This window comes from Rhodococcus sp. (in: high G+C Gram-positive bacteria) (genome assembly GCF_049299235.1).
Taxonomy (GTDB): domain Bacteria; phylum Actinomycetota; class Actinomycetes; order Mycobacteriales; family Mycobacteriaceae; genus Rhodococcus.
This window is the reverse complement of the sequence record NZ_JBAQXC010000227.1, coordinates 1-46,984: the sequence shown is the minus strand read 5'-3', so window position 1 is coordinate 46,984 and position 46,984 is coordinate 1. Positions and strand designations below refer to the sequence as shown.

At 66.8% G+C, this 46,984-nt stretch carries 41 protein-coding genes, 5 tRNA genes and 2 pseudogenes; 22 read left to right on the top strand and 26 right to left on the bottom strand.

Going from position 1 to position 46,984, the window contains the following annotated elements; all coding sequences use genetic code 11:
• Together WAX14_RS13395 and WAX14_RS13390 are read left to right on the top strand one after the other, a co-directional pair.
• On the top strand, positions 1–2,528 hold a 2,528-nt coding region (locus WAX14_RS13395; RefSeq protein WP_422628544.1), incomplete at its 5' end, for a hypothetical protein.
• 8 nt (positions 2,529–2,536) lie between these two features.
• Positions 2,537–3,937 carry a PQQ-binding-like beta-propeller repeat protein gene (locus tag WAX14_RS13390; RefSeq protein ID WP_422628547.1) on the top strand — a complete coding sequence of 467 codons (1,401 nt, stop codon included), beginning with the start codon at positions 2,537–2,539 and terminating at the stop codon, positions 3,935–3,937.
• A 33-nt stretch (positions 3,938–3,970) separates the two neighbouring features.
• On the opposite strand, the gene WAX14_RS13385 is transcribed toward WAX14_RS13390, so the two are convergent.
• The 3 genes and pseudogenes from WAX14_RS13385 to WAX14_RS13375 all read right to left on the bottom strand — a co-directional run.
• Positions 3,971–4,843: an oxidoreductase gene (locus tag WAX14_RS13385; RefSeq protein WP_422628543.1), complete on the bottom strand. Its 873-nt coding sequence runs from the start codon at positions 4,841–4,843 to the stop codon at positions 3,971–3,973.
• On the bottom strand, positions 4,833–5,801 hold the full coding sequence (locus WAX14_RS13380; protein ID WP_422628542.1) for an alpha/beta hydrolase: 969 nt from the start codon (positions 5,799–5,801) through the stop codon (positions 4,833–4,835). The genes WAX14_RS13385 and WAX14_RS13380 overlap by 11 nt, the downstream gene beginning before the upstream one ends.
• A 273-nt stretch (positions 5,802–6,074) precedes the next feature.
• A pseudogene (locus tag WAX14_RS13375) lies at positions 6,075–6,886 on the bottom strand (TIGR03557 family F420-dependent LLM class oxidoreductase); the annotation flags it as partial.
• Positions 6,887–7,040: 154 nt separating this feature from the next.
• On the opposite strand from WAX14_RS13375, the gene WAX14_RS13370 reads away from it, so the two are divergent.
• Together WAX14_RS13370 and WAX14_RS13365 are read left to right on the top strand one after the other, a co-directional pair.
• Positions 7,041–7,961, top strand: a complete 921-nt coding sequence (locus WAX14_RS13370) for a pseudouridine synthase (protein ID WP_422628541.1) — start codon at positions 7,041–7,043, stop codon at positions 7,959–7,961.
• A gap of 29 nt (positions 7,962–7,990) precedes the next feature.
• Positions 7,991–8,497, top strand: coding sequence for an SRPBCC domain-containing protein (locus tag WAX14_RS13365; protein WP_422628540.1), 507 nt, complete (start codon positions 7,991–7,993; stop codon positions 8,495–8,497).
• A 19-nt stretch (positions 8,498–8,516) separates the two neighbouring features.
• On the opposite strand, the gene WAX14_RS13360 is transcribed toward WAX14_RS13365, so the two are convergent.
• Complete coding sequence (locus tag WAX14_RS13360; protein WP_422628539.1) at positions 8,517–9,047, bottom strand: flavodoxin domain-containing protein; 531 nt, start codon at positions 9,045–9,047, stop codon at positions 8,517–8,519.
• Positions 9,048–9,277: 230 nt separating this feature from the next.
• On the opposite strand from WAX14_RS13360, the gene WAX14_RS13355 reads away from it, so the two are divergent.
• The 3 genes from WAX14_RS13355 (at position 9,278) to WAX14_RS13345 (ending at position 12,799) form a co-directional block, all read left to right on the top strand.
• Positions 9,278–10,798, top strand: a complete 1,521-nt coding sequence (locus tag WAX14_RS13355) for a CHAD domain-containing protein (RefSeq protein ID WP_422628538.1) — start codon at positions 9,278–9,280, stop codon at positions 10,796–10,798.
• 34 nt (positions 10,799–10,832) lie between these two features.
• Complete coding sequence (locus WAX14_RS13350; protein WP_422628546.1) at positions 10,833–11,825, top strand: zinc-binding alcohol dehydrogenase family protein; 993 nt, start codon at positions 10,833–10,835, stop codon at positions 11,823–11,825.
• An 83-nt stretch (positions 11,826–11,908) separates the two neighbouring features.
• The gene (locus WAX14_RS13345) at positions 11,909–12,799 is read left to right on the top strand and encodes a universal stress protein (RefSeq protein WP_422628537.1); all 891 of its coding nucleotides are present in this window, start codon (positions 11,909–11,911) and stop codon (positions 12,797–12,799) included.
• 32 nt (positions 12,800–12,831) lie between these two features.
• Here the strand turns inward: WAX14_RS13345 and WAX14_RS13340 are convergent, their stop codons facing one another.
• Complete coding sequence (locus tag WAX14_RS13340; protein WP_422628536.1) at positions 12,832–13,557, bottom strand: VIT1/CCC1 transporter family protein; 726 nt, start codon at positions 13,555–13,557, stop codon at positions 12,832–12,834.
• A 62-nt stretch (positions 13,558–13,619) separates the two neighbouring features.
• On the bottom strand, positions 13,620–15,089 hold the full coding sequence (locus WAX14_RS13335) for an AAA family ATPase (RefSeq protein ID WP_422628535.1): 1,470 nt from the start codon (positions 15,087–15,089) through the stop codon (positions 13,620–13,622).
• Positions 15,090–15,344: 255 nt separating this feature from the next.
• On the opposite strand from WAX14_RS13335, the gene WAX14_RS13330 reads away from it, so the two are divergent.
• From WAX14_RS13330 to WAX14_RS13315, 4 genes are all read left to right on the top strand, one after another.
• Positions 15,345–17,660: a glycerol-3-phosphate 1-O-acyltransferase gene (locus WAX14_RS13330; protein ID WP_422628545.1), complete on the top strand. Its 2,316-nt coding sequence runs from the start codon at positions 15,345–15,347 to the stop codon at positions 17,658–17,660.
• A complete protein-coding gene (locus tag WAX14_RS13325) occupies positions 17,657–19,090 on the top strand; it encodes an HAD-IB family hydrolase (RefSeq protein ID WP_422628534.1) in 1,434 nt (477 codons plus the stop codon). The genes WAX14_RS13330 and WAX14_RS13325 overlap by 4 nt, the downstream gene beginning before the upstream one ends.
• A 63-nt stretch (positions 19,091–19,153) precedes the next feature.
• Positions 19,154–20,356: a lysylphosphatidylglycerol synthase transmembrane domain-containing protein gene (locus WAX14_RS13320; protein ID WP_422628533.1), complete on the top strand. Its 1,203-nt coding sequence runs from the start codon at positions 19,154–19,156 to the stop codon at positions 20,354–20,356.
• A 184-nt stretch (positions 20,357–20,540) separates the two neighbouring features.
• The gene (locus WAX14_RS13315; protein WP_422628532.1) at positions 20,541–21,368 is read left to right on the top strand and encodes a hypothetical protein; all 828 of its coding nucleotides are present in this window, start codon (positions 20,541–20,543) and stop codon (positions 21,366–21,368) included.
• Between the two features lie 59 nt (positions 21,369–21,427).
• On the opposite strand, the gene WAX14_RS13310 is transcribed toward WAX14_RS13315, so the two are convergent.
• On the bottom strand, positions 21,428–22,102 hold the full coding sequence (locus tag WAX14_RS13310; RefSeq protein ID WP_422628531.1) for a TetR family transcriptional regulator: 675 nt from the start codon (positions 22,100–22,102) through the stop codon (positions 21,428–21,430).
• 186 nt (positions 22,103–22,288) lie between these two features.
• On the opposite strand from WAX14_RS13310, the gene WAX14_RS13305 reads away from it, so the two are divergent.
• Together WAX14_RS13305 and WAX14_RS13300 are read left to right on the top strand one after the other, a co-directional pair.
• Entirely contained in the window at positions 22,289–23,137 is an 849-nt protein-coding gene (locus WAX14_RS13305) for an LLM class F420-dependent oxidoreductase (protein ID WP_422628530.1), read from the top strand.
• Positions 23,138–23,163: 26 nt separating this feature from the next.
• On the top strand, positions 23,164–24,630 hold the full coding sequence (locus WAX14_RS13300) for an FAD-dependent oxidoreductase (protein WP_422628529.1): 1,467 nt from the start codon (positions 23,164–23,166) through the stop codon (positions 24,628–24,630).
• An 81-nt stretch (positions 24,631–24,711) separates the two neighbouring features.
• Here the strand turns inward: WAX14_RS13300 and WAX14_RS13295 are convergent, their stop codons facing one another.
• From WAX14_RS13295 to WAX14_RS13255, 9 genes are read right to left on the bottom strand one after another with little or no spacing between them, the layout of a single operon-like run.
• Positions 24,712–26,325, bottom strand: a complete 1,614-nt coding sequence (locus WAX14_RS13295; protein ID WP_422628528.1) for an acyl-CoA synthetase — start codon at positions 26,323–26,325, stop codon at positions 24,712–24,714.
• Between the two features lie 23 nt (positions 26,326–26,348).
• Entirely contained in the window at positions 26,349–27,614 is a 1,266-nt protein-coding gene (locus WAX14_RS13290; RefSeq protein WP_422628527.1) for a hypothetical protein, read from the bottom strand.
• Positions 27,608–28,159 (bottom strand): nuclear transport factor 2 family protein, encoded by a 552-nt coding sequence (locus tag WAX14_RS13285; RefSeq protein WP_422628526.1) that lies wholly within the window; start codon positions 28,157–28,159, stop codon positions 27,608–27,610. The genes WAX14_RS13290 and WAX14_RS13285 overlap by 7 nt, the downstream gene beginning before the upstream one ends.
• Before the next feature lie 14 nt (positions 28,160–28,173).
• Entirely contained in the window at positions 28,174–28,368 is a 195-nt protein-coding gene (locus WAX14_RS13280) for a ferredoxin (protein WP_422628525.1), read from the bottom strand.
• Between the two features lie 8 nt (positions 28,369–28,376).
• On the bottom strand, positions 28,377–29,738 hold the full coding sequence (locus WAX14_RS13275; protein ID WP_422628524.1) for a cytochrome P450: 1,362 nt from the start codon (positions 29,736–29,738) through the stop codon (positions 28,377–28,379).
• Complete coding sequence (locus WAX14_RS13270; protein WP_422628523.1) at positions 29,735–30,535, bottom strand: SDR family oxidoreductase; 801 nt, start codon at positions 30,533–30,535, stop codon at positions 29,735–29,737. Before WAX14_RS13270 ends, WAX14_RS13275 begins: the two co-directional genes overlap by 4 nt.
• A complete protein-coding gene (locus tag WAX14_RS13265) occupies positions 30,528–31,754 on the bottom strand; it encodes a cytochrome P450 (protein ID WP_422628522.1) in 1,227 nt (408 codons plus the stop codon). The genes WAX14_RS13270 and WAX14_RS13265 overlap by 8 nt, the downstream gene beginning before the upstream one ends.
• A 2-nt stretch (positions 31,755–31,756) precedes the next feature.
• Positions 31,757–32,341 carry a TetR/AcrR family transcriptional regulator gene (locus tag WAX14_RS13260; RefSeq protein ID WP_422628521.1) on the bottom strand — a complete coding sequence of 195 codons (585 nt, stop codon included), beginning with the start codon at positions 32,339–32,341 and terminating at the stop codon, positions 31,757–31,759.
• A 52-nt stretch (positions 32,342–32,393) separates the two neighbouring features.
• Complete coding sequence (locus WAX14_RS13255; RefSeq protein ID WP_422628520.1) at positions 32,394–33,620, bottom strand: cytochrome P450; 1,227 nt, start codon at positions 33,618–33,620, stop codon at positions 32,394–32,396.
• A 97-nt stretch (positions 33,621–33,717) separates the two neighbouring features.
• Here WAX14_RS13255 and WAX14_RS13250 point away from each other — a divergent pair.
• Positions 33,718–34,305: pseudogene (locus tag WAX14_RS13250) on the top strand (TetR/AcrR family transcriptional regulator); the annotation flags it as partial.
• A gap of 94 nt (positions 34,306–34,399) precedes the next feature.
• Here WAX14_RS13250 and WAX14_RS13245 read toward each other — a convergent pair.
• Complete coding sequence (locus tag WAX14_RS13245) at positions 34,400–35,386, bottom strand: esterase/lipase family protein (RefSeq protein ID WP_422628519.1); 987 nt, start codon at positions 35,384–35,386, stop codon at positions 34,400–34,402.
• A 338-nt stretch (positions 35,387–35,724) separates the two neighbouring features.
• Here WAX14_RS13245 and WAX14_RS13240 point away from each other — a divergent pair, with 338 nt between their 5' ends.
• The 5 genes from WAX14_RS13240 to WAX14_RS13220 all read left to right on the top strand — a co-directional run bounded on the left by WAX14_RS13240 (position 35,725) and on the right by WAX14_RS13220 (position 40,016).
• Positions 35,725–37,209, top strand: a complete 1,485-nt coding sequence (locus tag WAX14_RS13240) for an aldehyde dehydrogenase (RefSeq protein WP_422628518.1) — start codon at positions 35,725–35,727, stop codon at positions 37,207–37,209.
• A gap of 15 nt (positions 37,210–37,224) precedes the next feature.
• Positions 37,225–37,974 (top strand): SDR family oxidoreductase, encoded by a 750-nt coding sequence (locus tag WAX14_RS13235; protein ID WP_422628517.1) that lies wholly within the window; start codon positions 37,225–37,227, stop codon positions 37,972–37,974.
• Positions 37,971–38,870 carry an NAD(P)-dependent oxidoreductase gene (locus WAX14_RS13230; protein WP_422628516.1) on the top strand — a complete coding sequence of 300 codons (900 nt, stop codon included), beginning with the start codon at positions 37,971–37,973 and terminating at the stop codon, positions 38,868–38,870. Before WAX14_RS13235 ends, WAX14_RS13230 begins: the two co-directional genes overlap by 4 nt.
• Complete coding sequence (locus tag WAX14_RS13225; RefSeq protein WP_422628515.1) at positions 38,867–39,235, top strand: carboxymuconolactone decarboxylase family protein; 369 nt, start codon at positions 38,867–38,869, stop codon at positions 39,233–39,235. Before WAX14_RS13230 ends, WAX14_RS13225 begins: the two co-directional genes overlap by 4 nt.
• Positions 39,236–39,353: 118 nt before the next feature.
• Positions 39,354–40,016 carry a class I SAM-dependent methyltransferase gene (locus tag WAX14_RS13220; protein ID WP_422628514.1) on the top strand — a complete coding sequence of 221 codons (663 nt, stop codon included), beginning with the start codon at positions 39,354–39,356 and terminating at the stop codon, positions 40,014–40,016.
• A gap of 101 nt (positions 40,017–40,117) precedes the next feature.
• Here WAX14_RS13220 and WAX14_RS13215 read toward each other — a convergent pair whose 3' ends face one another.
• The 8 genes from WAX14_RS13215 to WAX14_RS13180 all read right to left on the bottom strand — a co-directional run bounded on the left by WAX14_RS13215 (position 40,118) and on the right by WAX14_RS13180 (position 44,551).
• On the bottom strand, positions 40,118–41,167 hold the full coding sequence (locus WAX14_RS13215) for a prenyltransferase (RefSeq protein ID WP_422628513.1): 1,050 nt from the start codon (positions 41,165–41,167) through the stop codon (positions 40,118–40,120).
• A 25-nt stretch (positions 41,168–41,192) separates the two neighbouring features.
• Positions 41,193–41,924, bottom strand: a complete 732-nt coding sequence (locus WAX14_RS13210) for a class I SAM-dependent methyltransferase (protein ID WP_422628512.1) — start codon at positions 41,922–41,924, stop codon at positions 41,193–41,195.
• Positions 41,924–43,162 carry a glycosyltransferase family 4 protein gene (locus tag WAX14_RS13205; protein ID WP_422628511.1) on the bottom strand — a complete coding sequence of 413 codons (1,239 nt, stop codon included), beginning with the start codon at positions 43,160–43,162 and terminating at the stop codon, positions 41,924–41,926. The genes WAX14_RS13210 and WAX14_RS13205 overlap by 1 nt, the downstream gene beginning before the upstream one ends.
• A gap of 172 nt (positions 43,163–43,334) precedes the next feature.
• Positions 43,335–43,408 (bottom strand) — tRNA-Asp (locus tag WAX14_RS13200).
• A gap of 71 nt (positions 43,409–43,479) precedes the next feature.
• Positions 43,480–43,556: transfer RNA gene (locus tag WAX14_RS13195), tRNA-Phe, on the bottom strand.
• A 39-nt stretch (positions 43,557–43,595) separates the two neighbouring features.
• A tRNA-Asp gene (locus WAX14_RS13190) sits at positions 43,596–43,669 on the bottom strand.
• A gap of 48 nt (positions 43,670–43,717) precedes the next feature.
• A tRNA-Glu gene (locus WAX14_RS13185) sits at positions 43,718–43,790 on the bottom strand.
• Positions 43,791–43,900: 110 nt separating this feature from the next.
• Positions 43,901–44,551, bottom strand: a complete 651-nt coding sequence (locus tag WAX14_RS13180; RefSeq protein WP_422628510.1) for a TetR family transcriptional regulator — start codon at positions 44,549–44,551, stop codon at positions 43,901–43,903.
• 249 nt (positions 44,552–44,800) lie between these two features.
• Here WAX14_RS13180 and WAX14_RS13175 point away from each other — a divergent pair.
• Positions 44,801–44,873: transfer RNA gene (locus tag WAX14_RS13175), tRNA-Lys, on the top strand.
• Between the two features lie 112 nt (positions 44,874–44,985).
• Here WAX14_RS13175 and WAX14_RS13170 read toward each other — a convergent pair.
• Positions 44,986–45,615 carry a hypothetical protein gene (locus WAX14_RS13170; protein ID WP_422628509.1) on the bottom strand — a complete coding sequence of 210 codons (630 nt, stop codon included), beginning with the start codon at positions 45,613–45,615 and terminating at the stop codon, positions 44,986–44,988.
• 173 nt (positions 45,616–45,788) lie between these two features.
• Here WAX14_RS13170 and WAX14_RS13165 point away from each other — a divergent pair, with 173 nt between their 5' ends.
• Both WAX14_RS13165 and WAX14_RS13160 read left to right on the top strand, forming a co-directional pair.
• Complete coding sequence (locus WAX14_RS13165; RefSeq protein WP_422628508.1) at positions 45,789–46,244, top strand: hypothetical protein; 456 nt, start codon at positions 45,789–45,791, stop codon at positions 46,242–46,244.
• 105 nt (positions 46,245–46,349) lie between these two features.
• Positions 46,350–46,955: a DUF937 domain-containing protein gene (locus WAX14_RS13160; protein WP_422628507.1), complete on the top strand. Its 606-nt coding sequence runs from the start codon at positions 46,350–46,352 to the stop codon at positions 46,953–46,955.
• Positions 46,956–46,984: the final 29 nt, after the last annotated feature.

The window sequence follows — 46,984 nt, the reverse complement described above, 5'->3', positions numbered from 1 at the left end:
TCGCCGGACTCGCCTCCACCCGCACCTATCCGCTGACCAGTTCGCTGCGCGTCGGCTACAACACGGCGGTGAACCTGGTGGATCGGCTCGGCGGCCCCGCCTCCCGCGACCTCCTGCGTCGTTCGTTCGCCCAGTTCCAAGCCGAGAAGTCCGTCTCGGCGCTCACTGCAGCAGCACAGGCGAACACCGCGACGCTGCGCGAAATCGACACCGAACTCGCTGCCACCGAAGGGTTTCCGGAGTATCTGACACTGCGCGATCGGCTCGTGGCTGCACGCGGTACGGCTTCCCTGGAGGTGGTGACGGCACTTGCTCGGGCCGTGCGATCCCACCCTGTGCATCGACGCGGTGACCGCGACCGCCTGCTCACACTCGCCGGCCGGCGCCGCGCGCTCGGCGACGACACCGCCACCATGCGCGCCCGCGTCGCGGCCGTCACCGGCCATCTCACCGGCACCTTCGACGCGGTGCTGAACCTTCTCGACGAACGTGGCCACGTGGTGCTCGATCCGCGCGGCGGCCACGCGCACGTCACCGACGATGGGCGACGATTGGCCCGCATCTATTGCGCGAACGACCTGCTCGTTGCCGAATGCCTACGCTCCGGTGCGTGGACCGGACTCGGGCCCGCCGAACTGGCCGCGGTCGCGTCGAGTGTGCTCGGCGAATCCCGGCAACGGGTGCCCGTCCGGTCCGGGTCCGTCACCGCCGCAGCCGACGAGGCCTTGCGCGCCACCGGACGGATGTGGACGGAACTGGCGGGAACGGAACAGCGACACGGGCTTCCGCCTTCCCCGGAACCCGATTCCGCCACGGTCGTCGCAATCCACCGGTTGGCCCGTGGCGACGGTCTGGCCGCCGCGCTGCGCACCGTCGACAGCGAGGTTTCGCCCGGCGACCTCCTGCGCCGCTACCTATCACACGCTAGATTTGGTGGGCCAGACGGGCCTGTGCGCCCGCGGCGCGCTGCCCGTACCCGGCGCGTGCAGCACGGCGCCCGATTCCTGGATCATCGATTAGCGAACACCACGCCGGGCAGCCGAGTGTGCAGAAGTTGTTGCTGCGTCTCGGCGCGCCGCGACAACTTCTGCACGTTCACCGCGACGGGTGACCACGTAGGGTGGTTCGAACCTGTCGAGGTGGAGGTGCGGAACACGATGAGCGACCCCGGATTCGGCTCGTCGCGCGCGGTCACGGCGTGGACGTACGGGCTGTCGTTCGTCGCGATCGCCGCGTGCGGGGTGATCGTCAGCGGCCTGCTGCACGACCCGGAACCCGAATTGACCACCGCGCCCCCGACAACCACGACGACGGTGCTGCCCGTTCCCGAGGAGTACACCTACGTCACCGAACCGGTGACCTACCCGACGACCATCCCCGGATGCGAGAGGGTCGAACCTCCCGATGACGACGCGGGATTCCTCTCCTTCGCCGGCGGCGACTTCGGATACGACAACCCCGCGTATCCGTGGTTCTCGGGACCGAAAGCGGTTGCGATGACCGACGCCGCTATCCGCGGGTTGCCCGGCGACGTCGACCTGGTCTTCGCGTCGCCGCGCGAATCCCTGCTGTTCGGGCCGATCCTCGACCCGGCCGTCGAGAACGACGCGGACCGCGCCCTGTTCGGCGGTTTCACGACGGCCTATGCGACGGTCCGCCGCGGCGAGGTGGCCGGGTCGCTGTCCCTGTCCGTCCGCGCGTCGACGGCGCCCGTCCCGCCGTGCGTCGCCGGCCTGCTCGACGAACGCCGTGTGCTCGGCGACGGCACCGTCGTCGACGTCAACGATTCGTGGTCCGAAACCAACGGGGTGCGAACGGTTTTCCGGAGCGCGCAGGCATATGCGCCGGGCGGCTCGGAGATCAGCGCGCACACCGACGACACCGACGGAACGTCCGGGGAGGCCATACATTCAGGCCGTCCCCCGCTGAGCGTCGACGAACTCGTCGCGCTGGTCTCGGTGCCCGAACTGCGGGTGAGCACACCGGTTCCGCCCGGTACGCCGACCGTCCCGGAATCCTGCTCGTCGCCGGGCGACAGCGACCCGATCGACGAGGCGACCGCCGCGCGACTGGACGGTGTGCTGGCCGGGATTCCCGTCGTCGATCTCGGCGTGGAACGCCCACTCGGCGCACTCCGACCCGCTGGTTTCGGAGGCGGCGTGTGCCAGACTGTGCGCGTCCGGGCGCCCGGTGGCGAGTCGATGCTGACCGTCGCGGTCGCGGCGGGGCAACCACGCCCGTCCGTCACGTCCGGCAACGAGGCGCCGACCACCCCGGTCACCGGGAGCGGGTTCGTCGAGACCAGTGAACTGGCGGACGGCACGGTGATTCAGCAGCGGGAGTACATGCTCGCGACGCAGGCGACGGCGGCGGGTTCGGTCGCGGTGACGAGTGTGACCCGCACCGTGACCGTCACCCGCCCGTCCGGTACCCGGGTCGACGTCATCTCCCGCGCCGACACACCGGTCGAACCGCTTCCGCTGGAGCGACTCGAACAGATCGCAATGACGCCGGGTCTGGAGGTGTAGCAGTGGCGATGCCGCGTGCACGACGAAACCTGCTGTGTGCCGCGATCGCCGCCGCGGTGACCACCGCGGGTGCGATCGCGGTGATTGCCCATGCGGACGGCGACGGTACCCGCAAGATCACCGGCACCGCCGACGCGGCGCCCGGGCTCGGCTGGACGGTCGAGGCGTCCACCGTCCACGGCAACGAGTCGGCGCGGTTCCGCGACCCGGTGTACGGCAGCGAATACGACTGGGGCATGCCGGGTTTCCTCGATTTCGGCGACACTCTCGTCACACTCGTCGGTGTTCCGGGTGGCATGGACCTGGAGGACGCGGTCCTCGTCGGTGTCGACGCCGACTCCGGGCAGGTTCGGTGGCGCAGCCCCGCGGACGGTGTGGGGGGATGCGCGGATGCTGCGGTCGATGCCACCCTGGTGTGTTTCACTCCGGGCTGGTCCGGCGACCCGACGCTGGTCGGCTACGACCTCGTGACGGGCGAGATCACCCGTGTCCCGACCGAGTGGGGTACCTTCGCGATCGCTGCCGCCGGCAACCGCCTCTATGTCGCGGAAGGCAGCGTCGAGGACGACGACGTGCGGGTGCGCGCGGGAACTCTCGCCGATCCCGACACGTACTTCACCCGGGCGTTCGACATGGGCACCGGCTGGGACGACGGCGCTCTGCCCGACGCTCTCGATGTGACCCACGGGCAGGGTCTTGTCGTGCTCGGTACCGACATCGCCGGGTTCGACCTCGGCACCGGCGACCCGACGTGGACCGCACGGGTGGACGGCTGCTCCCGCGTCCAGCCGACGCTCGGCGCGCTGGTTGTGCGCGTGCACGTCGAATGCGAGGGCAATCTGGTCACCGGGTCCGACCTGATCGATCGCACCGGAGCCGTGATCGCCGCCACCGACTCCGCCGCGGCACAGTCGCTCGCGTTCGACGATCCCACCGACGACACCGTCCCGGCTCTACTCGCCGACGGCGCCTACGACCGGGTGACCGGGATCCCGGCGTGGTCCTCCCCCGATCTGGTGTCGGTGCCGCGGGAACCGGACGAATACAACGCCAACACCCGATTGGGTACGGCGCGTGCCGTACTCGGCGACGTCGCGCTGCTGTCCGATCGGACCACACACACCGAGACCGGCCTCGACCTGCGCACCGGGACCGTGCTGTGGCAGATCGACTCCGAACGGTCCGGCACGGTGCTGGGCCGCAGCGGAGACCTCGTCGTGCAGTCCGATCACACCGGACTGTGGGCGCTGGACGCCCGGACGGGAGAGCTTGTGTGGGATATCCCGTTCCGCGCGGTCGACGACGATCCCGATGCGCTCGGTGGCGGGGGCACCCTCGGTACCCACGCCGGAGACCGGTACACCTACGTCTCTGCTCGCTCGATGATCGGGCTGCGTCCACTTCGCTGATCGCCGAGCGAGCAGACGGTCGAGTGCGCCGGTTCAGAATTCGTAGTGGACACCGGTGAGCTGTTCGGACAACTCCCACAGCCGGCTGGCGGTCTCCACATCGCGGGCGCGGGACGAGTACGAGGCGACGTGCGGCGACCCGTACAGGCCGAGGAAGCCGCCCGGCCCGATGTACCCACCGCGCAACGCCGGGTCGGTTGCGGCGTACACCACCGATTCGGCGCCCTGCGCCGGCGACCGCTGCAATACCTTCTTGCCGACCCCGAACAGGCGGTCGAACCAGGTTCCGGTGTTGCCGCCGACCCCGGTCGCCGCGTACCCCGGGTGCGCGCCGATCGAATGCACCGGCGATCCGCACGCCTCGAGCCGTCGTTCCAGTTCGAGGCTGAACAGCAGGTTCGCGAGCTTCGACTGGGCGTAGCCCCCGGAACGGCTGTACTGACGACGCTCCCAGTTCGGATCGTCGAGATCGACACGCCCGGCGCGGTGGGCGGCGCTGGACACCGTCACGACCCGGTCGGTGATCGTGGGGAGCAACAGCCCGGTCAGCGCGAAGTGCCCGAAGTGGTTCGTACCCATCTGCATCTCGAAACCGTCGACGGTGCGTGCCAGCGGCAGCGCCATCACCCCGGCATTGTTGACGAGTACGTCGATCTGGTCGTGCGTCTCACCGATGCCGGCGGCGAATTCGCGTACCGACGCGAGGTCGGACAGATCGAGCCGGCGCACCGTCGTGTTCGGCCCGATCTGCCCGGCGACGTTCTCACCCTTGACCACGTTGCGAACGGCGAGCACCACGTGTGCACCGGCCGCGCCGAGCGCTCGGGCGGTAGCTTCTCCCACGCCGCTGGTGGCGCCGGTCACCACGAAGGTGCGGCCACTCAGCGGCGGAACCTCACGCGCCAATGGCGTTCTTCATCATCGGAAGCATCGCCCACAGCTCGTCCTGCCAGTAACCCCACGTGTGGGTGCCGACGGCGGGGAACGAGAAGTGCGCGTCGATGCCGAGGGTCGCGAGCCGCACCTGGAATGCCCGGTTCTGGGCGAGAGCGAGCGCTTCGAGTCCCATCGCGTTGGTGGTGTTGAACGCCCCGACCAGGGAGCCCGGACGGTCGTACTGGCCCGGCAGGCCGCTCGCCGCGGAGACCCACATCGGCAGGCCGCGCAGGTTCGGGGCGGCCACGAACGGGTCGTGCCGCAGCCACGCCTGGTTCCACGGCGGTCCCCACATGGCATCGGAGTTGAAACCACCGGCATCGAGCATCGCGACACGGACCGCCTCGCGCATGCCCGGCGCCGACAGGTTCAGGTAGCCGGACAGCGAACCGGCGAAGGTGAACTGGTCGCGGTGGTAGGCGGCGAGGATCAGCGCGGCGTTGCCGCCCATCGACAGGCCGACGACCGCATTGCTGCTGCGGCTGATGCCGTAGCGCGAGAGGTGGTCGGGCAGGTTCTGGGTGAGGAAGCTCTCCCACTTGTAGGTGTAGGGCTGGCGGTTGAAGTTGCTCGGGGCATACCAGTCGGCATAGAAGCTGGACTGGCCGCCGACCGGCATGACGACGTTGATGCCGTTGTCGGCGAGCCACGCGGCGTTGGTCTCGTGTTCCCAACCGCTGACATCGTCGGTCGCGCGCAGGCCGTCGAGCAGGTACACGGCCTTGTTACTGCCGTTGTTCGCGAACCAGATGCGCACCTTGATCTGTCCCACACCACCGGGTGCGGGCACCCAGTCCTCGGTGAAGCGACTGTACGGGTCGGCAGAGGCCGTCCCCACACCGACGAATGCCACCGCGAGCGGCAGAATCACAGCCGCCACCAGCATTCGAACCAGCGCGCGTACCCCCCGCGGCCGCCTTCCGGTCATCGACGAAGTTGTCACACCAAGCTCCCCTTGTGTGTCGGCGTGTCCTGTTCGGGACACCGGCCACGCTCGCATCACGGCGGCGGGCCGCGGCACCTCCGGTGAGATACCTGAACGTACGTCGGTCACTCTCTCATATCCGTAATCGACGCCTCAGCGTATCGCCAGGGTCACCGTTTCACTCGGTGAGGTCCGATCCGTAACCTGCGCTATACCGAAATGTCGCAGTTCGGGGCGTATCAGCGGGGAGTATCGGCGGGGAGTATCGGCGCGGGGAAGCAGCGCCGGCGCGAGTTCGTCCGCAGAGAAGCGGAAGAACCCGTCGACGTCCGGCCCGGCGTTCACCAGCGCCAGGTGGTCGAATCCGGCGTCGGCGTAGGTCCGGATCCTCGCCAGGTGGCGTTCCGCGTCCGGGCCGTATCCGAAGCTCTCGGCGCCCACGACAACGACACTTCGGCATAGCGCGGCCCTGTACCGCCGGCCGCCGTGTACATCGCGACCAGATCGGGGTCGGCGTCCGTCGCGAACAGTCCGTCCCCCAGTTCGGCGGCGGTCGTCACCGCCGGTCCGCCCGATCCCGCGACCACGATCGGAGGAAGCGCGTCCGGCAGATCGAATACGCGCGCATCCTCGAGTTGGATGTGGCGTCCGTCGTAGCTGTGATAGCCGCCGCTCCACAACAGGCGGATCACCTCGATCGACTCGCGCAGCATCGCGGTGCGTGTCGAGGCGGCCGGCCAGCCGCGTGCGACCACATGCTCGTTGAGTCTCTCCCCGGTCCCCAGCCCGAGCACGAACCTGCCGTCGGAGAGGAGAGCCGTCGTCGCTGCGGCCTGGGCGACGATCGCCGGGTGGTAGCGAACGAACGGACAGGTCACGCCGGTAGCGAGGCCGATCCTGGATGTCGTCGCGGCGATCGAACCCAGTATCGACCAGGCGAAACCCGCGTGGTTCTGATCGTGCAGCCACGGGTGGTAGTGGTCGCTGATCTCGACGAAATCGAATCCGGCTTCCTCGGCGCGCACCGCCTGGCGAACCAGTTCGGTCGGTGAGTAGGCCTCTGCGAAGAGCTTGTATCCTATTTTCACGGCCGTCTCCATTCGTTGCGGCGGGGGGTGTGCTCGATCGACAGGTGCGGATCCGCCGACGCGCCCACCCGTCGGGTACGGCTACCCGCGCCGGTGACCTGCGAACCCGTACGGGCCGTCCGGCAGCGCAGCACACGCCGCTACCGTTGATGCCGTGCCACCAGCTCCGCTTCCCGTCCGCGACGGCCTGAATCCGACGCGGTTGCGCCTCCCAGACAGCGCGGAATGGTCGACGATCCTGCGCTATCTGACGGCGCGCTTCCCCGAGGACACGACACGTCTGCGCGAGAAGGTCGCCCTGGGTGAGGTCGTGACCGGAGACGGAACGGCGATCACCGAGGACACGCCGTTCGCCTCGCGCGAGTTCGTGTTCCTCTACCGCGACCCGCCCGTCGAGGTTCCGGTGCCGTTCGCCGTCGACATTCTGCACCGTGACCGGCATCTGCTCGTGGTGGACAAGCCGCACTTTCTGGCCACGATGCCCCGCGGCGGGTGGGTCACCGAGACGGCGCTGGTGCGGCTGCGCCGGGAGCTCGATCTCCCCGAGCTGAGTCCCGCGCATCGACTGGATCGGCTCACCGCCGGGGTGCTGCTGTTCACGGTCCACGCCGGTGCCCGGCGGGCCTATCAGTCATTGTTCGCCGAACAGCGGGTGTACAAGGAGTACGAGGCGCTCGCCCCGATCTCGCGTGATCGGGCGTTTCCTCGGGAGGTCCGCAGCCGGATCGAGAAGCATCGTGGGGTTCTGCAGGCCCGGGAGGTTCCCGGCGAGATCAATGCGGTCAGTCGCATCGACGTGCTCGGCGCCGACGATGCGATCGCCCGCTACCGGCTGCTGCCGCGGACCGGCAAGACCCATCAGTTGCGGGTGCACATGAATTCTCTGGGAATCCCGATCCTCGGCGACCCGCTGTATCCGACGATACAAAACATTGCGCCACAAGACTTTTCGACACCACTACAGCTGCTGGCACGGAAGATCGAATTCGAGGATCCGTTTTCGGGTAGCCGGAGATACTTCGCGAGCCGACGAAACCTGGCAGCATGGAGTCACAGCACACCAGGACCCCGCTGATGACACGGGCTCACGTCTTGGAGGATCCCATGGATATCGGCACCGTTTCCCGTACCTACGACGGCCGGATCGCACTGCGGTTCCAACGCGGATTCCCGCAGCCGCCGGAGCAGGTCTGGCATGCGATCACCGATCCGGATCTGCTCGGCGCGTGGTTTCCGGCCCGGGTCGATTTCGTGCTCGAACCCGGAGCGCAATTGCAGTTCTCCGCTACCGAGGAGCAGGTCCGCAGGTTCGCGGTGCCCGCCGATCGCACCTCGCACGGCACCGTGATCTCCGTCCACCCGGCGCAGATCCTCGAGTACATGTGGGACGCCGACGTCCTGCACTGGGAGCTGGTGCCGGACGGCAGCGGCGGTTGCTGGCTGACCCTGACCCACACCACCGACGACGAGGACACCGCATACGCGCACGGCGCCGGATGGCACGCCGGCTTCGAAGTCGTCGAAGCGCAACTCGCGGGACGCCCGGTGGATTGGTCACCGTGGGATCGCGCGGACGAACTCGCCGAGCACTACCGGAATCCGGCGAGCTGAGGCGCAACCGGACGTGGTCTCACCTGTTGTGTCCGCATTCTCTGTCGGAGACGACAGTGCCCGCGCGCGACACGGCGGCAACGATGGTCTCCGCCCATCCGCCGACGGCGTCCCAATCACGGAAGTCGCCTGCTCGGCCGCCCGACATCCGCACATGCATCCGTTCCCCCACGCTCAGCGCGTCGAGATCGAGTTTGCCCGCGAACATGCGGTGCTCGTGCGCTCCTGTGCGATGACGGGCGGTGGACACGTCGTACGGGTTGTTGACCGGCCGGTCCTGATCCGCGACAGGGCCGGAGGAGAACAGGAACACCGGACGCGTGCGCAACTCGGCGGCGTGTACATCGACGAGTTCCTTCGCGGCACGCAACCATCGGTTGCGGTACACGGCGCTACCGATCACGACCGCGTCGTAGCCGGTGACATCGTTCACATCGGCGGGATCGACGACATCGACGAGCACACCGCGGTCGCGTAGCGCCGCTCCGAGTGCTGTTGCGATCTCCCCGGTCGAACCGTGTCTGCTCGCCGCCGACACCAGAATCCTCATCACGCCTCCAGAGCACACGCGTTCATCCATGATCACCCCGTCGGCGCACCCCGAAACAGGGCCGAAAGTCTCTTCCGCTCCATCGGGGCAGGTCCGTTCAGGACATTCGCCGCAAACGGTGGCAGGGTGGGGAGGTACAGCGGTCGATATCCGGGACGAACGGAAATGACGGCGAACGGGATGCCGGTGAACGGGATGACCGGTCGCCGCGAGAAAGGAAGGCCAGAGCGATGTCAACGTTGTCCGGTGTGGAAGCGGTGGACGAAACCGAGCGCAAATACACCGCCGATCCAGATCAGGATCTTCCCGACCTGACCGGCCTTCCGGGCGTCGACACGCTCGGCACCGACCGCATCGCACTGTCTGCGCAATACTTCGACACCCGCGACCTGCATCTGCTGCGCGCGAAGATCACGTTGCGCCGACGGGAAGGCGGCGACGACGCCGGCTGGCACCTGAAACTGCCCGCGGGCGTCGACACCCGCACCGAATTGCGCTTCCCGCTCGGCGACAACGCCGACACTCCGCCCGACGAACTGCTCGAGCTGCTGCGCGGGATCCGCCGCGACCGGCCGGTCGAACTCGCTGCTCTGCTCACCACCGACCGGCGCCGGGTCCGCGCCACCGACCCGGACGGGATGCTCCTCGTCGAGGTTGTCGTCGACGATGTCGCCGCGGTACGCGGCGCCGACGACGTGGAGATGCAGTGGCGCGAAATCGAGGTCGAACTCGGTGCCGGGGTGCGCAGTAGCGAACTTCTCGACGCAGTAGAGGAGCGGCTTGCCGCGGCCGGGATCGCCCGCTCCGCCAGCCCGTCCAAACTGCACCGGGTGCTCGGCGACCTCGTGCCCGCCGAACGCGAGGTCGACGGTGTCGCCGGATACCTGCGTGACTACCTGAGCACCGAACTGAGCAACCTCGAGCTGACCGACATCGGGGTGCGGCGCTCGGCTCCCGACTCCGTGCACAGTATGCGCAAGGCGGCCCGGCGCGCACGCAGCGCGCTGCAGACCTACGCGCACGATCTCGCTCTCGACGACCGGCCGGTCGAGGAACTGCGATGGTTCGGCCGCCGGCTCAGTCCGTCCCGCGATCTCGAGGTGCAGTGGGAACGGCTGCTCGATCGGGTCGGCGAGATCCCCCTCGAATCGCAGCGGGAGGCGACGAAGGCCCGGATCGACGACTACTTCTCGGGCCGATCCGAGGCTGCGGCGGCCGAAGCCGTCGGCACCCTCGATTCCGAGCGGTACCTGGAGATGCTCGCCGCGCTGGACGCGCTGATCGACGGCCTGGACACGACGCCACCGGCATCACGCAAGGCCGAGAAGGCCCGTACCGGAGACCTCACGTCGTCGCTTCGGCATCTTTCTGCGAAGGTCTCCAAGCGGGTCCGTGCGGTGGGCGCGGCGACGACCGCCACCGAACGTGACGAACTGATGCACCGGGCGCGCAAGGGCGCCAAGCGGATGCGGTACGCGATCGAGGTCATTCGCCCACTGCATCCGAAACGAGCGGCGCGCGCACTCGAACACTTCGACGCATTCCAGGATCTGCTCGGCGAATTCCAGGATTCGGTGGTGGCACGTGAGCATCTGCTCGACATCGTCTCCGACCAGGAGCACACCGCCGAGTCGAGCTTCGGGCTCGGCATCATGTACCAGCGTGAGGTTCTGCTCGGCGAGGCACAGGCGGTTCACCTGAACGAGGCGTGGAAGGACGCGCGACGCGCGGCGAAATCACTGTGGAAATGACCTGTGGGGAGGGAGCATGAGCAGGTCCGGCAGCATGCTTGCCTGGCGGGTCGAGACGCCGGGCCCGGTCGCCGGTGGTCCACTGAAGGCGGTCCGTGAGCCGATACCGGAACCGGGCGACGGCGAGTTGCTCGTGCGCGTGCTCGCATGTGGGGTGTGCCGCACCGATCTGCATGTCGTCGAGGGCGACCTACCGGTGCACCGGCACCGTGTCGTACCCGGCCACGAGGTGGTCGCCGAGGTCGTCGGCGGCGACCAGATCGACCACGCGGTCGGCGATCTGGTGGGTATCCCGTGGCTGCGCGGTACCTGCGGGCGGTGCCGATACTGCCTGCGCGGTGACGAGAACCTGTGCCCTGAATCCACCTACACGGGCTGGGATGCGGACGGAGGATATTCCGAATATGCCACTGTGCCCAAATATTTCGCGCTTCCTATGCCGTCCGGGTACACCGTCGAGTCTTTGGCGCCGCTGCTCTGCGCCGGCATCATCGGCTACCGCGCACTGTTGCGTGCCGATGTTCCTTCCGGTGGCGCGCTCGGCATCTACGGCTTCGGCGGCAGCGCGCACCTGACCGCACAGGTCGCACTGGCGCAAGGCATTCGGGTGCACGTGATGACCCGCGGCGAGGACGCACAGCGGCTCGCACTCGATCTCGGCGCATCCTCGACGCAGGGTGCATACGACAGGCCGCCGGAAGCGCTCGACTCGGCGATCCTGTTCGCGCCGGTCGGCGACCTCGTACCGACCGCACTGGAGGCGCTCGATGCGGGCGGAACACTCGCGGTCGCCGGCATCCATCTCACCGACATACCCACGCTGAACTACCAGCGGCACTTGTTCCGGGAGAGGACGATTCGCAGTGTCACCGCGAATACGCGCCGTGACGCACACGACTTCCTCGCCTTCGCGGGTGAACACCGCGTGCACGTCGCGACCACCCCGTACCCGCTCGATCGCGCGGACCGGGCGCTCGCGGACCTGTCCGCGGGCCGCTTCGCGGGAGCGGCGGTGCTCGTGCCGTAGAGCACAGCTCGGCCACACCCTCATCCGGTACAGATTTCGATAGGCTCGATCATGCAGCATCACAGAGATATGGAGGCTCAACGATGAGTACGCACGCGACCCAGACCGTAGTAGTAGGCATCGACGGTTCCGACACCGCGACCGCCGCCGCCCGATGGGCCGGCGCCCTCGCCGCCCGTATGGGACTCCCCCTGCGCCTGATCCACTCGCTTCCGAGCGAGGGCATCTTCTACAGTGAATCCGCGGTGCTCATCCAGTCTCAGATGTACGACCAACTCAGGTCCGACGGTGAGAAACTGCTCTCCGACGCCAGCGACCTGATTCGCGGCGAGCAGCCCGGCCTGACCGTCGAGAGCTACATCGGCCCCGGCCCCGCCACCAGTTCGCTGCTCGAAGCCGCCGACGAGGCCCGCGTCGTCGTGGTCGGCGCCACCGGAGCCGGAGCGATCGAGAACTTCCTGCTCGGCTCCACCGTGCTCCGCGTCGCCAACCACGCGCCGTGCCCGGTCGTGGTGTGGCGCGGCGACACCGCCAATCCCCTGCCGAACGAGAAGCCGATCGTCGTCGGCGTGGACGGCAGCGAACTGTCCAGCACCGCAGTGTCGTACGCCTTCCGGTTGGCGGACACCCTCGGCGTGCCGCTCGTGGCGGCACACTCCTGGATCGGCGACGCGGCACTCGGCACCGGCGCGACCGCGGCTCTCGTCGACTGGAATGCGGTGCAGGAGGCGGAAACCGCCGTGTTCGCGGAAGCACTCGCCGGCAAGCAGGACGAATATCCCGGCGTCGAGGTGCGCCGCGTCATCGAACGCGGCCCGGCACCGAAGGTTCTGCTCGGCCAACTCGACGACGCGCAACTCGTCGTCGTCGGCAGCCACGGTCGCAGCCAGTTCACTGCCGCGCTCCTCGGCTCGACCAGCCAGAATCTGCTGCACAAGGCGCCCTGCCCGGTCCTCATCGCGCGCAACACATAGCACCGACGGTTCCGCGGCGGGCTCGATCCTCGTCAGCCCGTCGCGGTGCCGAACAGGTAGCCGACCGCGAATGTCACGACCATCGCGATCGCGCCACCGACCACGACCCGCAGCACCGCCCGACCTCGCCGTGCCCCACCGAGTCGCGCACTGATGCTCCCGGTCAAGGCCAACGCCACCAGCACCGCCACGAACGTGACCGGAATCCGCAGGTGTTCCGGTGGCAGCACCACCACCAGCAGCGGAATCAGCGCGCCGATCGTGAACGACACCGCCGAGGACCCCGCTGCAACCCACGGGTTCGCCAGGTCGTCCGGGTGAATGCCCAGTTCGACCTCCGCATGCGCGGCCAGCGCATTGCGTTCGGTCAGTTCCTTCGCCGCAGTCTTCGCGGTGTCCGGTTCGAGGCCCTTGCGTTGCAACAACCCTGCCAATTCCTCGAGTTCCGCCTCCGGCATCTGCTCGAGTTCGCGCCGTTCGGTGCGCAGCATGGCCCGTTCGGTGTCTCGTTGCGCGCTCACCGACACGTACTCGCCGAGCGCCATCGACACCGCGCCCGCCGACAATCCGGCGAATCCCGCGGTGAGGATCGCGGGCACGTCGGTGGTCGCGGCCGCCACCCCCACGACGAGGCCCGCGGTGGAGACGATGCCGTCGTTGGCGCCCATCACGCCCGCACGCAGCCAGTTCAGCTTCGCGGCGAGGCCCGTCCCGTGTGGTTCGTGGACATGACGGTCGGTGGATTCTCGGGTCGGCACTCCGTCAGGTTAGAACGGTGCGGCACAACGCGGTAGCAATGCGAGGCTGTCCTCATTCGACGTCACCACGGACCTCGCCCGACCTCCCGATCGAGCCGTTCGGTGTCGGGCAGGGTGCCGTCGGTCGTGTCGATCACCCGAGCGGACCGCCATTCCTCACGACGATGCAACTGTTCGTTGAGCACCGCCGGCGTCGCATCGGACGCATCGCCGCCCCTTTCCCGACGGGATAATATGCGCTGCAACAGAATTGCCGGGTCGGCGCGGCACTCGATCTCGACGAGATCAGCGACCGCGTCCGTCGCGACCTGCCGGGCCGCCTCGCGACGAGATTCGGACAGCCAGGTCGCGTCGAGCACCACGGATGCGCCGAGCGACAGCGCGGTCCGCGCCCGGCGCAGCAGTTCGGCATACGTCGCCTCGGTGTGTTCTCGGGCGTACAACCCCGAATCGATGTCGGCGCTCGCGTCGGACACCGGATCGAGGTCCGCGAGTTCCTTGCGGATCACATCGCTGCGCAGCACGACCGCGTCGAGGTGATCCCCGACCAAACGGGAGACGGTGGTCTTGCCGGTCGCGGACAGACCACCGACGAGAACGAGTCGGACGCGTCCACGATCGAGATTCCGGTCCGCCTGCGCGAGCAAACCGAGTGACACCTCTCGGGACGCTTCATCACCTTGCTCGTGACGCAACGCGGTCACCTTCGCGCGGACCACCGCCCGATAGGCGATGTAGTGGTGCATCAACGTGGCGGGGCACGCATCCCCGGAAAACTCCGTGTAGCCACGCACCAGTCGGTGCGCACCCGCTCCCGCGCCGAGCCGTTCGAGGTCCATCGCGAGGAACGCGACATCCAGCGCGCCGTCGCCGTATCGCAGTTCGTCGTCGAATTCGAGGCAGTCGATGATCCGCGGGCCGTCGTCGAGACAGAAGATGTCGTCGGCGAGCATGTCCCCGTGCCCGTCCACCGCACGACCGTCGGCAATGCGCGAGGCGAACAGCGGCGCCCGGCCGGCCGGATACCGGTTCGCGGATGTCCGGATCCGCGCGAGCAACTGTGCGGCGTCGGTTCCGACCGGAAGCCGCTCGAGATGGTCGAGGCTCTGCCGCCACAGATCCGCCACGAAGTCCGCGCTCGCGCACCGGTCGATCGCGGGATCCCTCGGTGACGCGGCGTGCAGGCCGGCAACCTGCCTGGCGACCGAGTCGACGACCGCATCGATACTCTCGCCACGCGTGATCAGCGCGGCGAGGCGACGCTCGTCCGGTAGACGCCGCATTTCGACGAGATGCTCGCAGACCTGACCGTCGGGTCCGTGAACATCGGCGACACCTAGATAGACATCGGGTGCGAGCCTCCGGTTGAGAAAGACCTCGCGGTGACATCCGCTCTCGCGGGCCGCACGGGTGCGATTGTCGAGGAAACCGAGGTCGAGCGGCTTCTTCATCTTGTGGACCCGGTCGCCGACGAAGAACACCACTGACGTATGGGTCTCCCGGACCTGAGCATACAGGCCGGTATCGGACACTGCCTGCCTCCGTTCCGTCGGCACCCGCATCCGGTCCCGGGTGCATCGTGATCAACCTTGCCTCAGCGTGCGCCCGTTCGCCCGGCGACGCCGCAGCAGCGGCCCGTCGTGTCGTTTATGCCGAACCGAGCCCTGTTCGCACGGTAGTTTACAGTGGGGCACAGCAGAGGAGGTAGGACTGTGGATGGGCAGCGCAGCGCGGGAACATCAGGGGCGGGAAAGACGGGTGCGGAAACACCGGGCGGGCCGACCGTCGTGGTCGCCGCGGCTACCACGTCGATCGAACGGGATCTGATCACTCGCTGGCTGCGGGCCGGTGGACTGCCCGGCGAATACTCCACGGCCGACTTCGCGGACGCGACACCCACGGTCCTGGATCTCGACTCCCGCGTCCTGGCGCTCGAACTGGTGCCGCGCACCGACGATCCGCTGGTCGTACCCGTCAAAGTGGTCTGGCTGCCGTCTGCCCGCGGCGGCGCACGCCGCGTGAAGTTCGCCGATGTGCTGGCCCTGACGAATCCGCGCAACCCGAACCGGCTCATTCAGCAGTGGCTCGTCGGCCGATCGTCGGACCGGCACCGGATCGTCGTGGCCGACCCGGCCCGGCTGAGCGACATGCACGACTCCCTACTCGCCGACGACGGCGACGCGTCACCCGGATCGCTCGCCCGACACATCACCCGGCGTGCCGTGGTCGCGCTCGAGCGCGCCGAGCGTGCCGTCATCGGTGACCGTTACAAGGTGCCGCGCCTCGTCGCCGAGCAGATCATGGATTCGGGGGCGTTCCGTCGGCGCCTCGATTCAATCAGACTCGAACACAACATGTCCCGTGAGGAAGTCGACTCGCGGGCCCGCACGGCACTGGGCGAACTCGTCGCGGTGCAGTCCCGTCTCGTGACCGATCTGTTCACGCAGGCGATGCGTCCGCTGCATTCGTCGGCGTGGAGCGTGCGTGCGGACGAATCGGGGCTGCAGTCGCTGCGGGAACTGAACCGGCGGCGCCCTTTGGTGTTCCTGCCGTCACACCGCTCGTACGCCGACGCGTTCGTTCTCGGCGACATCCTCGCCAACAACGAGTTCCCACGAAATCACCTCATGGGCGGCGCCAATCTGACGTTCTGGCCGATCGGGCCGATCGCACGCCGTACCGGCACCGTGTTCATCCGCCGCAGCTTCGGTGACGACGCCGTGTACAAGGCTGCGCTCGAAGAGTACTTCGCGTATCTGCTGACGAAACGTTTCAATCTGGAGTGGTATTTCGAGGGCGGTCGCACCCGCACCGGCAAGCTGCGGGCACCGAAGTTCGGGCTGCTCAACTATGTGGCCAATGCGATCCGGACCGGTCGCGTCGAGGACGCGATGCTGGTGCCGGTGTCGATCACCTACGAGGGTCTCGCCGAAGTCGCCGCCGTCGCGGCCGAGCAGACCGGCGCGTCGAAGAAACCGGAAGGCCTGACCTGGCTGGCGCGCTACGCGCGCGGTCAGCAACGCAGCGCCGGCAACGTGTATGTGCGATTCGGGGAGCCGCTGTCGATGCGGGGGTTGCTGTCCGGCGGAGGCGACCCCGAACTGTCCGATCCTGCCCGGAACGACACCGAACACGTCGAACGGACCCGTAAGGCGCTGCAAAAGGTGGCGTTCGAGGTCGCGGTCGGGATCAACGGGGCAACCCCGATCACGGTGAACTGCCTGGTGACACTGGCCTTGCTGGGTGTGCGCGACCGGGCCCTGACCCTGGACGAAGTGCGGGCCGTGATCGCCCCGGTACGCCGCTACATCGAAGCACGCGACCTGCCGCAGGGCGAACTGTCCGTCCTGGACGTCGAAGGTGGACTCGCGGGCGTCCTCGGATCACTCACCGACGCCGGTGTGGTCACCACCTACGCAGGCGGCGAAGAACCGGTCTATTCGATCCATCGCGGCCAGCACCTGGTCGCCGCGTTCTACCGCAACAGCGGGGTGCACTGGTTCGTCAATAGGGCAATCCTCGAGCTGGCGATCCTCCACGCGCACGAGAACCCGGACGGGAATCCGGTGCAGTCCGCGTGGCAGGAGGCGAAGAAGTTGCGCGACCTGTTGAAGTTCGAGTTCTTCTTCCCCGACCGCGACACGTTCGAAACCCAGATGCGAGCCGAGCTGGCGCTGCTGGGCGCCGCGTGGAGCGATGATCTGCCCCTGTCCGAGCAGGACGCGCTGACCGCGCTCATCGAGACCGGCTTCTTCATGGTGCACCGCACGCTGCGGTCGTTCTTCGACTCCCAACTCGTCGTGGCCGAACGGCTGGCGCTGCGGGACCCGATGCTGAAACTGGATCGCGCGGCGTTCCTCGACGAATGCGTCGCGGTGGGTACCCAGATGTTGTTGCAGGGCCGGTTGTACGGTCCGGAATCGGTGTCGTCGGAACTGTTCGCGACAGCACTGCAACTCGCGCAGAATCGGGGGCTGCTCGAGCGCGGTGGCGACGACGTGCGCGAGCAGCGCCGCGCGTTCGCGGCCGACCTCTTGGCCGTCGGAGAGCGTGTCCAGCTCGCCGAGTCCCTCGACATCTCGAACAGGAAGGCAGATCGTTGAACATCGAGCAGGCACTGGAACGGGTCCGAACCGGGCCTCGGGGGCCGGAAGTCGCGGCGATGTTCGACTTCGACGGCACCATCGTGCACGGTTTCTCCGGCGTGCACTTCTTTCGCGACCGTCTGCTCGCAGGCAAGGTCAGCGCGGCCGAGCTGGCCGGCACGATGCTCAACGGGCTGCGCGGAACCGACAGCGAATCCGATTTCGAGCGGTTCGTCGCGGTCGCCTTCAAGGCGTGGGGTGGTCACACCGAGGACGAACTGTACGAGATCGGTCAGCGGCTGTTCGCATCGACGATCGCGGGGCACATCTATCCCGAAGCGTGGCAACTGATCCGGGCGCATCAGGAGGCTGGGCACACGGTGGCGATCGCCTCGTCGGCGTCCCGCTACCAGCTTCAGGCGTCGGCGGATGCGCTCGGCGTCGAGCACCTGCTGTACACACCACTCGAGGTGAAAGACGGGGTCCTCACCGGCAAGGTCGATGGAAAGTCACTGTGGCGCAGCGGTAAAGCACAGGCGGCAGCCGCATTCGCGGAGGAACACGAGATCGACCGCGCTGCGAGCTACACCTATTCGAACGGTGGTGAAGACGTCGATTTCCTTGCCACCATGGGAAATCCGACACCGACCAATCCGGACGGCACACTCACGAAGGCTGCTCTCGAACGCCAGTGGCCGATTCTGCGATTCCGCCCGCGTGGCACGCCCGGCCCCAGGGAAGTGGTGCGCACCGCAGCAGCATACGGAGGCCTGTTCGGATCGGTCTGGACCGGTATCGGACTCGGTCTCGTCAACCGCAGCAAGAAGGTGGCACTGGATTCGATGATCGGTATCGGGTCCGACGTGTCCCTTGCGCTGGCCGGCATCGGCGTGCGGGTGCACGGCGAGTCCCATGCGTGGGCGCAGCGCCCGGCAGTCTTCATCTTCAACCACCAGAGCCAGCTCGATCCGATGATCCTCGCGAAGGTGCTGCGACACGACTTCACCGGCGTCACCAAGAAGGAGATGGCGAACGACCCACTGTTCGGACCACTGCTCCGTTTCGCCGGTGCCGCGTTCGTCGACCGAAGCAACACCGATAGCGCGAAGGCAGCCCTCGGCCCGGTGGTGGACACACTCCGAGGCGGCACCTCTGTGATCATCGCTCCCGAAGGCACCCGCTCCCTGACACCCGAGATCGGGCGATTCAAAAAGGGAGCGTTTCACATGGCGATGCAGGCCGGCGTACCGATCGTGCCGGTCGTCATCCGCAACGCCGGAGAACTGCTCTGGAAGCACTCGACGCTGGTACGGTCGGGCATCGTCGACGTCGCAGTGCTCGAACCGATCGACGTGAGCGACTGGACATCGGAAGACCTCGATGAACACATCCGGGCCGTGGAAGACCTCTACCGGAGTACCCTCGCCGACTGGCCGCAAACGGTGTAGCGCCTCCTGCCCGGACGGCCGGAGACCACCGCCCACCCGATGCCGATACAGCAGACGAGGAACATGAGCGATACCGATTCCGGCGAACCACACGACCCAGACCGGGAACGCGGAGACAACCACGGACGTGACGACGGCAGCCCCGGCGACGGGGAGGACGAAACACAGGGTCACGACGAAGTACAGGGTCACGACGAAGTACAGGGCAACGACAACGGCGGCAGCGGGCTGAAACCGGCCCACCGGCGATACCTGAAGTGGATCGTCGGCGCCGTGCTCGTCGTGGTCCTGACCGTCGAGGCGATTCTGATCTGGCCGGAACTGTCGAGCAGTCTCAAGACACTCGGCGACCTGCACTGGCAATGGGTCGCCGCGGCGATCGGGGCGTCACTGTTCGAGATGTCGAGCTTCGCACGGGTTCAGCGCACCCTACTGTCCGCGGCCGATGTCACCGTCACACAACGTCAATCGCTCTCGGTGGCCTACGCCGCGAACTCCATGAGCGTCACGCTTCCCGGCGGACCCGTCCTCGGCACCACCTTCACCTATCGGCAGATGCGGAAGTGGGGCGCAAGCCCGGTGGTCGCGACCTGGCAACTCGTGATGGCCGGGCTGCTGCAGGCCGCGGGGCTTGCACTTCTGGGGCTGGTCGGCGCACTGCTCGTCGGCGCGACCACCAACCCGTTCTCCCTGATCTTCTCGATCGGCGGGTTCGCTGCGTTCGTCGTGCTCGTCCAATACGCCGCGAGCAATCCCGGTTCACTGGAGACGATCGGTATCATCGCGCTGCGCGGATTCAACCGGCTGCGCAAGAAGCCGGAACAGACGTGGATACGAGCGTGGAAGCGGATCGTCGATCAGCTCGGCGCCGTTCAGCTCGACCGGGCACACGCAGCCCGCGCGTTCTCGTGGTCGGTTCTCAACTGGTTGTGCGACGGCGCGTGCCTCGCCTTCGCCGCGTACGCGATCGGCGGTGCCCCGAGCCTCGCCGGTATCGCCGTCGCCTACGCGGCGGGCACTGCCGCGAGCCGTGCAATCCCACTGCTGCCCGCCGGGCTGGGTGTCATGGACGCGGTGCTGGTCCCCGCTCTGACGGCGAGCGGCATGACGGGTGTTCAGGCACTGTCCGCCGTCGTGGTGTACCGGCTCATCAGTTTCCTGATGATCGCGGTGATCGGATGGATCGTGTTCGCACTGCGCTATCGCGGTGCGCCGGCCGACGACGAGCCCGGACCCGACCTCGGCACATTGTGGAAGGACGACTGAGGCGCGGTTCCCGGAGCGACACCGATTCGGGCAACCTCGACATTTCGTTTGCATAACGCACCAGCGTCCCGCCTCGCGCCGAGCGGCCGGGATGTGGTCTGCTCTGTTCAGCACTCTCAACTATCACTTGAGACTTTAGGGTTCGAGAGGCGCGAGGACACGTCCCGACTTTCAGGAGCAGCTCATGACATGCAGGACCACTCGCCGACGGATGCGCCTGGTGACCACGGTCGCAACCGTCGCCGCGGCTGCCGCGCTCGCGCTGCCGGCCGTCGCGACCGCCGAACCCGATGCTCCCGCCGGCCCGACGACCCCGAGCGCGGCGCTCGACGCACTGCGCGGCGCCTCCGGTGTCGACCCGGTCGCGGTCGCCGCTGCGGAGGCGATCGCCGGTGCGCACGGCGGCGTAACTCCGGTCGCGGATGCGAATCCGGTTACCGCATATCAGGATGCGGTCGAATTTCTGCGCACACTCGGCATCGAACCGTTCCTGTACCCGACCGGTGCGCCATTCTGTGACGACGCGAGCGGCCTGCCACTCGGCATCGCGCCTGCCGTTGCGGGAGCGGTACCCGGCCCGTGGCCGGACCTGGCACCGCTCCCGATGCTGAACAATGCGAGGATCAACGCGGTCGATGCAGGTCAGACCCTATTTGCTTTCGTTCCGGCCACACTCGAACACGACGGCGAGAACACGACCGGGATGCAGGTCGCATGGTTCAATGTCAACACGTTCCAGGGCGGTTTCGTCCCGATGGGCACGATCGGTGAGGCGGCGTCGGCGGCCGTGCCGGACACGGTGCCGGAACAGTTCAGATCGCTTGCCGCCGGGGCCATCACTCAGTTCTTCGCTAGCGCCGTCCCGCTCGGCGGCGCCCGCGTCGCACCGGTCGACACCGGTTCCGGCACGGTGCTGGCGGCCGTGTTCGGCACGGTGACCAATGGTGAGACGGCGTGCTTCTTCCTGCCGACCGTCGGGATCGTCGACGTTCCCGGTCCCGTCACGGAGTGACCAGTTCGACCCCGTCACGGAGTGACCAGTTCGACCCGGACGCGTACCCCGCGGCCGGGTCAGCGGTCGTGCGAGAGCCGATCGATCCGGGAGAACACCAGGCCGACAGCGGTGTCCATGTGCGCGATCACGTCCTCCGCGGTTGCCCGACCTGCGGCCCAGCTCACCAGATTCGACATCCATACGTCGGTGATGATGCGTACGGCATTGAGCAGTTCCTCGGTGATCGTCTCGACCCCGGCCGCTCGCGCATACATACCCGTGATCACCTGCCCGAGCCGATCCAATTCGGCGGCGGACGAGGCGTCGGCGAACATCGCCGCACGGACCAATGCGTCGTACAACTGGTGTTCGCGTTCGAGTTGCGCGAACGCGCCGTGCAGCACCCACATGACCCGCTCCCGGGGTGACGATCCGGTGGCGTACTCGACGTCGAATTGGGCATCGAACTGTTCGAACATCTGCAGCATTGCCACAACGAGCAGTTGATTCTTCGACGGGAAGTAGCGGTAGACGGTGCCAAGTGCGACTCCGGATCGCTCCGCGACGGCGCGCATCTGCACGGCGTCGTATCCGCCTTCCGCGGCCAGTTCCTTCGCCGAGGCGATGATGCGGTCGTACCGCGCACGCTGCGCGGGGCGAAGGCCTGCTCGCGGCCGATCCGCGCCCGCGGTCGAATTCCCGGTAGTCGAATCCCCGGTAGTGGAATCCCCTGTGGTCGGCTCTTCTGCCATCACCGTCACCTTCCGCGTGAGCTGCCGGACCAGCGTACTCGAGACGCGGCCGCCCCCATCTGCACCGGGAGGATACGCGCACGACGAAGCCGGACACGAAATCAGACACCTGTCCATAAAGTCCTTCCCCCAGCGGATAGAACGCGTTACATTTCTTGACAGTCACCGGAAGAGAGAGGGAACACCGTGCGCCACGGCATCACCCTGTTCACCAGCGATCGCGGCATCCGCCCCGAGGTCGCCGCGAAAGCCGCCGAAGCCAACGGCTTCGACACCTTTTACGTACCCGAGCACACCCACATTCCGATCAACCGCGAATCGGCACACCCCGGAACCGGCACCGCATCGCTGCCCGACGACCGTTACATGCGCACCCTCGACCCGTGGGTGACGCTCGGCCTCGCCGCCGCTGTCACCTCCACCATCCGGCTCGGCACCTCGGTGGCGCTGCCACTCGAGCACGACCCCATCACCCTCGCCAAGACAATCGCGACGCTCGACCACCTCTCCGGTGGCCGCGTCGTTCTCGGAGCCGGGTTCGGCTGGAACGCCGAAGAACTCGCCGATCACGGGGTGGACCCCAAGAAGCGCCGCACCGCCCTGCGCGAATACCTCGAGGCGATGACCGCACTGTGGACCCAGGAGGAAGCCGAGTACCACGGCAAATTCGTCGATTTCGGCCCCAGTTGGGCATGGCCGAAGCCCGTCCAGCAGCCCGGCCCCCCGATCCTCCTCGGCGCGGGCCCCACCGACCGCAACTTCGAGTGGATCGTCAGGTCCGCCGGTGGGTGGATCACCACCCCCCGCGACCGCAACATCGACGAGCACGTGCTGCGCCTCCAGAAGATGTGGACCGAGGCCGGGCGCGAAGGCGCGCCCGAGGTTCTCGCGCTGGCCGGCCGACCCGACCTCGACGAGCTGCGCCTATGGCGCGAGTCCGGTGTCACCGAAGTGGTGTTCGGATTACCGGACCGCTCCGAAGACGAGGTCACAGCGTACATCGAACGCCTCGCCACCACCATCTCCGGATACTGAAACCCGTACGACCAGAACGGATTACCATGACATCAACCCCCCTTCACCCCCTACACGCCGACGATATTCCGGCCTGGGATCTCGAAGCCGACGTCGTCGTCGCCGGGAACGGCATCGCCGGCGTATCCGCATCCATCGAGGCCGCACGTGCCGGAGCCGACGTCCTGGTCCTCGAACGCACCGGCGGTTGGGGTGGAGCGGCGTCCCTGTCCGGCGGCATCCTGTACCTCGGTGGCGGCACGCCGTTGCAGAAAGCGCTCGGGTTCGAGGACACCCCCGAGAACATGAAGGCCTTCATGGCGGCGGCGCTCGGTCCCGGCACCGACGATGCGAAACTCACCGAATACTGCGAAGGCAGCGTCGACCACTACCATTGGCTGGTCGACAATGGTGTCGTGTTCAAGGAAAGCTTCTGGGGCGAACCGGGTTGGGAAATCCCCGGCGACGACGGCCTCATGTACTCCGGCGGCGAGAATGCGGCACCGTTCAATACTCTCGCCACCCCGGTGCCCCGCGGACATGTACCGCAGATGAGCAACAAGCGCACCGGCGAGCAGGGCGGTGGCTACATGATCATGAAGCCGTTGAGTGAAACCGCCGAAAAACTCGGGGTCCGAGCCGAATACGACATTCGCGTGCAGCGTCTCGTCGTGGACGGAACCGGTCGGGTCGTCGGCATCTCCGCGAAGCGGTACGGAAAGGACCTGTATGTGCGGGCTCGCCGCGGCGTCGTACTGGCGACGGGCAGCTTCGCGTACAACAAGGAGATGGTCGAGTCGTACGCGCCGAAGCTGATCGGCAGGCCCGGCGCCGCGGTCGAGGAACACGACGGCCGCGCGATCCGGATGGCGCAGGCCCTCGGCGCCGACCTCGCGCACATGGATGCCACCGAGGTCGCCTTCTTCGGTGACCCACAGCTGATGGCCCGCGGCATCCTCGTCAACGCCCGTGGGCAGAGGTACGTCCCGGAGGACACCTACCCGGGCCGCATCGGGCAACTCACCCTCTTCGAGAACAACAATCAGGCGTTTCTGATCATCGACGAGGCCTCGTACGAGGAGGGTTGCAGCACAAAGAGTTCCACACCGTTCTTCCGGTTCCGTCCGAAGTGGGTGGCCGAGACGGTCGAGGAACTCGAATCGGAGATGGAGCTGCCCGCCGGCACCCTGCAGGCCACCGTCGAGGTGTACAACCGGCACGCCGAGAACGGCGAAGATCCGGTGCTGGGCAAGAAGAGCGAGTGGGTCAAGCCGATCGGAACTCCGATCGCGGCGCTGGACCTGCGTAACTTCACCGCCGGCTTCACTCTCGGCGGCCTCCGCACGAGCGTGAATTCGGAGGTGCTGCACGTCTCCGGCGATCCGATCCCCGGCCTGTTCGCGGCCGGTCGCTGCACGTCGGGTGTGTGCGCCGGCGGCTATGCGAGCGGCACCTCGCTCGGTGACGGCAGCTTCTTCGGCCGCCGCGCCGGCATATCCGCCGCCAGGGGCTGACACTCCCGCACTCCCCGGTGATGGGAACCTTCACCCGGTCAGACCGAATGATGGTTCCCATCACCGAATGGCGGGGGTATTTCAGATGGTGTAGTGCGCTATGGTCTTCGATGCAAATTCGTGCGCCCAACGGTAGTCCGGTTTCCCACTTGGGGTGCGCTCGATTGTGTCCGACAACCAGATCGAGCGGGGAATCTTGTATCCGGCGAGTGCGCCGCGGGTGTGCTGTTCGAGATCTCCGACGTTCAGCCTGCCCGCCTCGCGCGGACGAATCACCGCGGCGACCCGCTGCCCCCATCGCTCGTCCGGCACTCCGATCACGATCGCGTCGAACACCTCCGGGTGCGCCTTGACGACCGCCTCCACCTCCTCGGCGAACACCTTCTCGCCGCCGGTGTTGACAACCATGTTTCCGCGCCCGAGCAACGTGATCGTGCCGTCGTCCTCGACTCGGGCACGGTCGCCGGTCACCACGACCCGCTCACCGTCGACCGTCCGGAAGATCTCGGCGGACCGGACCGGATCGTTGTAGTAGCCGAACGGGACATGTCCCTTTTTCGCGAGCCAGCCCTCACCGGCGGTGACCGGACGATCCTCGTCGTCGAGCACGAAAGTTCCTCGGCCCGCGCCGATTCGCGGACCGCCCTTCTGCACCAGCCCTTGGGACGCAAGACCGATACCGCTGAACCCGGTTTCCGACGAACCGACCGAATCAGAGACGAGCACACCGGGAATCGCGTCGAAGACCGCGTCCTTCACCGACTGGGAGAACAGCGCAGCACCGGACGCGACGACGGCCAACCCCGACGGGTCGTAGCTACCGGAGATCAGCGCGTCGACGAGGGGACGCCCCATCGCATCGCCCGTGATGACGATGATCTGAGGCCGGTGCCGCTGCACGATCTGCCACGTCCCGTGCGGATCGAAATGGGCGTCGAGAATCACGGTGTTGCCCGAGAACAGCGCATTGCACGTGGGCATCAACGCCGAGGTGTGGATCAGCGGCGGCAGCAGCAGCCAGCGCATCGGCTCCGCGGCGGCGGCACCGATCCGGGATTGGTGATACTCGTCCGGGGCCGGTTCGCCGCTGTAGAAGTCGGTGCCGCCGGCCAGGACCCGCCAGATGTCCTCCTGCCGCCACACCACGCCCTTCGGGCGCCCGGTGGTGCCGCCGGTGTACAGGATGTACTTGTCGTCGCCGGAGCGTTCCCCGAAGTCCCGTTCGGCCGAGCCCGTGGCGAGTGCGTCGTCGTATCGCACCGACGTCCCCTCGGTAGCGGCGGTCTCCTGTTCACCCGGTTCGTCGACGACGAGGCTGTACCGCAGCTTCGACACCGACGGCAGCACCTGCCCGACGACCGGCGCATACGACCGGTGGTAGACGAGGGCCTCGAGATCGGCATTGTCGTACAGGTACGCGAGTTCGTCCGAGGTATACCGGTAGTTGACGGTGATCGGCACCGCGCGCATCTTGAACGCCGCGAAGATCGTCTCGATCGTCTCGATCGCATTGTGCATGTGGATGCCGATGTGGCTACCCTCGCCGAGTCCGGCATCGACGAGGTGATGGGCGAGCCGGTTCGCTCGGTCGTCCAGTTCTCGATAGGTGACCTGCCGATCGCCGACGATCAGCGCCACCCGATCCGGCACGGCATCGACGGCGTGTTCGAACAGGTCGGCAAAGTTGTGCGCCACGCAAGGATCCTTTCGACGTGCGCTCACACCACGGTGAGCGGCAAGGGAATTCCTCGATCTGCAAAGGTGAAACCGGAGCCTGAACTGAACCTGGTGATCGCGACCTCGCCGCATTCCTTCGCGGGTACCGGCGCCGCGAACACCTCGACGACCAACGCGTCGGCATCTTCCGCAACGACCCGCACGGTGAAGTGCGGATCGACCCCTCGCACCAGTGCGTTCAGTGCCTCGAGGTGTTCACCGTCGACGAGCACCGGCCACGAACCGTCCAGGTGTGCTCCGCCGCTGCGCCGGATACGCACCTCGAGTCGTTCACCGTCGAACCGGATGTCGCGGTCGACGTATTGCCGCGGCGCGAACAACGGATGCACAGACAACACCGTCGCCAGCCCGGCGAGATCGACCGGCAGGTCCAGCGCGTTCCGGATCCGTTCCGACGTCAACCCCGCGATACCGGTGAGTTGTTTGCGGGTGATCGCCAGCGCGCTGTCCTCGTCGGTGCGTTTGCGCACGCCGGCCAGGAATCCGAGCGTGAGCATGTGCTGCTGCAGGCACACTTCCTCGGCGATCCGCACGAGCGCCGACCGCGAGAAGTCCGCGAACCGCACGTCCGACAGCAACGGACCCGAATAGTCGGCGTTGCCTTCGTCGTCGAGGTCGATGGGGCTCAACTCGACGCCGACCGCGACGGTGCGCCCGATCGCCTCGGTGTGAGGTTCGACGGTCGGCGGCACGTGCGCCGGATCGATGACCACACTCCACGCACAGTGCGGATGACGATCCTCGGGCCTGCGTGGTGGCCGATGGATGGGCCGCACCTGCGCGTGAACATTGGTCGCCAGCGCCGTCGCGTCGAACGTCGGATCCTCGATGTCGTGGCACATCGATCTCACGTACTCGTCACCGAGCGGTTCGACGTCCATGAGCGCACCGCAATGATCGAGCCAGAACTCGCCGTGGTGCGGATCGTCGACGCGGTACCGGAAGTCCATGAACTGCGGCGGCGCGCCGATGTCGAGTTGCAGACCTTTGAAGATCGTGACGACGTCGTCGCCCTCGTATCCCAGGGCACGCTGCATCCGCTGGGTGTACCAGGGGCTCGACGCCTGCCACTCCTCGATCGCGACTTCGGCCATGCCAGCACGGCCGAACGCCGAGATCAGGTGTGCCATCCCGGAACGGTCGATCAGCTGACCGCACAGCAGCAGTTCCGGAACGAGCACCGCCAGGTCGCGGCGTGAGAGTGCCGCGAACGACGAGTGCGCGCGCTGATCCCGCGTGCTCACCACAGCGGGACCGGCGCCTTCCCCGCCGGATACCAGCCCGGCAGCCGCTCCCCGGACATCGACCGTTCGATGCGCTTGTTCATTCCGTCGGACAATGCTCCGGCGGTGATCATTTCGAGGAACAGGTGCGAGACGTTCCCGAAGTCGAAGAAGTCGCGTTGCCAGGACCACTGGAAGTCGCCGCCGTACCGGAACCAGCTTCCGCCGATGCCGTGGACCTCGTAATACGCACCGTCCGTGCGGGTTTCGTCGGCGACCTGCTTCCACAGCCCGATCACGTCGCCGGTCCGGTCGTCGACGACGAACTGCTGGTAGGGGTATTCCCAACCGTCGAGGCCGAACATTTCCTGGCCGAGTGCCAGCTCCCGGATCTCCTCGCGGCCGACTGCCATGAAGTCCTGCTTCGGACCGTAGTTCCAGCCGTAGGTGGCATCCTCGGTGTACATCTCGGCCAATGGTTTCCAGTCACCGTCTGCCTCGGCTCGCTTGTTTGCCTCGATCCAGCGCTGGATCATCTCGTCCAGCTCGGCACGGTCGAACGGGGCCATGATCTCTCCTGTTGTCAGTCCTCGATGATGCCGAGGGCACGGGTGGGGCAGTACTTGACGGCCGCTTCGACGTCGTCGCGCAGCCGGTCCGGAACGGTGTCCATGAGGACCTCCACCGTTCCGTGTTTCGCGACCGTGAAGACGTCGGGCGCTTCCATCGAACACATGGCATGTCCCTGGCAGAGGTCGTGGTCCGCTTCGATCTTCACGGTTTCCGTCAACTCCTCACACGGCGGCGGTACCGCACGGCGCACGGCTGCGCGAGCTGGACCACCATCTTGGAATGATCGTTATGATACGAGTCGGCGGGCTGCGCCATCTCGAATTCGAAGTCCCGCAGCAAGATCGAGAAAATCGCTTTGAGCTGCATGAGCGCGAATGCCGCCCCGACGCAGCGGTGGCGTCCGGCACCGAACGGAATCCACGTCCAGCGGTTGACGATGTCCTCCTGATTCGGGTCGATGTACCGGCCCGGATCGAAGGAGTCGGGGTTCGGGAAATCTTCGGGGATACGGTTGGAGATCGCCGGGGTCGCACCGACGAGGTCGCCGGCCGCGATGCGGTGGCCACCGACCTCGTAGTCGCCGCGGGCAACCCGCAACAGCAGGATCAGCGGCGGATGCAGCCGCAGCGTCTCCTTGAGCACAGCCTCGAGGTTCGGGATCTGGCGCAGTGCATGGAAACTCACGTCTTCACCGTCGGCGTAGAGCGTGTCGAGTTCGGCGGTGACCTTGTCCAGGTACTGCGGGTTGCGCAACAGTTCGATGAGCGCCCACGCGGCCGTGCCGGACGTCGTGTGGTGTCCGGCGAACATCATCGAGATGAAGATGCCGGTGACCTCGTCCGCACTGAACCGCTCGGTTCCGTCCTCGTTCTTGATCGAGACGAGCACATCGAGCAGGTCACGATCCTCCTTGCCCTCCGGCGGATTCGCGATCCGGCCGGTCATGATCTCCCGAACCAGATCGACCAGGCCCGTGCGTGCTTCGTCGCGACGCCGGAAGCTCTCGATCGGAGCGTAAGGGTCGACGAATGCCAATGCATCCGTGCCCTTTTCGAGATCGTGATAGAGGCGGGCAAAGCGGTCGTCGAGTTCGTCGCGGAATTTCTTGCCGATCAGGCAGGACGAGGACGTGTAGATGGTCAACTCGGCGAAGAATTCGAGCAGGTCGATCTCGCCCTCGTCGCCCCAACCGGCGATCATGGCCTGCACTTCGCGGTCGATGGTGGCCGCGTGCCCCCTCATCTGTTCACCCCGCAGCGCCGTGTTGTGCAGCATCTCCTTGCGGCGTTCCGGGCTGGCATCGAACACGACACCCTCACCGAATACGGGCTTCATGAACGGGTAGGCGGCCTGCTGATCGAGTTCCTCGTCGGCGGCGCGGAAGAAGAACTCGTTGGCCTCGGCACCGGAGAGCAGTACAACCTTCTTGTCGGCGAGTTGGAAGACACCGACGTCCCCGCACTCCTGGCGGACCCGCTTCATCAGGGCGATGGGGTCGGTGCGCAATTCTTCGAGGTGTCCGTGCTCGTGTTCGCCTCCGGACACGCGGAGCGGTGCCGCCGCGGTGGTTGTCATGACTGGACCTTCCGGTCGTCGTTCTTCCTCAGGGGAGCTTCCGGTTGAACCTCGACGAGCACGATGTGGGCGCCGCGGGGCGCCGACACCACCGACACCGCGGCCGCGGCGATGTCGGAAGCCCGCAACAGGTAGGGGTGACGGGCGAGACCCCAGTGGATCCAGTCTTCGAGCAACGGCCCGACGACCTCCTCCGGCTGATCCGTCCCGGCCGCGGTCCGGGTCGGCCCCGGCCGGACCGTCGAGGCGCGAACTCCGGTGCCCTCGAGTTCCATTCGCATCTGTCGCACGAGAGCTTCGAGGCCGGTCTTGGCGCCGACGTATGCGCCCGCGCGGGGCCTGGCCTCGACGGCGCAGTCCGAGCCGATGACCACGAAATCTCCGCGGGTGCGGTCGATCATCCCCGGCACCACCCGGTGTGCGAGACGTTGGGTGCCACCGAGGTGTACGTCGACCTGGAATTCGAAACGGTCCGGGTCCATTTCGTGGACCTGGGCGAAGTCCATGTCACCGGCGCCGGAGATCACGATCTCGGTGGGACCGTGCGCGGCCTCGGCCGCGGTGACGAAGGCGTCGACGGATTCGGTCGACGACACGTCCAGGAAGTGGGCGACGGCCTGCCCGCCTTCGGCGCGGATCTTCTCGGCGATGGCCTCGCACTCGTCGACTCGGCGAGCACCCAGCGCGACGGGGTGCCCCGATTCGGCCAGTGCGTACGCGGTGGCGGTGCCGATTCCGGACGAGGCGCCACTGACGATCGCAGGCCGGCGCGTGGGGTGGGGTTCGAATCTAGGCATGACGGCGGGTCACTTTCAGGGGCAGTGCGGCGAAGCCCCGGACGTTGGTGGAATGGACTCGTTCGGAGCGATCGAAGTCGACGTCGTAGTCGGCGACGCGGCGGGCAAACTGCTCGAGTACAATATCGGCTTCGAGACGGGCAAGATGCGCGCCGAGGCAGAAGTGCACTCCCCCACCGAAGCTCGCGATCTTGTTGCTGCTGTCGCGACCGATCCGGTAGGCGTCGGCATCGTCGAAAACCTCGGAGTCACGATTGGCCGATCCGATGAGCAGTAGCACTTTGTCGCCTTCGACGATGGTGCGCCCGTGCAGGTCGATGTCGACGGCGGCGGTGCGCGCGACGATCTGACTCGAGGTGTCGTAGCGCAACGTTTCTTCGGTCCACTCGGGCGCACGTTCGGGGTTCCGGAGGACACGTGCCGCCTCGTCCTTGTCGACCGCACCCCAGTGCAGGGCATTGCCGAGCAGTTTGGTCGTCGTCTCGTTCCCGGCGACCACCATCAGAAACATGAACCCGATGATCTCGTCGTCGGTGAGCCGGTCGCCGTCGATCTCCGCGTCGAGTAGCGCTGAAGTGAGGTCCGCGGTGCGGTGGGCACGACGTTCGGTAAGCATGTCCGCGTAGTAGCCGACAAGGTTGAGAGAGGCCTCCATTGCGGCGACCGGAACGTCGAGCACCCCGTCCTCACGGTGCACGACGAGGTCTGCCATGCGCCGGATTTCGGCACGGTCCTGCTGCGGAACACCCATGAGTTCGGAAATCACATCCATCGGAAGCTTACCGGCAACCTCGGATATCCAGTCGAATTCCCCTGTCTCCACAGCGGGTTCGAGATATCCGATCGTGAGCTCCAGAATGCGATCCTGCATCTCCGCGACACGGCGGGGTGTGAAGCCCTTCGACACGAGTTGACGCATCCGCATGTGCCGCGGGTCGTCCATCGCGAGGAAGGACATCACCTTGTGTGCATGCGGTCCGTAGGCGGCCGGATCGAGCGACACCCCGTTGGCACTGGACAGCCTCGTGTTGTCCCGAAATCCGGTGATGACGTCGGCGTGACGTGACAACGCCCAGAACCCGAGTTCGTCGTTGCGGTAGAGCGGAGCCTCCTCGCGCAGCCGACGGTAGGTCGGATAGGGGTCGTCGTGGAAGGCGTAGTCGTAGGGATCGAACAGCAACGGCCCGAACAGTGACGTATCGAGCGAGGCCTGTGTCATGGCTACTCCAAAAGTAGTCTGGCGGAGGTTTCCAACCGGTCGGCGAGTTTCGCGTAGGTGCCGTATCCCATGCCGGCGCGGACGAGCGCTCCCGCGTACAGCAGTTCGATGGCTTCGAGGGTGTCCGGGTCGCCGTCCGCACCCAGGGCCACGGACAGGCGTTCGCGGATGTCGAGTCCGATGCGGCCCCGCAAGTGTTCGACGTCGGGGTCACGGCCGAGCAGTGCGCTGGTCACGGCACCGGCGAGTTCAGGTTCGTCGTCCATGAGCATCGCGATGCTGCGCAACACGGCCGACACCCGGTCTGCGGTGCTGCCCGCGATATCCGTCGGGTCGGGTGCCGCCGCGAGCCTGCGCCAGAACACCTCGGCAACGAGATGTTCCTTGGATGAGAAGTACGTGTAGGCGGTGGCCGGTGCGACCCCCGCCCGCGACGCCACCGTGCGGACGGTCAGTCCCGCGAATCCCTCTTCCCGGAGCACCTCGACTGCAGCGCGGGTGAGGCGGTCCACGGTGTCCGCCTGCTTTTCGGTGAGGCGCCGGCGGGTGGATTCGAGATTCGCATTTCTGGACACGTGTCTGGACATTACTACGGTTGTCGCGCTCCAGCAATGCCCGATCCCCCGCACAGCAACGACATCAGCCCTGGTACGGGTAGATACGGACCGGCATCGCCTTGACACCGTTGACAAAGTTCGAGCGCAGCCGTCGCGCCGACCCCGCGGGTTCGACGCGGTCGAGACGCCGCGCGAGCGTTTCGAACATCACCCTCAACTCGAGCCTCGCCAGATGCGCGCCGAGACAGAAGTGCACACCCGTGCCGCCGAATGCGACGTGTGGGTTGTGTTCGCGCCCGATATCGAAGCGGTGCGGGTCGTCGAAGACGTCGCCGTCGCGGTTCGCCGCCGGGTAGTACAGGACCACCTTGTCGCCGCGGTCGACGGCGTGCTCCCCGATCGCCGCCGGACACGTGGGGGTACGACGGAAGCCGATCACCGGGCTCACCCAGCGCAGGATCTCCTCGACCGCGCTCGGGACGAGCTCGGGATCGTTCTGCAGGCGGCGCCACTGCTCGGGATGATCCATGAAGGCCTGCATACCGCCGGTGATCGCATTGCGCGTCGTCTCGTTGCCCGCGACGACGAGCAGCACGAAGAACATGCAGAATTCCATCTCGGTGAGCGTGTCGCCGTTCTCGTCCGGGCAGACGAGCGTGGACACGATGTCGTCGCGCGGCTCCACCCGGCGCTGGGCGGCGATCGCGTTGGCATACAGAAAGATCTCGGCGGCCGCGACCTCGCCGTCCTCCCGTGTGCTGCCGTACTCGGGGTCGTCCCAGCCGATCATCCGATTCGACCAGTCGTACAGCTTGCCCACATCTTCGGTTGGGGCACCGAGCAGTTCGGCGATCACCTCGAGCGGCAGCGGCGCCGACACGGTCCGCACGAAGTCCACGACCGCACCGTCGCTGCCTGCCTCGACGAGGGTGTCGACGGTGCGCTCACAGATGTCACGAATGTGCTCCTCGAGTTGCCCTACGACGCGGGGAGTGAAGCCGCGGCTGACGAGGCGCCGAAGCCGGGTGTGCTCCGGTGCATCGAGATTGATGAGCATGGCCGCCTGCTTGAGCCTGGCCTCCTCGTCGAACTCGTCGATCTGCGTGGTGCCGAGCGCAGACGAGAAGGTGCCGCTGTCGCGTGAGACCGCCATGACATCGGCGTGCCGGGTCAAGGCCCAATAGCCGGGGCCGTCGTCCTCGGGCTGCCAGTACACGGGGCATCGCTGCCGGATGTCGTCGAACACATCGTGTGGCATTGCATTCGTGTAGACGTCGGGGTTCTTGAGATCGGTCTGGGACGCCGTCATCGGGGGCACCTCGGTGTCGTGGAATCGAGAAACGAATACCTCTCGTCAATAAACTACTCATATTCGTTTAAAATGGAAGGCCCGTAAGATCACGTACATGGCACGCGACGACGAACGCCCCGTCCGGCGCCGGACGCTCACGCGCGACAAGGTGATCGCCGCCGCGCTCACACTCGTCGACGAGCACGGGTGGGAGCAGTTGACGATGAGTACACTCGCGACCCGCGTCGGTGTCGTCGGCGCGTCGCTGTACAACCACGTACGCGGCCTCGACGACGTCCGCTCCGAGATCCAGATCCGGACCATGGCCGATCTCGGCGCCCGACTGCGTGAAGAAGCGATGGGCCGCAGTGGAACCGACGGTCTGCGGCACCTCATTGCGATCTACCGCTCGTGGACCGTCGCGAACCACCGGCGCTACCAGGCCCTCACCGCCGCCCCGATCGACCGGGACGCACTCATCTCCTCGGCACTCGATGCGAACGGCGCACTGCGCGCAATGCTCATCTCGTGTGGTGTCCCCGAGGAGGATTCGCTCGACACCACGGTCGCGCTCTTCGCCGCGGTACACGGATTCGCGATGATCGAGGGGAGCGGATTCCTCGGCGACGAGATGGACCTCGACCGCATCTTCTATCTCGTCGTGCGGGGAGCCCTCGCGTCGATCCACCCGACTCACTCCCCCGACTCGGCTGATGCGCCGCACGATTCGGAATCCGCTCACGCTGCAACAGAGGCGGATTCCGAATCAGCGCGCCGATCCGGCGAGATCGGTCCCGTCAGCGCACGTACGGCAGATACGGTGCAACCGGGAAGCACGGCACCGGCTGCGCGGCAGCGGGATCGAGCGCGTTGAGAACGTACCGCCACGCCCTCTCGCTGTACATGGTGGCAATGTGCTCGGACATGTCCGCTTCGCACCCGTCCTGCAGCAGCCAGTTCGTCGCGTTGTCGCCCTCGTAGTACTGGAAGGTGTACGGCGTGACGACCTGGTCGTACTTGGTGATGATGCTGTAGTAGTCCACCCCGGCCGGGAGAGCACTCGTGTAGACGTGCGGCGGCGTCGCGTCGGACCCGTAGACCTGCTGATTGACAGGGCTGTCGTACACCTGCTGGATCAGCGCCGGAAGCGCCGCGTCCAGACCGTTGTACACGGCGGGACCGAGAATCGGGATCAGGCTGCGCCAGAACACGAACGTGTTCAATGTCGTACCGGTCGACGGCGAGATTCCGACCTTCGCGTGCACGCGCTCGGCACCCCCGAGGAACTTCAGGTAGTAGTCCGAGACAATCCCGATACCCTGCGAGTGCCCCACCAGATCGACTTCCTCGGACCCGGTCGCGGCCACGACCTGCTCGACGAAGCTTGCGAGTGTGCGCGCGGACGTCGGAATATCGCCGAGCGCCTGGACTGGGGCCTGCTCGATGGCGGTCACGTTGCCGTAGTTGAAGGTGAACACGCAATATCCGTGGTTCTTCAGGAACGGTGCTCCGGCGTAGAAGGCAATGCCCTGCGTCGTAGCTGTGGGATTGACCAGAACGACCGGACGAGGATGTTCCCGCGAAGGGGTGCAGTTCCAGTCGTTCGCGCCCGGTGGCGGCACACTGGCGTCGAGAGCGCGCGGCACGGCATAACCGAGGTCCCACACCACCGGCAACTCGGTCGTTGCGGGTTCCGCTCCGGCAGCGCCACTACCGAGCACGGAAGCGGCAGCGACCGCTATCGACAAGGCCAGTGCCCGCTTCTTCCACCGTGATTCGAACATGCCTGATCCCCTCGGTCTCGAACTTCCCCATCCACATGCGACACCGAACCACTCCGGCGAACGGAGATTCGCGCGGGCGTGCGTCACCTGTCGCCGTGCCGGCGCGGCGGCAGCCGCACCCGTGAACACGAAACCCCGATACCGTGTTCGCCGTCACACCCTATCCGGAACCGCGCAAGATCGTGAACTGCCCCACAATGTTGCGCGCGCAAACCTCGATATTGCACCGGGCACGTGCCCGAACTATAGTCCAGACACATGTCCAGTTGATGATGCTCGTCACATGCTCCAGGTCGACCGACCTCTGCCACCGAATCGCCAGAACGGGAGCACCACGCATGCCACTGTGTCCGACCAACAGCCCGACCGACAGCTCGTCCCTGCTGATCGACGGCAAACTCGTCCCCGGATCCGGGGGCACCTTCGACATCCTCGACCCCGCCACCGAGGAGACCCTCGGCTACGCCGCCGACGGTACCGCCGCCGATATGGACGCGGCCGTCGCCGCCGCCCGACGGGCATTCGACACCACCGACTGGTCCCGCGACCACACCTTCCGCGCCCATTGCCTACGGCAACTGCGCGATGCCCTGCGCGGTCACCTCGAGGAACTGCGCGCGATCACCATCGCCGAGGTCGGCGCACCGCGTTTCCTCACCACCGCCGCGCACCTCGAAGGTCCCATCGACGACCTGCTGTGGTTCGCCGACCTCGCCGAAAGATACGAATGGCGGCAGGATCTCGGCAACGCCTCGCCCATGGGCATCGCGACACACCGCTACCTGCTCAAGGAAGCGATCGGGGTCGTCGGGGCGATCACCCCGTGGAACTTCCCGCACCAGATCAACTTCGCCAAGATCGGTCCCGCGCTCGCCGCAGGCAACACCGTGGTCCTCAAGCCCGCCCCCGACACCCCTTGGTGCGCCGCACTGGTCGGCAAGGTGATCGCCGAGGAAACCGACATCCCGCCCGGCGTGGTGAACATCGTGACCTCGAGCGACCATGCCGTCGGCGCACAACTCGCCACCGACCCGCGCGTCGACCTCGTCTCCTTCACCGGCTCGACCGCAACCGGCAAAGCCGTGATGCGCGCGGCAGCCGAATCGCTCAAGAAGGTGTTCCTCGAACTCGGCGGCAAGTCCGCGTTCGTGGTCCTCGACGACGCCGACCTGAAGGGCGCCTGCTCGATGGCCGCGTTCACCGTGTGCACGCACGCCGGACAGGGTTGCGCGATCACCACCCGGCTCGTCGTTCCCCGCGCACGCTACGACGAGGCAGTCGAACTCACCGCCAAGACCCTGCGCGGCATCCGCCCGGGAAACCCGAACGATCCCGGAACAATCTGTGGGCCACTGATTTCCGCTCGCCAACGCGAACGAGTCGAGGGCTACCTGAAGCTCGCGGTCGAAGAAGGCGGCACGATCGTCGTCGGTGGCGGCCGACCCGCCGAACACGACACGGGATTCTTTGTCGAACCCACCCTGATCGCGGGTCTGGACAACAGCGCGCGGGTCGCCCAGGAGGAGATCTTCGGACCGGTCCTGGTGATCCTGCCGCACGACGGCGACGACGACGCCATCCGCATCGCCAACGACTCCCCGTACGGGCTGTCCGGGTCGGTGTGGGGCACCGACCCGGATCGAATCGCCCACGTCGTCGCCGGCATCCGCACCGGCACCCTAGGTGTCAACGGCGGCATCTGGTACGCCGCCGACGCCCCGTTCGGCGGCTACAAGCAATCCGGAATCGGCCGAGAAATGGGCGTGGCCGGATTCGAAGAATATCTGGAGACCAAACTCGTCGCGGAACCCGCGGCGCGGTAGGAAAGGTTCACGAACATGGGACGTTTCACCGATCGAACCGCCATCGTCACCGGCGGCGCGCAGGGCATCGGCGAAGCCTATGCCCGCGCGCTCGCCGCCGAGGGAGCGAACGTGGTGGTCGCCGACCTCAACGCCGAAGCCGGCGAGAAGGTCGCCAAGCAGATCGTCGCGGACGGCGGCGGTGCCGTCTTCGTCGCGGTCGATGTCGCGGACCCGGACTCGGCCACCGAACTCGCCGCCAAGACGGTCGAGACGTTCGGCGGCATCGACCACGTGGTCAACAATGCCGCGATTTACGGCGGCATGAAACTCGACCTGCTGCTCACCGTTCCGTGGGACTACTACAAGAAGTTCATGAGCGTAAACCTCGACGGCGCACTCAACGTCACCCGCGCCGTATGGCCGCACATGCGGAAGAAGGGCGGCTCGATCGTCAACCAGTCGTCGACCGCGGCATGGCTGTACTCGGGCTTCTACGGTCTCGCGAAGGTCGGCGTCAACGGCCTGACCCAGCAACTCGCGGTCGAACTCGGCGGCAACAACATCCGCATCAACGCCATCGCCCCCGGCCCGATCGACACCGAGGCCACCCGCACCGTCACCCCCGGCAACATGGTCGCCGACATGGTGAGCAAACTCCCACTCAAGCGCATGGGCACACCCGAGGATCTGGTGGGGATGTGCCTGTTCCTGCTGTCCGACGAGGCCGGTTGGGTCACCGGTCAGATCTTCAACGTCGACGGCGGCCAGGTGATCCGGTCGTGACCGCCCCGTCCGAGGTGTCCGTCGGCTACATCGGACTCGGCAATATGGGCGCGCCGATGGCCAGGAGGCTGCTCGACTGGCCGGGCGGGCTGACCGTGCTCGACACCCGACCCGAGGCAGTCGAACCGTTCACCGCGGCCGGCGCGACGTCCGCGGACAGTGCCGCGGAACTCGCCGCCGCGTGCGACGTCATCTCGGTGACCGTACTCGACGACGCACAGGTACGCGACGTCGTCGCCGGGCCGAACGGACTGCTGGCCACCGCACGTCCCGGCACCGTCATCGCGGTGCACTCCACGATCTCCGACAGCACGGCCGTCGAACTGGCCGCCGTGTGCGCCGAGCGCGGCGTCGACCTGATCGACGCCCCCGTCTCCGGCGGTGCGGCCGGTGCCGCGAAGGGCACGCTGGCAGTGATGGTCGGCGCAGACGAGGCGGCGTTCGCGAAGGTCCGCGAACCGTTCGGCACGTGGGCGGGCCTTGTCGTCCATGCCGGACCGGTCGGTGCGGGAACCCGAATGAAGCTGGCCCGCAACCTGTTGCATTTCATCTCGTTCACCGCGGCGGCGGAAGCCCAGCGGCTCGCCGAAGCCTCCGGACTGGACATCACCGCGCTCGGCAAGGTGGTCCGCCACACCGATGCGATCACCGGCGGCGCGGGCGCGATCATGTTGCGCGACAACACCGCAGCGCTGGCACCCGAGGACCCGTGGTTCCCGATCCTCGCGCACGCACGTTCGCTCGGTGAGAAGGACCTGTCGCTGGCCCTCGATCTGGCCGAGCGACTGGGCGTCGACCTGCCGCTCGGCACACAGGCGATCGCCGATCTCGGAAACGGCCTCGGGGTCGGCCCTGGCGAACTGGCGCAACATTATTCGATGAAGGAGGACGCGTGACCGACGAACGACGGCAGCGGGGCCTGGACATGATGTCGACGGTCTACGGCTGGGAATTTCAGGACGGACCGGGTGAACACTTCGCGGTCACAGCCGACCACCTCTTCGCGGAGATCTGGACCCGGCCGGGATTGAGCATCCGGGACCGTCGACTGCTGCTGCTCGGCGCACTGACCGCGCAAGGCCTGACCGACGTCGCCGAGATCCAGATCGGTGCCGCGCTGCAGAACGAGGAACTCGACGAGGAGCAACTCCGGGAGATCGCGTTGTTCCTGTGCCATTACGTCGGCTGGCCGCTCGGCACCAAGCTCGATGCGGCCGTGGGTAAAGTACTGCACCAACGCAAGTCCGCAGCACGCTCGTGACACCTGCGCCCGCCGTTTCGGCGACGGCGAAGCGGTGGGCGGGACGGAAGTTCCGTGGCGTCGCCGTCGTCGGTAGTGTGAGCCACCGAACAGCAATCCAGCGAACGGAGACCGCGCGATGACCCGCACCACCCTGCCCCGCGAGATGGTCGAACTCGCCGAGGCGACACCGGGTTTCATGCCGGAAGACGAGGGCACGGCGCTGCACGACGCGGCGATCCGGTATCTCGGTACCGGAGTGGGCGTCGAGATCGGCACGTACTGCGGGCGCTCGACGGTCTACCTCGGCGCCGCCGCGAAAGCGACCGGCGGAACGATCGTCACCGTCGACCACCACCACGGCTCGGAAGAACACCAGCCCGGCTGGGAGTACCACGACGAGACGCTCGTCGACCCGCACACCGGTCTGCTCGACACCGCCGGACGTCTGCGCCACACCCTCGCCGACGCCGACCTCGAAGCTCAGGTGGTCGCGGTGCTCGGCGGATCGACTCAGGTCGCCGGATTCTGGCGCACACCGGCGTCGTTCGTGTTCATCGACGGCGGTCACAGCAGCGCGGCCGCGCGGGCCGACTACGAGGGTTGGGCGCGATGGGTGCGCCCCGGCGGCGCTCTGATCATCCACGACGTGTTCCCGGATCCCGCCGACGGCGGCCGCCCGCCTTACGAGATCTACTGCCGGGCACTCGACAGTGGCGAATTCACCGAGATGTCGGTGGCCGGATCACTGCGTGTCCTCGAACGGACCCGCGGCACGGTCGGGGCACTGCCCGGCGTGTAGTCCCGTGACCGCCTCACCGATGTAACGGACAGCCGCGCACGTCAGGCGGAAGTTGTCAACCAGCGCAGGACGTGCGCGGCTGCCACTTCCGTCATCCGCTGTCAGACGCGAACGCCGCAACTCTCACCGCAGCGGTCGGCACCCACGAAGTCGGCCGGTGCCGCCGCGTCGCGGAACAGCCCGCTGCCACCGGTGGTCCGGGACAACGCGTCGGCGGCGAGGACGACCGAAGCGCTCGTCCACGAACTCTTCTCCTCCGGCCAGCGCTTGCCGTCGCTGAACACCAGACCGGTCCAGTACGAGCCGTCGGGGTCGCGCAGGTGCTGCATGGCGGCGAACAGTTCCCGCGCGCGCGTCGCGCTGCCGAGCGCATCCAGAGTCAGCACCAGCTCACAAGTTTCGGCGCCCGTCACCCACGGCTTGTGATCGACGCACCGGATGCCGAGTCCGTCCACCACGAAGTCGTTCCAGCGCTCCCGGATACGTTCGTGCGCAGCCGTTCCGCGGACCGCGCCGCCGAGGATCGGGTAATACCAGTCCATCGAGTACTCGGGTTTGGGTGCGAACACCTCGGGGTGCCTGCGCAACGCGTGGCCGAGGCGGTAGAGCGCGAACTCCCATTCGGGCTGCGGATCGTCCACGACCTCCGCGAGCCGAATCGCACACCGCAGTCCGTGGTGCACGCTCGACGACCCGGTGAGGAGAGATTCGTCGATGGTTCCGGATTCTCCTCGAGCCCAGTAGATTTCACCACCGGGCGCCTGCATGGACAGCGCGTGGTCGAGCGCGGCCTTCACTGTTGGCCACATGTACCCGACGAACCCGCGGTCGCCGGTGACGAGGTGGTGATGCCATACCCCGACCGCGATGTACGCGGCGAAATTGCTGTCGGAGTCGGCATTCTCGATCGTGTCTCCACGGAACTGCATCGGCCACGAACCGTCCGCACGCTGGGTCCGCCGGGACCATTCGAACGCGGCCTCGGCCTCGACGCGCAATCCGGTCGCGGTCAGCGCCATCGCGGATTCGATGTGATCCCACGGGTCGGTATGGCCGCCGGGGAACCACGGGATCGCCCCCGACGACTCCTGCATTCCGGCGATGGCACGGCCGGTGCGGAGACATTCCTGCGCCGAGAGCACGCCCGGCACGGACGGAACGGCAGTGGCGTCCGTGTCAGCGCGCCGCAACGGGGACTACCGGCTTCTCGACGTAGAAGACCACGCTCTTTCCCATGACCGGGTCGAGGGCCGATTCGAGGGTGCGGGTCAGCCACGGCTTGTTCATCAGATCCCACACGAGCAGCTTGTGGTACGCCTTGGTCAGCACATTGTCGTCGTTGTCGACACCGACCGCGCACTTGAGCCACCAGTACGGTGCGTGCAGTGCGTGCGCATGGTCGCGGTCGCGGATCTTCAGGCCGGCCGCGGTGAGTGTGGCGGCGAGTTCGTCTGCCTTGTAGATGCGGATGTGTCCGCCCTCGACCTCGTGATAGGCATCGGACAGCGCCCAGCAGATCTTTTCGGGGAACCAGCGCGGTACCGTGATCGCCGCGACGCCACCCGGCTTGAGCACCCGGACGATCTCGTCGATCGCGCGCACGTCCTCCGGCACATGCTCGAGGACCTCGGAAATGAGCACGACGTCGAACGTCTCGTCGGCGTAAGGCAGTTCGAGTGCATCACCGACTTCCGCATGTGCCCGGGCCCCGGCAGGCGCCTCACCCTCGAGTTCCATCGCCGCGAACATCTCGGCGACCGCTTTCATGTCGTCCGCGCTCTGATCGAAGGCAGTGACGTCCGCTCCCCGCCGATACAGTTCGAAGGAATGACGACCGGCGCCCGCACCGATGTCGATGGCGCGGTCGCCGGGCTTGACCCCCAGACGGTCGAAATCGACTGTCAGCATCAGTTGTTCGCCTTTCCTGTCTGCGCTGCGATCGCGTCGCCGTAGACGCGGGCGGTCTGCGCGGCCACGGCCGCCCAGCTGAATCTGTCGAGCACCCGCTGCCGGGCTGCGACACCGAGCCGGGTACGTTCGTCCGGATCGTCGAACAGTGTCGCGAGCGCGGCCGCGAGCTGTTCACCGTCGCCGGGTGGAACCAGAACGCCGGCATCGCCCACGACCTCGGGGATCGCACCGGCTCGGCTCGCGACGAGCGGGGTTCCGCACGCCATCGCTTCCACCGCAGGCAGCGAGAACCCTTCGTAGAGCGACGGAACCGCCGCAATCTCGGCGGAACCGAGGAGTGCGGCGAGTTCGCTGTCGCCGATGCCCGACACCGCGCGCACGACGTCGCCGATGCCGAGTTCGTCGATGAGCCGTTCGGTGGCGCCGCCTTCGGCGAGTTTCGAAACGAGCACAAGTTCGACGGCCCGCTCGGTCCGCAACTTGGCGATGGCCCCGAGCAGCGTCGAGACGCCCTTGAGCGGCGCGTCCGCGCTCGCGACGCACACGATGCGCCCCGGCACCCGGCTCACGGCCGGCGGTGCGAACAGTTCGGTGTCGACGCCGAGCGGGATCGTGTGCAGACGTTCCGGGTCGATATCGAAGGCCGCTCGGATATCCCCCGCCGACGACTCGGACACAGTCAGCAGCGTCCGGATACGACGCGCCACCCGCGCCTGCATGCGTAGGAAGCCGTACCAGCGGCGCAGCGACAATCTGCGGCGCCAGGTGGTCGCCTGCGCGAGATCGAGTTCGCGGTCACGGGTGATGGGATGGTGGATCGTCGCGACGAGCGGAAGTCCGGCATCGGCAATACGGAGCAACCCGTATCCGAGGCACTGGTTGTCGTGCACGACGTCGAAGTCGTCTGTCCTCGCGCGGAGCAGCGTCGCCGCCCGCAGACTGAACGTGAGCGGCTCAGGAAAGCCTGCAGTCCACATCGTCGCGACCTCGAGGACATCGACGAGGTCGCGGAACTCCCCCGGTTTCGGGGTGCGGAACGGATCGTCGTCGCGATAGAGGTCGAGACTCGGAACCTTCGTGAGCGCGACACCGGGGTCGAGTTCCGGGTACGGCTGTCCCGAGAACACCTCGACATCGTGTCCGAGCGCGACCAGCTCGCGGCTCAGATGCCGAACGTAAACACCCTGGCCGCCGCAATGCGGCTTACTCCGATACGACAAGAGCGCAATTCGCACGGTCACCTCGTTCGTCGTGTCGCGGGCGGCGTACCCGGCCAGGATCGTCCCACTCTAGAACATGTTCCTGGTAGATCATTGCCGGTACCCGACCTGCGAGACATACCGGAAGCACCATATCCGGATACGACGAAGGTCCGGTATCGCATCGATACCGGACCTTCGCCTGAAGCGACCCTGACGGGACTCGAACCCGCGACCTCCGCCGTGACAGGGCGGCGCGCTAACCAACTGCGCTACAGGGCCATGCAGGATTCCTGCGGAACCCTCATAGCAGGACCCACCGCGAACGGTGGGTCCCCAATATTGAATTGTAGTGGTGGCCAGGGCCGGGATCGAACCGGCGACCTTCCGCTTTTCAGGCGGACGCTCGTACCAACTGAGCTACCTGGCCGGGACGGCACCCGAACCGAATGCCGATCGCAAATCTCTGCGACCCTGACGGGACTCGAACCCGCGACCTCCGCCGTGACAGGGCGGCGCGCTAACCAACTGCGCCACAGGTCCAGAACCGTGTTCACTTGTAGTGCACTCTTCGAGTATCGAACCGAAGAGTACCCCCTACGGGATTCGAACCCGCGCTACCGCCTTGAAAGGGCGGCGTCCTAGGCCGCTAGACGAAGGGGGCCCAGACCGGATTTCTCCGACCCGCACCCTCAACGGCGTTCGTGTTCCGTTGGGAGCTTGGATAGCTTAGGACACTGCTTTCATGATTCACAAATCGGCAGCTCACAACCGTTATCGAGACGGTGGCACAGCGTCCGGCCAGCCGCGCCTGCGCCACCGGTCGAGCCACTCCTGGGATGCCATCGCCTCGAGCGGAATCCCCACACACAATTCGAACCGTCCGCGCACGTCGAGGTCCTGGGATGTCAGGTCGATGATGTACCGCTGGCCGGCCAGTGCCGCACCGACGAACTCGATGAATGTACGAATGTCGATGCCCGGCCGGAACAGCCCGTCACGTTCCGCCTCCTCCGCGAGACGGTATCCGGCCGTCCCCCACACCGAACCACCACGCAATCGCGCCTCGGACTCGAACTCCGGCTCGATCACAAGCTTGAACTCGGCGCGGATGACGACGTCGCGATGGAGCGCGTCACCGAGATCGCAGATCATCCCGTGCAGTCGCTCGAACGGATCGAGCCCCGGAGCCTGCGACCACCTGCCGACGAGCGCCCGATACCTCACCAGCCCTTCCTCCAGCACGGCGCGAGCGAGCTCTTCCTTCGAATCGAAGTGGAAGTACATCGCGCCCTTGGTGGCATTCGAATGCTCGAGGATCGCATTGATGGACGCCGCCGCGTATCCACGCTTGGCGAATTCCGCTGCGGCGGACTCCACGATCGCCGCCCGCGTACGCCGGGCACGTTCCTGTTGAGGTGCCATATGAGGTGAAGCCTCCGAACCTAGCCGCCGCCCCTTCAAGTCACTGCCCCCTCGAGACAACTCTAGTCGTCCTCTCGGATGTCGATGCGCCCACGAGGCCTGCGCGCACCGGGGCGTGCCGGAACACACCGAGTGGTATGATTTTGCGCGGCTCGGGTGCGACGCAGGGGGTGAGCATCCGAGCCGCCGACATGGTTTCGGACTCCCGATTACCGGGTGCGCCACGGTGCGGTTACACTGTGCGCCCATGCCCCTATAGCTCAGTTGGTAGAGCTACGGACTTTTAATCCGCAGGTCGTAGGTTCGAGCCCTACTGGGGGCACTGTGCGTCACCAGGCGATTCGTCGCCTGGTGACGAGACGTGCAAACCGCCGCCGCACGTTGGAGGTCGCAGGTTCGAGCCCAACCGAGGGCAGCACGGCGGGTTCGTCGGGTCAGTCCGCCGCTTTCCCGTCCACGGCGTCGGTATTCCTCTTCCGTTCCCGTTCGTCCCATTCGGCGGCCACCGCTTTCTCGCTGCGCTGGAGTTCCAGTTCGCCGCGCGCCCGGCGTAGATCCGCGCCGCGCTTGCGGTGGCGCACACCGACGACGGTGACGATCACGAACAGCACCACGCCGAGAACCGCGCCGACGAGGGATGCGCCACGGAAACCCGGGCCGTCCACATCGAGGATGCGCTCGCCCGCATGGGCCGCGTTGCCTCCGCCGAGCACGATGCTCAGTGTCATCAGATTCGGCACGGCGACCACGAGCGCTCCCGCGGCGAGGACGATCTGCAGCCAGCGGCGGTGCCGCCAATTACGCACGCGCCACACCGACGACAACAACGCCAGCGGCACGAACGTGCACAAAAACCCGAATACCAGGCCCCACAGTGTTCCCCGTGCCATTCCACCGTCGGCGAGGCCCGCGATGCGCTGGGCCCACCAGCGGGGCACGAACGCCGCCAGCACGAAATAGAGAACAACCAGTGCGACGAGCCCCAGCACCACCCACGCGGTCTTCTTCACCCACGGTGGTGGCCCGGTCCGAATGGTTCCGGCGTCGTGTGTGCCGTCCGACATGTCGTGCCTTCCGTCCGCCTGTTTCGTACATATTCCACCGTACGGAGGGCGGCGCCGCAGCAACTCGACTCGCGATGTATCGCTTCAACCGGGAAACGAGTCCGAATTTGGATACCGTGTGGTTGCTCACGGAAGCAATCCGGTGATCAGATCCGATGCTCGGGGGGAGAGACATGCGGAGTTTCGTGGACCTGGGCTTGTTCCTGGCCGCAATCGCAGTGGGTATCGGTGCGTGCCTCCCGGTCGTCGGCGGTGTGCGACCGACCGAGATCCCTCTCGCTTCGCTGCGCGACGGATTCGACGGGAACGAACTGGGGATGCTCGGCAGTGCGGGTGTGCCGGTGCATCTGTCCCTCGCGGTCCCACTGGCTGTGGCGGCGATTCTGCTGCTGCTCGCCGCTCTGTTCGACTCGATCCCGATCGGTTGGGCGGGCGCGATTCTCGGTGCCACGGTCGTTGTCGTCCTGGCAGTCCGGATGCAGCAGTCGTTCGGTGACTACATCCGGGCCAACTACAGCACGGTGCTCACGAATCAGAACGGATTCGTCCTCCTGGTCAGCGGAACGGTGGTCGCGTTGATGTGCGGCCTGATCTCGGTGCGCAGATCACCCGCGGCGTTCGACGCGTGAGGATCTTCGATCGTCAGTTGCGCGACCGCCCCGGAGCGACTGGTTAGGCTTCGCGACAACGGGCAAACCGCACACTGGCGCGCCCCCTTCCCAGACAGGTTTCTCATGGCAACCCTCGACGACCTTCTCTCCCAGATTCCTGTCGCTCAGATCGCCGAGCGACTCGACGTGGATCAGCAGACCGCGGAGACGGCCGTGCGCGCCGCGCTGCCGACCCTCGTCGGTGGCCTCGATGCCAACGCTCAGGATCCGGCCGGCGCCGCCTCCTTGCTGTCGGCACTGAACAACCATTCCAGCGCGCTCGTCGACGGTGGGGTCAACCTCGCCGAAGTCGACACGGACGACGGCAACAAGATCGTCTCCAACGTTTTCGGGACGAACAAAGACCAGGTCATCAGCACCCTTGGCGGCGTCAACGGCGGCGGCGGCAACGACTTGGTTGCCCAACTCCTGCCGATCCTCGCGCCGATAGTGCTGTCGTTCGTCGTCAAGCAACTCACCGGCGGCGGCCAGGGTACGGCGACTGCGACGGCATCCGCCCCGACCCAGGGTGGCCTCGGTGATCTTCTCGGCGGTCTGCTCGGCGGCTCCGGCGGTGCGGGTGGTGCCGGTGGCGCGCTGGGCAACGTTCTCGGGAGCGTACTGGGCGGCAATGCCGGTGGTGGACTGGGAGGTTTGCTCGGCGGACTGCTCGGCGGCGGCAAGCGCTGATCACAGCTGCACTTCATTCGGGGCGGCGA

Excerpts from the sequence above, each read along its gene's own strand:
- WAX14_RS13170 (WP_422628509.1), bottom strand. The coding sequence starts at position 45,615 with ATGTCGGACGGCACACACGACGCCGGAACCATTCGGACCGGGCCACCA.
- WAX14_RS13165 (WP_422628508.1), top strand. The coding sequence starts at position 45,789 with ATGCGGAGTTTCGTGGACCTGGGCTTGTTCCTGGCCGCAATCGCAGTG.
- WAX14_RS13360 (WP_422628539.1), bottom strand. The coding sequence starts at position 9,047 with ATGAGGATTCTGGTGTCGGCGGCGAGCAGACACGGTTCGACCGGGGAG.
- WAX14_RS13285 (WP_422628526.1), bottom strand. The coding sequence starts at position 28,159 with ATGGCCCCGTTCGACCGTGCCGAGCTGGACGAGATGATCCAGCGCTGG.
- WAX14_RS13310 (WP_422628531.1), bottom strand. The coding sequence starts at position 22,102 with ATGGCAGAAGAGCCGACCACAGGGGATTCCACTACCGGGGATTCGACT.
- WAX14_RS13355 (WP_422628538.1), top strand. The coding sequence starts at position 9,278 with ATGTCAACGTTGTCCGGTGTGGAAGCGGTGGACGAAACCGAGCGCAAA.
- WAX14_RS13390 (WP_422628547.1), top strand. The coding sequence starts at position 2,537 with ATGCCGCGTGCACGACGAAACCTGCTGTGTGCCGCGATCGCCGCCGCG.
- WAX14_RS13255 (WP_422628520.1), bottom strand. The coding sequence starts at position 33,620 with ATGACGGCGTCCCAGACCGATCTCAAGAACCCCGACGTCTACACGAAT.
- WAX14_RS13160 (WP_422628507.1), top strand. The coding sequence starts at position 46,350 with ATGGCAACCCTCGACGACCTTCTCTCCCAGATTCCTGTCGCTCAGATC.
- WAX14_RS13380 (WP_422628542.1), bottom strand. The coding sequence starts at position 5,801 with ATGACCGGAAGGCGGCCGCGGGGGGTACGCGCGCTGGTTCGAATGCTG.
- WAX14_RS13275 (WP_422628524.1), bottom strand. The coding sequence starts at position 29,738 with ATGACAACCACCGCGGCGGCACCGCTCCGCGTGTCCGGAGGCGAACAC.
- WAX14_RS13245 (WP_422628519.1), bottom strand. The coding sequence starts at position 35,386 with ATGTTCGAATCACGGTGGAAGAAGCGGGCACTGGCCTTGTCGATAGCG.
- WAX14_RS13220 (WP_422628514.1), top strand. The coding sequence starts at position 39,354 with ATGACCCGCACCACCCTGCCCCGCGAGATGGTCGAACTCGCCGAGGCG.
- WAX14_RS13180 (WP_422628510.1), bottom strand. The coding sequence starts at position 44,551 with ATGGCACCTCAACAGGAACGTGCCCGGCGTACGCGGGCGGCGATCGTG.
- WAX14_RS13260 (WP_422628521.1), bottom strand. The coding sequence starts at position 32,341 with ATGTCCAGACACGTGTCCAGAAATGCGAATCTCGAATCCACCCGCCGG.
- WAX14_RS13300 (WP_422628529.1), top strand. The coding sequence starts at position 23,164 with ATGACATCAACCCCCCTTCACCCCCTACACGCCGACGATATTCCGGCC.
- WAX14_RS13350 (WP_422628546.1), top strand. The coding sequence starts at position 10,833 with ATGCTTGCCTGGCGGGTCGAGACGCCGGGCCCGGTCGCCGGTGGTCCA.
- WAX14_RS13365 (WP_422628540.1), top strand. The coding sequence starts at position 7,991 with ATGGATATCGGCACCGTTTCCCGTACCTACGACGGCCGGATCGCACTG.
- WAX14_RS13270 (WP_422628523.1), bottom strand. The coding sequence starts at position 30,535 with ATGCCTAGATTCGAACCCCACCCCACGCGCCGGCCTGCGATCGTCAGT.
- WAX14_RS13235 (WP_422628517.1), top strand. The coding sequence starts at position 37,225 with ATGGGACGTTTCACCGATCGAACCGCCATCGTCACCGGCGGCGCGCAG.
- WAX14_RS13210 (WP_422628512.1), bottom strand. The coding sequence starts at position 41,924 with ATGCTGACAGTCGATTTCGACCGTCTGGGGGTCAAGCCCGGCGACCGC.
- WAX14_RS13265 (WP_422628522.1), bottom strand. The coding sequence starts at position 31,754 with ATGACACAGGCCTCGCTCGATACGTCACTGTTCGGGCCGTTGCTGTTC.
- WAX14_RS13345 (WP_422628537.1), top strand. The coding sequence starts at position 11,909 with ATGAGTACGCACGCGACCCAGACCGTAGTAGTAGGCATCGACGGTTCC.
- WAX14_RS13315 (WP_422628532.1), top strand. The coding sequence starts at position 20,541 with ATGACATGCAGGACCACTCGCCGACGGATGCGCCTGGTGACCACGGTC.
- WAX14_RS13320 (WP_422628533.1), top strand. The coding sequence starts at position 19,154 with ATGAGCGATACCGATTCCGGCGAACCACACGACCCAGACCGGGAACGC.
- WAX14_RS13240 (WP_422628518.1), top strand. The coding sequence starts at position 35,725 with ATGCCACTGTGTCCGACCAACAGCCCGACCGACAGCTCGTCCCTGCTG.